We start from the raw sequence: 57,671 nt of genomic DNA, 5'->3' as shown, positions 1-57,671 counted from the left end.
GTCTGAATCCAGTCACTTACTTTAGGGTCAGAAGTACTTTGACGCTGCCAGCAAAAAGGCGGTCGATCAAGCTGTGGGTACGGATAGTTCATGTAAAACACCGCCTTCAACCACTACTTTTCCATCTTTTAATACCGTGTCTACAAGGTTTACCGCATAGTTATACTGCAGCGTTTGGTAATTAGGAGCGTCAAATAGCACTAAATCGGCTTTTTTACCTACTTCAATACTTCCGATTTGATCTCCTTTGCAAATGGCATGAGCCGCGTTGATCGTACAGGCCGTTAAAACTTCTGCTGGCGTCATCTTCATCGTTAAACAAGCTAAATTCATAATAAACGGCAGCGATTCCGTAGGAGAAGACCCTGGGTTTCGATCTGTAGACAAAGCAACCGGCACTCCTGCTTCGATCATTTTTCTAGCACGCGCCGGCTCTTCCATTAAAAAGAATGCAGTACCCGGCAATAGGACGGCTATAACTCCACTTTCAGCCATTTGCTTAATTCCTTGATCCGATGCTTTTAACAAATGGTCCGCTGACACGGCTCCCACTTTAGCCGCTAATTCTGCCCCGCCAAAAGACACAATTTCATCAGCGTGGATTTTAGGTTTTAGTCCGTATGCTTTTCCAGCTTGTAAAATACGATCTGACTGTTCAACTGTAAACACACCTTCTTCACAAAATACATCACAAAACTCCGCTAGCTCTTCTTTTGCAACAATTGGGATCATTTCTTCGATAACGAAACGAACAAACTCATCTTCATTTCCTTTGTACTCAACTGGCACCGCATGAGCTCCCATAAAGGTTGAAACAATATCTACTGGATGCTGTTCATTCAGTTTCTTCGCTACTTTTAATTGTTTGATTTCATCTTTAAGATTTAAACCGTACCCGCTTTTGGCTTCGACAGTTGTAACTCCGTACTGCAGAAATTTATTTAAACGTTTTGTAGATTGCTTGATTAGCTCCTCTTCCGTTGCTTGTCGTGTACTAACGGTTGTTTGTAAAATTCCTCCTCCCGCTTTTAAAATATCAATATACTTTGCCCCGTTTAAGCGCATTTCTAATTCTTTTTCACGACTACCGCCAAATACAAGGTGAGTGTGGGGATCAATCAACCCAGGCGTTACGATTTTTCCTTCGGCATCAATTATATTAATAGGTTTATGGATATGCTCAAGGTATTCTTGCGCTTTGACGTCAGGTCCAACAAATACAATTCTTCCATTTTTCACGAGTACGCTGCCATTTTCAATGATTCCTAGATCTGACATTTCCTCCACTCGTCTAGGCTGATTCCCTCCTTTAACCGTAATGACCTGTGCAGCACATTTGATATACGTAATAGACATACGTATCCCTCCTTTTTTTATTCATTTAACGCGGGAATTTGTATTCCTTTTTCTTTTGCAGTTTGAATGGCCTTATCATAGCCGGCGTCTACATGACGAACAACACCCATGCCTGGGTCTGTTGTTAAAACACGTTCTAGACGTTTAGAGGCTTCTTCCGTCCCGTCTGCTACTACAACCATTCCAGCGTGAAGAGAATACCCCATACCTACTCCTCCTCCGTGGTGAACGGATACCCAGCTTGCGCCTGCTGCCGTATTTACTAATGCATTTAAAATAGGCCAGTCTGCTACTGCATCACTGCCATCTTTCATTGCTTCAGTTTCACGGTTTGGCGACGCCACAGAACCGGCATCTAGATGATCTCTGCCAATAACGATAGGCGCTGACAGTTCTCCGTTTGCTACCATATCATTAATAATTTCTCCAAAGCGCGCTCTTTCTCCGTAGCCTAGCCAGCAAATACGCGCCGGCAATCCTTGAAACTCAATTTTTTCTCTCGCCATTTTAATCCAGTTGCAAAGGTGCGTATTATCCGAAAACTCACGTAAAATGACTTCATCTGTTTTATAAATATCTTCTGGGTTCCCTGACAAAGCAACCCATCGAAATGGTCCTTTTCCTTCACAGAACTGCGGACGGATGTACGCTGGGACAAATCCCGGGAAATCAAATGCATTCGTGACACCTTCATCGAACGCCACTTGGCGAATATTATTGCCATAGTCAAAAGCAACCGCGCCGTTTCTTTGCATCTCTAACATGGCTTGAACGTGAATAGCCATACTTGCTTTTGATTGTTTTATATATTCATTTGGATTTGTATTCCGCAATCTTTCTCCTTCTGCTAAGCTGACTCCAATCGGCAAATATCCGTTAAGCGGATCATGTGCCGATGTTTGATCCGTCACAATATCTGGGATAAATCCTCGTTCTATCATTTCAGGAAGAATCTCGGCTGCATTTCCAACTAATCCAATGGAAAGCGCTTTGCCCAATCTTTTTGCATCTTCAGCTAACGTGATCGCATCAGCTACGCTTTCGACTACCGTATCGCAATATTTTGTTTCGATACGTTTTCCAATACGCGTGCGATCAACATCAATTCCAATTACGACGCCGCCTGCCATCGTAACGGCTAGTGGCTGTGCACCTCCCATTCCTCCTAATCCAGCTGTTACCGTAATCGTTCCTTTCAAAGTTCCGTTAAAATGCTGGTTGGCACACTCAGCAAATGTTTCATACGTTCCTTGAACAATGCCTTGGCTTCCGATATAAATCCAGCTTCCTGCAGTCATTTGTCCGTACATCATTAACCCTTTTTTATCGAGCTCATGAAACGTCTCCCAATTTGCAAAAGCAGGAACAAGATTTGAATTCGCTAATAAAACACGCGGTGCATCACTGTGGGTTTTAAAAACCGCAACAGGCTTACCGGACTGTATGAGAAGCGTTTCATCTTCTTCTAACTCTTTTAACGCTGCGACAATACGATCGAACGCCTCCCAGTTACGGGCTGCTTTTCCAATTCCTCCGTATACGACTAACTTTTCCGGATGCTCCGCTACTTCGGAATCTAAATTGTTTAGAAGCATGCGAAGAGCAGCTTCTTGTACCCAGCCTTTTGTCGTTAGTTCCGTTCCACGAGGTGCTTTCATTCCACTTTGTTTTGTCTCCATTTTGTTTTTCCTCCTCTATAAAAATGAAAAACTGTTAAACTAACATTTTTATTACAGCGCTAGTTCATAATTAGTATCTTGCACAAAGGTTTTGAAATCAGCTGCTAACGCTTCAATATCACGTGAGAAAATTCGATCTTTAGTAATGGTTGGTACGGTTTTTCTAATTCTTGAATAAATTTTTCTTGTTTCCGAAGCAAGTTTATCCACTCCTTGAATATCGGCTGCTTGAGCCGCACAAATTGCTTCAATCGATAGAACTCTTCGTGTATTTTGGATAATCTGATAAGCATGACGTGCAGCAGTCGTTCCCATGCTGACATGATCTTCTTGATTCGCTGAAGATGGGATAGAATCGACACTTGATGGATGCGCTAATACTTTATTTTCGGAAACTAATGAAGCAGCAGCGTATTGAGTAATCATGAGCCCGGACTCTAAACCAGGATCTGCACTTAAAAATGCCGGCAGCCCGCTAAGCTGAGGGTTTACTATTCGTTCAATGCGCCGTTCAGAAATATTCCCAAGCTCCGCCATTGCAATTCCTAGAAAATCCATAGCAAACGCAATGGGCTGACCGTGAAAGTTCCCTCCAGAAATTACTTTGCCGCTGTCGGCAAAGATGAGCGGGTTATCGGTTGCTGAATTAATTTCAATTAACAGCTTTTCTTTTACATAATTTAAAACTTGATAAATAGCACCATGAACTTGAGGAATGCAGCGCAGTGAATAAGCATCTTGCACTCTTATTTGACCTTGAGAAGTAGTTAATTGACTGCCTTCTAAATACGAGAGAATTCGGGCAGCTACCTGCTGTTGTTCCGGATAAGGTCTTACCGCATGAGACTCGGGCATGAATGCATCTAAAATGCCTTGCAGACCTTCTAACGTCAGTGCTGCAATCCCGTCAGCAAGATCAGCTAGCTTTTGAGCTTCAAGGTACGAAACTACTCCTACAGCTGTCATTGCCTGAGTGCCGTTGATTAAAGCTAGCCCTTCTTTCGCTTGTAATTGGATAGGCTCAAGCCCCGCTAGCTTTAAAGCTTCTTCTCCTTGCATTCGCTGACCATTATATACAGCTTCTCCTTCTCCAACTAACAGCAGCGCTAGATGTGATAATGGAGCTAAGTCACCGCTAGCTCCAAGTGAACCTTGACTTGGGATAACCGGCACTACATTTTGGTTTAAGCAATCGATAAGCAGCTGCAAGGTTTCCAGCCGTATGCCTGAATACCCTTTAGCCAATGCATTCGCTCGTAACAGCAGCATCACTCTGCTTATCTCTAAAGAGAATGGTTCTCCTAGTCCGCAGGCATGACTGCGAATCAAGTTAATCTGCAGATCAGCTAAGTCCATTGTTGAAATAACCGTATCGCTAAACTTTCCGAATCCAGTATTTACTCCGTAAATTACGTTGTTGTTCGTAATACTCTCTTCAACTAACGTTCTGCTTTTTTGTATATGTTCAACTGCGTGATCGCTAATTTTTACGGAGTATCCTTGGTAAATAACTTTGTAGATTTGGTCGAACGTCAGTGAATTTCCGTCGATTTGAATAAACATCATACCCGCTCCCTTGTTAAACTGTAGACTACCTTTTTTTGAACACAAAAAGGGGCTATATCAAAGAGGAAACAAGCTCCTTTTGATATAGCCCCCTATAAACTAACCTACTTACACTATGGGCTTTTATTAATAATCGGCATTTCACCTTATACATACAAACAATCGCTAAATGACTAAATCACTATACACTTTAAGCTGTACAACTTAAAGCAACTAGGGTACCTACACTAAGTATTACGCTGAATTAATCATTTGTCAATTATTATTTAAGAAAATTTCAAATAATCTGAAATAAAATCGTTATCGGACGTTCATGTCACTTGGGTGCGGACCTTTGCGGCGATTGCTGTTTAACCCATTAATTTCCGCCATATCATCGGCAGTTAGTTCAAAATCAAACACGTTAAAGTTTTCTTCTATTCTAGACGGTGTAACTGATTTAGGGATGACAATTGTGTTGTTTTGTAAGTGCCAGCGCAATACAACTTGAGCCGGAGTTTTGCTATGTACTTCAGCAATTTTTTGAATGACTTCGTCTTGTAACACTTCTCCTCCTTGATCAAGGGGGCTCCATGCTTCCACAAAAATATTATGTTTGGCACAAAACTCTTTTAATTCATTTTGAGCTAGATACGGATGGCATTCAATTTGGTTTAAAACAGGTGTTACATCACATTCGTTTAACAAGCGCTCTAAATGCTCAATTTCAAAGTTACAGACGCCAATTGCTTTTACTTTTCCATCGTGATAAAGCTTTTCTAATGCTTTATACGTCTCCACATACTCATCATATTGAGGCGTAGGCCAGTGAATCAAATATAAATCGACATAATCAAGTCCTAATCGTTCTAAGCTTTCGTCAAATGCACGTAATGCATTTTCATAGCCTTGATCGCTGTTCCAAACTTTTGTTGTAATAAACAGCTGTTCTCGAGGAACAGAAGATTCTTTAATCGCTTGACCTACTCCTTCTTCATTTTTATAAATCATGGCTGTGTCAATAGAGGTATACCCAACTTCAATTGCTTTTGACACTGCAGATGCTGCTTGGTTATCTTCTACTTGCCATACGCCAAATCCAAGCTGAGGCATTTTTAAACCGTTGTTTAATGTAACAATATTCATTTTACACGTCTCCTTTTTTGTTAAAAAGTTCAAAGTTTTAATGATGGTGCCAGCCGATCAGCATAGCAACCTGTCCCATTATAATGCCGACTGGGATTCCTATAATCATGGCTCCAAATCGAAATTTAAAAGACCATGCGCGCGGCACAAGGGAAAACAAATAAATCATACTCATCGTTGCCATACATGTACTGCTAAAAAAACTGACGACAGTGTGTAAATTTGGCATTACTTCTCCTCATTTCACTAGAACGTTTGCGCCTTTTCAATTTCATCATTTATCTTTCGTTCTAATGCCTATGTTTTCGCAGCCGACATAGTTACATTCGTCAAAGGGTTCCGTAATCCTGCTTTAATCAGTTAAAAATACTTTACCTACGTAACTTTTTTAATTAAAACGAATATGTGCTTTTAGCTTCAAAGTTGTGTATAATTTCTGTATATTAAAATAATAAGATTTTTTCACTGTAAAGAACAACTGCACATTCTCTGTAAGGCAATTATACATATTTGCAAGAGTTAACGAAAGGAATGGATATAAAAAATGGCGATTGAAAAAGTAAAAGCATATTTTAAACAATATGGTATGGAGAATCGAATTATCGAAATGGATGAGTCCAGTGCTACTGTAGAACTAGCAGCGGAAGCTTTAAAATGCGAGCCGAAACGGATCGCAAAGAGTCTTTCTTTTAACGCAGAAGGAACTGTTCTATTGATTGTGGCAGCAGGAGATGCGAAAATTGATAACCGAAAATATAAAGAAGAGTTCGGAACCAAAGCAAAAATGCTTGGAGCAAGTGAAGTAGAAACGCTGATTGGTCATGTCGTAGGCGGAGTATGCCCGTTTGCCGTTAATGAAGGTGTTCACGTGTATCTAGATGAATCTCTGAAACGTTTTGTCACCGTTTTCCCTGCCTGTGGAAGTGGAAATAGTGCAATCGAATTAACAATACCTGAACTAGAAGAATTTTCGAAATGCTTAAAATGGGTTGATGTATGCAAAGGATGGAATGAATAATTTAGGTGAATTACGGTACAGCTATACATAAAATAAATAAATCAGCACGCCAACAGGCTGAAACAGTTTTTTGTTTCAGCTTGTTGGTGTATCTAAACGAATTTATGAAACAGCTTAACCCAACCTAGGTAAGAAACCCCTAAGAGAAATACAAAAAGAAATAGTAAAGGAATGTTCCTAGGGATAAAAAGCCAGCCGTCTAACGTATTCCACAGAAATTCACTTTTATTTGCTTTTCTCATCATTTTCACCTCAAGCAGATGTACTATTTTGTATTCAAAAATTCTTTTACATAGTTATATACAGTATCTTCAACTTATGACCTTTTTTCAAGAAAAACGTGCACGGAAAATTGATTGAATGTGAATCTTTTGAATTTATATCCGTTATGTACTCATTCATCATCTTAGTTTCAGCTGTAAAAAAGAAGAAGCCTACATTTTTAGATGCAAGCTTCCTCTCGTTGATTCAGTCTTTCCTTTGTTTGCCTAGTCAGGCCCTTTCGTTACGTATATCGGTTCATAACCAAAGTGCCTTGCGTGAGATACGAATATCTACTTTCAATTTGCGGTAATACATTTGCTGAAGTCGCTGTTAAGCCTTTCAAAACTAATCAGTCCCTTCATACGCTAAGTATTTAACCTTTCACAACAACCATTTGCATGATAGCTGCTGTACTATATGTGTACCCCGTATTTATATAGTAAAACCTTAAAAAACAATTTTTTATTATATAATTTTCTAGACTTCAAAGCAAAGAAAATTTAGATAGTATAGATGAAAGACACCCGTCACCTATTAGCGCTTCTACTGCTGGTACTCAAGCGTTCAAAGAAAAGCATCCTCAGTGAAATTCATCAATTTTATTTAATGTATGATTTCATCAATTTTTTGAAATGCATCTTCAAGTGAAGTATATCCATTTGTTTCTCCTTCGTTACCTTGAACGGTCCATTCTTGCTTTTCTACTGCTAGTTTCCCGTCTTTATCTTTTAGATAAGGTCTGTTAAGCATAAACACATGATCATTCTTTTTTACTGTGTAGCCAAGATAATAGTGATTACCTTCTCCTTCTTCTTCATATACGGAGACGCCTTGAAGGTTATATTTGTTTAAAATGTCATCCATATGATGAGTCAGTTCACTTATAGCTGTTTCTCTTTTTACATATTCCACATTTTATACCCCTTTTCATTTTGATTTATGTTTAGCATTCCCTTGAGCATATTCAATTACACTATCTTTCAAACGTTATCTGAACAAAGCAAATCAATATGATCATTATTCATTGCATAATAAATTAAAAAAGCCACCTCACTATAACACAATGAAAAAACATTGCTAAGTGAAGTAGCTTTTTATTAATTAATGGAATCTATAGAAATAAGAAGATGTGCGAAACTTGATTACAGTTCAGTTAAAATAATCGGTTCACCGTTTGTTACAACAATCGTATGTTCACACTGCGCTACAAGACTATTATCAGGTGTAACAAACGTCCAGCCGTCGTCTCCGCGTTCAATGATATGATCAGCTTTCATAGAGATAAACGGCTCTACAGCAATAACAAGGCCTTTTTTCAAAAGGGCTTTATCCATTGGATCATAATAGTTTAAAATATGGTTAGGAGCGTCATGCAGGCTGCGGCCCACACCGTGCCCCGTTAAGTTTTCAATAACAGCATATCCGTTTTGATGTGCAAAGTTAGAGACAGCACGACCAATTTGGTTTTGTTTTGAACCAGCTTTTACTTTTTTCATGGCTGCCCAAAATGCATCTACTGCAGCTTGGCAAAGCTTTTCTTTTTCTTCGTCTTGCCCAATAACAAATGAAATACCCGTATCTGAATAATAGCCGTCAAGTACGGCAGATACATCCACATTGACTAAATCGCCATCTTTTAATACTCGGTCTCCCGGAATACCGTGAGCAACTTCTTCGTTTACACTAATGCACGTTACACCTGGGAAATTATATTCTTTTTCAGGTGCAGAAGTAGCACCGTGTTCATCCAATATTTTTTTACCGATCATATCAAGCTCTTTTGTTGTCATGCCTGCTTTTGCTTGGTTTTTCATCTCTTCGCGCGCAAGTGCAACGATGCGTCCAATTTTGCGTAAACTTTCTAAATCTTGTTCGTTACCAATAATCATAAAAAACACTTTCCTTCCTCGAAATATATACCCTATCCGATTTTATCATATTTTTATGAGGATTTTTCAAAAGACCTTTTAAGAACTAAAATGTACGATTAATTAGACTAGTAAGATATTTATCATATGTCAAAATCCTCTTCATTAACCTATGAAATTCAAAAAAGCATGCTACTTCACCGCAGCATGCTTTTTTATGTTATATAAAAGATCCCTCAAATAAGCAGAAGCTTTCACAATCTCTTAATCGACTGTTTCAAACTTCACTTCATTAAACAAACTAGTAGAATTCCACACGTTCAAGCCCGCATAGCCTTCTGAAAAGGTATGGTCCACTGAATCAATCACAAGCTTATCATCGAGATAAACTTGAATGTGTTCTCCTTCAGCCGTTACTTTCAAGCGATAATCCGTATTTGTCTTTAAATCCAGCTTTCCTCCATCATCGTAAATAATGAGATCCTTGCCTATTCCGTCTCTAAACGCAATGAGTTTCACTTGATTATTAAGCACATCTACATTCGCAGCGTAAGCGTTATTTGCCTGTTCATCGGAACGGAATACTAGCGCTCCTGCTCCTGTAGAATTTGAAACAGGATCGTCTAAGACCTTTATCTTTGCCTCATATATAAAATTCTTTGCTTTTTCTGATGATAAAGCAAAGGAATCTTCTTTGCTTCGTCCTTGTTTTCCATTAATCGTATCGGCCCATAGTCCGCTAATGCTTTTCCACCCTGATAAGTTTGTCTCAACAGGACTTTTATTCCAAATAGATTTTAATGGATACATCTTCAGGGAATTCAATTTCACAGCTCCTCCTTTGCTATAAAGCCTTATTTTATTGCTTAAAAGCGTTGGAAAGAGCTGATCTGTTATTACTTCCGTGCCTTCATTACCAAATACTTCTACAGATGACTGGTCTACAAACATATGAAGCTTAACCTTTCCGTCTTTTGGAAGCATGGAAGCAGAGTGTTTGCCTTTCACATTTTCACCAAAATCAAAACTTCCAGAGTTTGTTCGGTCAACAAATAATCGCTGCTTGTTTACGTTATAGCTGACTTTTGTATTTTCACTGCCTTCTTTTTGAATTTGAAAACCAAATTCTTGTGCATCTGTATTTGAAACATCGAATTCTGCAATAATTTCATATTTGTTTTCCTGTATGCCTGAAAGAAGGTTTTTATTTTCAACGACCATCAGATTTTTTAACACCTTTTTTTCTTGCTTATTGCGAATTGAATCAATTGAAACAGGTATTTGTTTTAAACGAAGCCCTTTTGCTGTGTTGGTTAGTTCTATTTTTCTTGGAATTGACATAGAGCTTCTCCAAGTAGTAGTTGGGGTGTTGTTGGCATATTGCCAGTTACTCATCCAGCCTAGCCAATACTTTTCTCCGTTATCTCCTTCAACTCCGCTCCAATCTACAGCAGCATAAAAGTCGGCACCATAATCTGTCCAAAGCACTTCCTCTGGCGGGTTTTCATTTTTAAATGTTTTTCCGTCAAAATCACCAACAAAGTACTGCATACCTGAACCTCCAGCTGCCGCTCCATCATTGATGCTGACTTGCAGCACCCATTTTTTCTTTGTGCTGTCTCCATCAACCGGCAGTTCGAGTAAAGTAGGACACTCCCAGATCCCTCCGTTGCTTCCATGAGTTGATTTCACCCATTCTCCTGACACAGTATTCCAATCTAAAAGCTCTCCGCTTTCCCTTTGTTTAACTTCCTCCGGTTCTTTTGCTACATTGTCTACTTTCTCCGGCATTTTTTCTGTATTAAATACATTAACATCATCTAGATTAATATGCCCCCATCCGCCTACAGCTTGATCAACGGCTTTAATGTACAATACTTCTCCTATATACTTAGAAGCATCCCATACGTAGCGCTGATACTTTTCATCTGCAAACTTTGTATTTGCTTGACGAATCAATTCTTTATCGTCAGAGGCCCTGACTAAGGAGACATAGCGGTTTGAGGGGTCGTTTCCGCCTCCCATTAATAAATTGATTTCACCTGAGCCGCTCAATTTAAAATAAGATGAATGTAATTCTCCAGTGGCATTATCGCCATCTTGCTTATCGGAAAACCCCCATAAATGATACTTTCCTTTTTGTTCAAAGAGACCGCTCCAATTTGAGGTTGCATCCGTTACATGATCGTTTGTGAATGCATTTCCTTTTATCGTTTTCCAGCCGGTGAGATCGCCCGTTTCAAAACTTTTATTTTTAATTTCCTTTTCATCTGTATCAATAAACTTGGTCATGTTAACATCTTGAAACCGGACTGAAGATTGATGAACATGTAATCCAAACAATCCTTTTGAAAAAGTTTCATCTTTTGCAGTAAGGGTGAAGTTATCGTCTATATACAAATCAAGTTTATTTCCCGATGCAGTTACTTTTACTTGATGTGATTTGGTCGTATCAATTTTTTCGTTTGTTTCGGCAAGGACAGTTGAAATGCCATTTTGAAGCTTTACTAGTTTGATTGTATCCTTAGAAGCATCCACGCTAGCTATATATCCGTTTTTGGCTTCCGCGTCTGCTCGAAAGAGTAGTGCACCTGAACCATTTGCATCTAAAAATGTCATATTTGACTTGAAAATGAACTGGTCTCCCTGTTCTTCACTCATGATATATCCATCGCTGTCAGATTTACCGATTTTTCCATCAGCAGTATCATTCCACGTTCCCGTAACAGGTTTCCAGTTAGATAGATTGGTTATAAAATTAGATTGATTCGTAAATTTAACATGACGAAAGACAGCTGTGGAATTCCATGCTGTTAATCCAAACTGACCATTTTCAAAAGATGCATCACTGCCTTCTAGAACCTGTTTTCCATTTAGCAGTACCTTAAAGTAGTGACTGTTTGCTTCTACTTTTACATGATATGCTTGTGATGTATCAAGCCTCATCGACTTTGAAACAACGGTCGTTACGTTTCCTTTCTCTACTTTATTAAGTGTTAAGAGGTTCTTTTCTGCATCTAAATTGACGGTATATGCGTTTGTTGCGTCTTTATTAGAACGAAAAACAAGACCGCCTGCGCCTGCGCGTCCATTCTTTTCTACAAGCGTAATTTCTCCCTCTAGAGTAAAGGATTGACCTTTTTGTTCGGATAAAGTATATGAGTAGGCACCACTTTGACCGTTTGCTTGGATGCCTCCATCAGGTCCAAACTCACTTGCGTATTTCCAATTTTTCAAGTCAGGTGATGTATAAAACATAATTTTATCTTTAGCAGCTAAAGACATCACCCACTGCTTGGTTTGGTCATGCCAAAACACTTTTGGGTCGCGCCAGTCAGGAACTGGGGGATTCGGCATAACAGGATTTCCTTCATACTTGGTCCAAGTTCTTCCGCTGTCCTTGCTGTATGCTAGACTTTGCACTTGTCCTTTTCTGCCCGAGTGTGTAAAGATAGCTACCATTGCTTCTTTTCCAAACCCTGCGGTATTATTCCAATCGATAACGGCACTTCCTGAAAAAATCTCTCCGTTCTCGTCTGGAGAAAGAGCAATCGGCAGGTGTTTCCATTTCACTAAATCTGTACTAACTGCATGCCCCCAGTGCATAGGTCCCCAAGTGGTACCGTAAGGATAATACTGATAAAAAAGGTGATACTCTCCGTTATAATAGACCATTCCATTTGGATCGTTCATCCAGTTCGCTTCTGGAGAAAAATGAAATTGATTCCGGTATTTTTCTTGATAATACCCTGTATTATCAGCTAATACAGGGCATGCAGAAAACAAGCTTATGGAACAAGCGACTCCAATCATCAATAACTTTTTAACGGTTCTTTTCATCTTCCTTTCCTCCTTTATTTGCATACTGGTTATGTAAAACATTTTCACCAGCAGATGCTAGAAGAATAGATGACTCCTCTTATTTATCACCCTAAAAAGCCTATCCAATAACCCCCTATACCAATTAAGAAAATACCGAAAATAATAAGCAGCGGATTTGTACCTTTTCGAAGCATCCATGCTACTAATAAAGTTAGCGCTAAAGGAAGCAGCCCCGGTAGAATACTATCAAGTACGTCTTGCACGGTTTTTACCACAACTTTACCAGAATCATCTTTGATCCTAGAAACAACCACTGGTATATTAATAGTGGTCCATTTCGAAACCAACGCTCCCATTACGAAGAGTCCTAAAATGGATGCACCTTCCGTCAGTTTTTGAATTCGATTGCCTACTAAATCTTTTAAAATTTCTGTTCCTTTTAAGTAGCCATATTTTAATCCATAATATTTTGTACTTAATCGAATTGCATTAATTAAGATGAAAAACAGCAGTGGCCCGGCAATATTCCCGCCTAACGCAAGCGATGCGCCTAGGGCTGCGAGAACTGGTCGAAGCGTTCCCCAGAAAATAGGGTCTCCTACACCAGCAAGCGGGCCCATTAATCCAATTTTCATTCCGCTGATAGCTTTTTCATCAAAATCTTTTTTGTTTGCCATTTCTTCTTCCATTGCTGCCGTGACGCCGAATATAGGTGCGGAAATCCATGGGTGTGTATTGAACCATTCTAAATGACGCTTTAATGCTGCATTTCGCTGAGCTCCTGGTCCATATAAGCGTTTGATTGCTGGAATCATAACATAACAGTAGCCCATTGCTTGAACACGCTCAAAGTTAAATGAACCGAGTAAAAAATTCGAACGAATGAACATGCTAAAGATATCTTTTTTCGTTAATCTTTTTTCATTTTCCATCTCTATCCCTCCCTTAAGTTCGCCGTTTAGGCATCTAAATCATCGTCATCATCATATACTTGTTCGCTCCCTGTAGCTGCGGGAACGCCTGCCGGCTGCATTTGATTTCGCTGCTGCATTACTTGCTGATAAAGAAGTGCTAAACAAAGACCCAGCGCTCCAAATCCTACCAGGTTAAACCCTGTAAATGCCGCCAATAAGAACCCGATATAGAAAAAGGGCTTTAAATGAGGAATGTTCATCATATTGATAACCATGGCATATCCTACGACCACGATAATGCCTCCTCCAATTTGCAGGCCTTTTGTAATAACTTCCGGAATATTTCCGAGGAAAGTTTGCACGGCGCTTACGCTGATTAATGTAACAATTAAAGTTGGAATCATAACGCGGAGAGCCTGAAAACCCATAGCAGTAATATGCATAATTTCAATTCCTTTAAAGTTTCCTTCTTCCGCGTACTTATCAGCTCGGTGAATTAAAAATACTGTGATGGTACGAACAAAAATGGTGAGTACTTGCCCTGCAGCTGCTAAAGCTATGGCTACCGCAATGCCTTCACCAATCCCCTGACCAGCCGTGATAACTAAAATAGTTGAAATAACAGAAGCAATAGCCGTATCAGGTGCCATCGCCAATCCAACATTCATCCATCCAAGAGCCATTAATTCCAGTGTTCCACCTAAAATAATGCCGGTTTTTAAATCTCCAAGCACCAAGCCTACTAACGTGCAGGCAATGAGAGGACGATGGGATTGCCCTTCGTCCAACACGCTTGCGATGCCAGTTACTGCTGCAATGACTAATAATAAAATAATTTGTATGGAAGACATAAACTCATCTCCTTATTTGATTTTTGTTTCGTTTCTCAGTAGTTGAATAAAATTTTCACTAGAATCTGAAGGCAATTGGCGCAGCTCAAGCTTTACGCCTAGTTCCTGCAGTTTCTCAAAAGCATCGATATCTTTTTCGGTAACGCTTACAGATTTAGTGATTTGTTTTCGGTCATTAGCAAAACGCATGCCCCCTACGTTTACTGTCTCAATAGGTACGCCTGCTTGAACAAGAGCAACAATGTCTGCGGGGTTTTCAAACAGCAGCATGGCTGTTGTATCCTGGTAACGAGGGCTGTGAAATGCTTTTGTCATTTTAGAAATCGACACAGCGCTCGCTTTTACATTCGAAGGAGCCACAGAAAGAATAAGCGTTTTTCGCATTTCATCCGCTGCCACCTCATCTGAAACAATGATAATTCGATCTGCTGCATTTGTTTTGATCCATCTTGTTAATACCTGCCCGTGAATAAAGCGGTCATCAATTCTTGCTAAAACGATTTTCATAATAATCCATCCTCTCCTATTTGGTTTGCTTGCTGGATTTTCTCCAAATGTTCACTGCACACTTGAAAACTTTCTTCATTCACTTGCTTTAATCTTCCTAGCATCTCTTTTAATGTAACGTGTTCCCTCATGGCTAACACTTCTAATAGCATAGGCAAGTTAACTCCGGATACCATATCCGCTGTTTTATTTTTAAGGATATATGGAGTAGCCGCATTGTAGGGTGTACCTCCGAAAATATCGACTAGAAAAAGCACTTCATTTTCTAAGGGCATTTCCTCTAATACCTGCTTATACTTTTCTTCAAGGGTTTGGATACCCTCTCCTTTTAGAAAAGGTACGGCTACTACGTGATTCTCTTCACCAAATATCATTTTGGAAGACCCCTCTAACGCTGGCGCGAAATCACCATGTCCACTAATAATGACTGAAATCATGTACACTTGCTCCTCTCTTTTACGTTCTACACTTATTTATTGCAAGTATCGTGCCAACAAAGAGTATTAAGCGCTTTCATTTAATTTTCAATACCTTTTTCTGTGTTGTTGATACAGGTTCCTTAAAATAAACAAACCTGTATCAAAACGTCATGCGTTTTAATACAGGTTTTTCTGTTATTTAAAAAGCGGGATAAAAAAAGAAACTAGTGGCATATAAATCAAACTAGTTTCTCAGAATTATAATATGATTTTTACATTTCATCCGCAAAAATGGTGGCAATAAATAATTTTTCATCTCTTGTTAAGGTAAGTTTCAGCTTTTTTTCGACGGCTTGTAATGTTTTTTCCGTTTTTTGATAAATATTTTCTAACTGATGAGTAATTTCTTCATCCTCGGGAAAAGTAAGAGGTTCATTTTTTATTATTCTTTCTAAAGCAAAGGCTGTATGCATCACAATTCGAATCATAACAGTGTTGCTTAATTCCATTTCTAACTCATCTTGTACATGACTTAACCACTCTAACAGAATTTCACTTATGAGGTACGGATTAATAAATAGAAGGTACTTTCGCAAGTTTTCTTCGCAAAGTTCACGCACCACAATATTCGCTTCGGTTTTCTCGTCATCATAGCGTATCGTTTCTTTTGTAATTGCCTGTTGAAGTATTCGCTCTCCCTGCCCTTCAATGAGGACTTCTAATGATACATGAGGCGCATCAATCCTTGGATTTTTAGTACCTGCCGTTGCAACAATTTCATATTCTTTTTGAATTTCTCGAATATTTGCTGCTAATTTAATAGAAGAAACGGTTAGAATTTTAATAGGTTCTTGAGATACTTTGCGTGAAATAATCGTTAAGATTTTTTCTAATTGTTTTGCTGTACCGCTTCCTGTTGTACAAATAGAAACAAGTGCTTTCTTTTTTCCAAACACGTGCTGCTGCTTATCTATAAATTCCATAAAGTCTTTTTGCACCGAATCAAATATGGCATATAAATTTAAATCTAAATAATTTACTTTTCTAACGGTGTCTAACACCATAGACGTCGTCACATTGCTGATGGTTTTAATTTTAGTCCCTGTTTTTTGTTCCAACTTGCTTTCTAACATGGCAAGCGAACCCATGTCCACAAGCATTAATACGCCTTCTCCTTCATCTACTTTCTTAATTCCTTGGATTAACCTGTCTACAATTTCAACCGGAGATACCGTCAAAGGCACATCAATAGCTATAATAGGTGTGCTTCCTAAAAGCTCCGTAGCAACTTCAACCATAGAAGTTGCCGTGCTGTTTCCATGGGCAGCAACTACAATCCCTACTCGTTTATTTTCTTCTAACGTTCGAATTGATTGAATAACCATTGTGAGATAAATGACTTCTATTTCTGGCACGCTAATGTTAAACCACATTTCAATTCGATTTTTAAAAAGCAGTGCTACCGCATATTCTTTCGGATATGTTTCGCGAATTTCATCTGTCTCCTTTGTATTTAATACGTCTACTTGTTTTTTTCGCTTTAAGAAGGATTCCATATGCATACTTAAAAAATGAATAAACCTGCGATCAAATTTACAGTTCAATTCTTTTTCAGCCAACTGTTTTAATTCTTTTGTAAGCTGAATCACATCGTCTTCTACGAATTTCATTAAATTAGAGCTCTGGCCATTTTTTTGATTAAAAAAGCTTCGAACATTCAAATGAATGTCGGTAAGAATATACTGATTGATGTCTTCTTGAGATAAACCTTCTTTTGTTAAAACATCTACTTTTTCTTCTATTAACTGATATAAATTAAATGATACGTCTTCCTCCATTTTTATTTCTTGGCTCTCCATAGCCGGGGAGATAATCGTTTTAAGGTTTACATATTCAGAAATTTTTTTGCTGCGCTCTATATTTTTACTATTTGAAATCCAATCTCGTTTAATATCATCAGGCAGATCTCGCACTGTAAGTTCCACCATATGTTTACTATCAAGGTTATTTAAAAATCCGTGTGCGCAAACGAGCTGCACATTCGACTTTAACTGCCCTACATTCCCGAATTTTTCAGTGTGGATTAAAGCATTTAATACATCAATGTGGACACTTAGCTTTTTATTAATTCGTTTAGCCTCTTGTTCTAAAAGAAACGTGGTGAGGCGAATTTTTTCTTTTAAAGACCTCTCTTCTAATGAGGGAATATGGATAGTCATCGGAATTCTTCTTAAGAAAGTTTGCAGTAAGGCTGAACCGGGATTTTCAGTTGTAGCACAAATAATTAATACCTTAGACGTTCGCTTATGATCTGTTTCCCCTAGGCGATTGTACGTACCTTGATCAATGAGGTAAAAAAGCATTTCTTGGCCTTCGGGAGGAAGCCGGTGTACTTCATCCATAAAGAGAATCCCTTCATTTGCTTGTTCTACTAAACCTACTTTACTTTCAGTTGCTCCGGTGAAACTCCCTTGCTTATGACCAAATAACTGAGAAAGAAGTAATTGAGGATTATGGTAATAATCAGCGCAGTTAAAGGTAATGAACGGGGCATCTGTTTTTAGCCTCTCTGAATATAAGGCAAATTGATAGATTCGTTTTGCAAAAAGAGATTTTCCCGATCCCGTGGGACCTAATAGCAGCATATGTAATCCATTAGGGGGTAAAGAACAGCAGCTTTTGCTTGAGAAATCGATTTTTTCAAACTTCCTGTAGCTCCAATCATTAATTCAAAAGGATTAGCAGGAAGAGCTTCTTCTTTTCCCCCATTAGATAGCTGCTCTAGTTTTTCTACTTCCATCTTATTCGGATCCCACTTTTGACGACAAATGGTTTCAACAACCTCTAGCGGAACGTAGCGAACGGGGAACATTTTAATTTTGATTACTTTTTGCATGCGGACAAGCTTGTTAAGTTCAAGACTTACATTAGATCTCTCTAAATCTAACTGTTCAGCAATTTCAATCGCTGAGCTTCCTTGTTTATGTAAAAGTTCCATTTCTGTAAACTCTTGAAAATTACTCAACAGCTGATTGTATACCTTATCAATTCGTTTCATTAGAAGCACCTTCTTTATTTTCAGTTCACGATTAGGATTTTCTCTTTCAAAGAAATGATCATTCCCTACTACTACAAGCTATTTCATCTACAAGTACCCTCATGTCATACTAATCTATGAAAACGTTTCAAACCATTATATGTAAATATATTAAGTTAGTAGAACCTGCATGTCAACCGGTTTCATTCTTAAAGTTATAGTCTGTCTGAATGTTTCATTTTCTTTAAATAACTATTAATGTAGATACTGCTTTTTTATTTTAATCAGCACTGCGGTTACAGCACATTTTTGATTAAATAATAAAACGAAAGAAAACAGCAGCAGTTACCGCCATCTTCTTTCGTTTTTAAAAATTATTTATCCGTACTTAATTGCCCTTGTGGTAAAATACTGTTTTTCACAACAGCTGTTTTTGATCCTTTAATATTTAACAAGAAGCTAGGAGCAAAAGTAGAATGTTCCTCTGAATAGAAGCCTCTGTTTGTCATGTAACTTGTAATTACGACATTGTCTCCTTTCACTTGCGGAACTGCAAAATGTGAATACGTAAACGTTTTGTCATTAGGATCGAGGTCCATATGTAAAACAAGTCCTGTATCATTTAGCGGCTTGTATTTTCCTGTCAGCGTATTTGATACGTACCCTAGCATATATACGTCATCTTGGCCGATACCATCAATAGTCATTTTAGATCCGCGAGAATCTGTGAATAAGTACCATTTCCCATCTTTTTTAAATACATTTGCGCGTTCAATTTCATCTGTCACCGTGTTTGAAGTAATCAGTGGATCCATTACTTTTTTCAAGGTATAATCGTTATTTAGTTCAACAATGCCTAATGCACCGTTTGCTAAAGAGGCTTTCTTTTTATTAGAGCTCTGAAGTAATTTCTCTTTTTCTGATTGGAAAAATGGATTATTTCCACCGTAGTAAGCTCGATTGTAAAGGGAATCTTCACCTTGATAACCATCTTCAGTTCCTGTGTTTGCTTCAAACACAAGGTATTTATGCCCTTTATCCTCTACATAGTGAGGATCTCTCAACGTATGATTATCTCCTGAACCATATGCGCCTTCGTCAATAAACTGCTGAATATTTTGATACTTTTTACCATCACCATCAAAAATGGATTTATGATCTTCAACACCTTCAATTTTTAACGTATCTCCACTTGGCTGGGATACATTTACTTGAGCTGTTGTTAAGGTTTGTTTTCCATAGTTTGTACCTGAAAAGTTAGTATAGAATAAGCGTATTTTTCCGTCTGATGTTAAAGTAGCAGATCCTGACCATTCTTGTGTTTGCTTTTTCAAATAAGGATCATTCGGTACAAATTTGTCACTGTCTTTGAACACTCTTCCTGCATTTTTCCAACTGTCAATCGAATCTTCACCGATTTTTTGATAAAACACATAAATAGATGTATCATCAGCATCTTTCGGATCACCTGCTAGTGCAAATACAACTTGGTACCCATGATAGTTGGCTACTGTTCCGTCAGCATTTTGCAGAGGCCAGCTGTCCCATACGTCTAAATCAATTAAATTGCCCGATTTATCATACCCTTTTGCAGAGGCAATATTTTTGATTGTTGATTTATCAAAAGCTGGAACTTTAAACTGTTCGCTTTTTTGCTGCTGAGGAATTTTCAGCATGTTATCACGCGTAATATGGGAAACTCCATAATTATTGTTGGTATCTTTATGATTGCTTTCAGCAGCCCATGTTTGAGATCCAGCACCTACTAACAGAGCTGTAGCAAAAGATAAAGCTGTAGTTTGCTTTGCGATTTTCTTAATATTCATCTGTTTTTCTCCCTTTTGTATAATACCTTTTCTTGTGTCACTCACAAGCAATTCATTTTCTATGTATCGAGAAGTCATATCAATCTGGCGAAATAACAGAACCGGTTCCATTACCTTTCCAAGATTACTTGCATAATATTGAAAAGTCAAATAGGTAAAATGGAGTGATTATCTCATTTTTCTCCTCTTATATTTTTCATTTGGTTATAAAGTCTTAAACCTTCAACTTTTTGATTAAATGGGCAAATTCATCATCATATTTAACCTGCTATTTTTTATAAGCTCTTCTACAATTGTTAAAATAAGCCGTTTTCAAAAAAATATCGTTAATGTATTTTTTGTGAATTAGTGGAATAATTTATTATATAATAGTTCCTATTGGAAATAATTAGAGACAAAAGAATTAGATAATTGCTTTTCAATTTGATTCTTTTGTCCTGTTAAATTTTATGTAGCTGTTCACGAGAAATCGCTATCATTTTAATGAATCAATAATACATTTTTCAGAAAATCAAAAAGAGCTCTTTATAAAGAGCTCTTTTTGATATCATTTATGCTGTTTTTAAATAGCAGTTCTTATTTAAGAATCAAGTTCCGCAGTACGTTTGATAAGGCTGATTAGACGGAGCAGACGGTGTACAATACTCTGGCTGACCCGGAGATTCATATGGGCTAGAAAGCACTTCAAGTAGGGTTTCCATCACGCTGTAGTCTTCTTTTTGTGCTGCGTCTAACGCTTCTTCCACTCGGTGATTTCGAGGAATGACAGCCGGATTATTATTTTTCATAAGCTCTTGTGACTCCGCTTTAGATTGTTGTTGTCTACCTAGTCTTTTCTGCCATAGCTCATGCCACTGTGCAAACTCTTTGCTTTCAAACAAGTCACTATTTTCTAGCTTATCGAAAGTTAATGCACGAAACGTATTTGTATAGTCAGCTTCATAGGTTTTCATTATTGTAAGAAGCTCTTGGAATAATGCTTCATCTTCTTTTTCTTCGTTAAAAAGCCCAAGTTTAGCCTGCATACCTGCCAGCCAGTTTTCCCGATAGAATTTTGGAAATTCCGTCACGGCGCTTTGCGCTATTTCAACTGCTTTTTCTATATCTTGATCCAATAGCGGTAATAAAGCCTCAGCAAACCTCGCAAGATTCCACCCTGTAATGCCTGGTTGATTTTGATAAGCGTAGCGCCCTTGTACATCAATTGAACTAAATACAGTTTCTGGATCATAGGTATCCATAAATGCACATGGTCCATAATCAATTGTTTCTCCACTAATTGTCATATTATCCGTATTCATAACGCCGTGAATAAAACCAATAAGCTGCCATTTAGCAACTAGGGTAGCGTGACGCTTAATCACTTCTTGAAGCAATGATAAATATTTTTTTTCATTCTTTTCTATGTGGGAAAAGTGACGTTCTAATGCATAGTCAGCTAAAGCTTGAAGATTTTCGACTGTTCCCCATTTTGCAGCGAACTGAAATGTGCCAAAACGAAGGTGACTGGAAGCTACACGCGTCAAAATAGCCCCCGGCAGTTCTTTTTCACGAACAATGGATTCGCCTGTTGTTACGACTGCTAGGCTCCGAGTAGTTGGAATACCAAGAGCATGCATGGCTTCACTAATAATATACTCACGCAGCATAGGTCCTAGAGCTGCCCGGCCGTCTCCTCCGCGGGAATACGGAGTTCGGCCTGAGCCTTTAAGCTGAAGATCTACTTTCTCACCCGAAGGCGTAACTTGCTCCCCTATCAGCATAGCCCGGCCGTCTCCTAGCATGTTAAAGTGGCCAAATTGATGTCCCCCATAAGCTTGTGCAAGTGGGAAAGCACCTTTTGGGACACTGTTTCCAGCCAAAATGCTAACTCCTTCTTGGCTTTGCAGCTGTTCTTTTTGTAACCCTAGAGATGCGGCTAAAGAGTCGTTAAATTTAACTATTTTAGGTGAACTCACTGGATTAGGATCAAGAGGCGTAAAAAAGATGTTTGGTAACTCCGCATAGCTATTACGTAAATTCCATCCTGTTTCTTTTTGATTAGTCATCGTATCTCCTTTTCATTTTGTGTCTTAAAATATAATTCTTTTCTTTGTTCACGGTTGTTTTATAAGCTGAGTAGCCCTGCTCTATCCTGCTTTCTTCTTGGCATCTTCAAGCTCAATATTTTCTTTTTCATTTCATTATATCTTTTATTATTATATCGCATTTGCACATAATTTTAATCTAAAGTGCCTTATCCATTTATTTATCCCCATTGTGATAAAGGACTATTAAATACTCAAAAAAAGAGGTTGAAACATTCCTAAATTATTCCTATCTAAGGCCGAACAAACGGGAGTAATGCTCTAGTATGAATCGCCTGTTACATCGCGGTTGATTTCCGTGCAAGGCTCCGCTAAAAGCAGCTAAACAGATGAAACCTACGTTCACCATCCCAACAAAAAAAGAACCACGAATCAAACATTTTGATCAATAGTTCGTCATTCACGTTGGCTAAAATACTTTTGTTCCAGCCTCCTCTATGTTTTACTTCCAATTTTATATTGTAAAAAGATTGTACTAGGTGTAAAAGTGGGCTATGTGGTATGTTTATAGTGCTTAATAAAACGTTTACAATCCTTATATAGACTTTTATCATTCAAAATAAAACGTAAAGACTAGAAAGCTGCTTGCTTACTTGCATTTATGTTAAGGCTTTTACATGTCTAATATATACTATAAAAGTAAGGTGTTGGATAAATTAGGAGGAAACTAGATGAAAGCCAAAATTAATGATGTAGCAAAAATTGCAGGTGTTTCACCGACTACAGTTTCTCGTGTATTAAATAACCGTGGTTACATAAGCAAAGAAACGCGAGAAAATGTTTATAAAGCAATGAAAGAAATTAATTATTTCCCAAATGATATTGCGCGTTCATTATTTAATAAGCGAACAAATTTAATCGGTATGATTGTCCCGCAAACGAGCAACCCTTTTTTCGGAGAGTTAGCCTTTCACATTGAAAGTATATGTGCTTCCCTTAACTACAAAGTACTTCTTTGTAACAGTCTTAATCGAATTGATAAAGAAAAAAAATATGTAGAAATGCTCATCAGAAATCAGGTAGATGGTGTTATTGCCGTTACTTACAATAGAGGTATTTTTGATTCAGAAAGTCAAAGTCTTCCTGTAGTAGCAGTGGATCATTATTTATCAAAAGATATTCCTACCGTATCTTCTGATAACTATTCTGGAGGAAAACAAGCCACGGAATTGCTCATTTCAAAAGATTGTAAGTATATTATTCATATTAACGGCCCCCTTAAACTTGAAACTCCAGCTAACTTAAGAAGGAAAGCTTATGAAAACGTGATGAAAAAGTACGGAAAACAGCCTATCACGTATGAAATTTCAAATACCTTTGACCGCAACATTCAGCAAGAAACTATCTCGAGGGTTTTTGAAGAATATCCGGAAGTAGATGGTATTTTTGCAAGCGATGACTTACTTGCAGCTTTAGTAGTTGCGGAAGCACAAAAAAGAGGAAAAAGCATCCCAAAAGATTTAAAAATCGTGGGTTATGACGGAACGGAAACCAGTCAGACTTTGTTACCTGGTCTAACTACAATTCAACAGCCAATTGAATCGATTGCTCAAACAGCCATTGATATTTTACTAAAAGAAATTGAAGGAGAATTTAGCAATGTACCTCATGAAATCTGTCTTCCAGTTAAGCTTCTAGAAGGACAAACAACGTAAAAATACGTTTTTTACAAAATAAATATCAGTTTGTTGCATATTCTTCTTTCTTTATTCACACCTTAACGTTACAGAAAGGAGTTGAATACAATGGCAAACAACAAAAGCAGCAATAATAATGAATTATTAGTATACGGAGCTGAACAAGCAATCGATCAAATGAAATATGAAATCGCTAGCGAGTTCGGAGTAAACTTAGGAGCTGACACTACTGCACGTGCAAACGGATCAGTAGGCGGCGAAATCACAAAACGTCTTGTGCAATTAGCTGAGCAACAACTTGGCGGCGGACGTTTCTAAGACAATTCCATACACACCATGACTTAAGGAAGAATGGATATCCATTCTTCCTTTTCATATATTTACTTTCCATCTTTGTATAAAAATTATTATTGTTCATCCTCTTTACTGACTGATTTTGTTTTTCCTTTCTTTAGTAGGGCGCTGATTCCTAAGCAACAGACAGCTGCTATCCATCCGGAGATGAGAAAATAAACGGAAGTATTTGCAAAGAGTGTACCTATTAAAATAAACAGGCCTCCGAGAATAATAAAAAAGACGTGACCCTCACTATTTCTTTTCACCTTCATCACCTCTTTCTACATATACAAACTAATGTTCAGATACAAAAGAAACTTCTTGATAAACAAGAAGTTTTCTTACGTGCGTTCCTTTTTCAATAAAAAATAAAGGTGTTTTCTTTTTATTTATTCAACGAAACCACTCAATATTCTTCTCAATTACGTGCTATTCAATAATTTCTCCTGTTTTATACTCTTTCATAAATACATCAATAACATCTCCTGCATCCTCGTTCTCCTCCTGCATTTGAACGAGTATTTCGTTTTGTGCATTTACCGAAAGAATTCTGACATCCGACATTCGGTTTATGTCCAGCTGCAGTTCCAAATCTTTAGCAACTTCATCAGCTTTTAATGACCCTTTGATAATATATCTGTGGCTTCTCATAACATTCGCTCCTTTACGTTATATGAACGAATATAGTTTATCCAAACTATCAGCGCACAATGACATTTTTCTTGTATCTTTCATTTAAACAAAACAAAAAAACGGCTTTTCTCAGCCGTTTTTTTGTTTTGCCTTTCACTTATGAAAAAGCATATTTATTTCTTGATTTGACCGTTCTCTGTATCAGGTATCATACGCTTATTTATTCCGAATGCGTAAAAACTAATGACAACGAGAGCGAGGAAAATAATCCCTACAATAAGTGAAATACGCGTTTCATCATTAAACCACATGCCTACAAGCACCATTAGTAAAAAAGCAATGGTTACATAATTCGTTACAGGAGCAAAAGGCATTTTGAAAGGATGACTGTCCATTTCAGCACCTTTAGCTTTACGGAAACGAATTTGGCTGATAAGAATAATGAACCAAGGAATCATTCCCGGAAGCACGCTAGCGCTGTATACATAAACAAATACATTAGGTGGAGCGATGTAGTTTAAAATAACGCCAATTACTAATCCAATCATAACAGCGAGTGTACTGTAAATTGGAACACCGTTACGAGAAATTTTCGTAAAGAATTTAGGTGCTTGACCGTTTACACCAAGCGTATAAAGCATGCGTCCTGCACTGAAAATTCCGCTATTACAGCCTGACATCGCTGCTGTGATGACTACAAAGTTAATAATACCTGCAGCTGCCGTAACACCAACTTTAGCAAATGTAGATACAAATGGACTTCCTAAAGAATCTAACTCATTCCAAGGATATACCGTCACGATGACAAAAATAGCTCCAATATAAAAAATCAAAATACGCCAAATGATACTTTGAATTGCGCTTGTTAACGTTTTTTTAGGATCCTTTGCTTCACCAGCTGTAATACCAATTAGCTCGACTCCTTGATAAGCTGCAATAACAAGAGATAGTGCAAAGAAAAAGCCTGACCATCCGCCTGCAAAGAAGCCGCCGTGTGACCAAAGGTTTGATAAGCCAATTGCGTCTCCGCCATTTCCAAAGCCGAAGAAAATCAATCCGAGTCCTGCAATAATCATTAAAATAATCGTTACAATCTTAATCATCGCAAACCAAAATTCAAACTCTCCAAATGATTTTACCGAAATTAAGTTTGCTGCGCCTAAAATCAACATGGCGATAATACCAGGTACCCAAGCTGGTAAATGAGGGAACCAGTACTGCATATATGCTCCTACCGCTATAATTTCGGACATCCCTACGATTACCCATTGAAACCAGTTGCTCCATGCAGTCATATAACCTGCTAATGGATGAATATATTTGTGGCCAAATGTAGCGAATGAACCTGTGCTTGGTTCCATGTATAACATTTCGCCCATTGCACGCATAATAAAGAAAATAAACATTCCGCAGATTGCGTAAGCAAGCAATACCGATGGACCTGTCCATTGAATTGTGCTTGCTGATCCCATAAATAATCCAACGCCAATTGTTCCGCCTAGCGCGATCATTTGAATGTGACGGGATTCTAAGCCTCTTTTTAGCTCTTTGTCTGCCATTCCATTTCCTCCTCCTAAACTTGTTATAGCTCTGTTAGGAAAGATACTTTTTGTGTCTGATGGAACAGCTATCGTTTTTAAAACATTCCATTTTTACCTAGTACCTTTACAACTAAACTATTTTTTCTATTTTTAGCTATTCGACTGTATAATTACTTATTTTATAATAATAAATTTCCCTCAGGAATACAATTGTTTTTTTCAGAAAAACACTCAACAAAACCTTTCACCTTTGTTAAATCAATCATTTCAGTGAAATAGTTTTTTTATTTCAGTATAATTTAAATTTTATGAATATTAAAATAAATATAGGCGTAGGATGCTGGAACACTCTATTTCTTAAGGATAACGAAATGAAACCACTACTTAATCGAACAAATTCCTTTCTTCTACTTTTACGTTTTTTCTTTCTCTTCTTAGGGAAAGTATCCATAGAAAATAGAGATGAGGAGGGATTTTTCATGTGGCAAGCTGCGATGTGGGGCGGAATTTCAGGATCAGCTGTCCTTCTTGGTGCTTTGGCAGCAGTTTTTTTGCCTATCGGCAAAAAGATAATTGGTTATATTATGGCTTTTGGGACGGGTGTATTAATTGGAGCATCTACCTATGAGCTGCTTGGAGACTCGGTTCATAACGGCGGGTTAAAAGCTACTTCTCTTGGGTTCCTTGCCGGAGCTGTCGTTTTTACTTTTTTAGACTATCTGATTTCACGTCAAGGAGCGAATAAAAGAAAGAGGTCTACCAAACAAATGGCTGCGAATAGTTCTGGAATTGCTATATTTATAGGAACCGTAATGGATGCAATCCCAGAGTCAATTATGATCGGAGCTAGCTTAATTGAAAATGCAACCGTTAGCTGGCTTCTTGTTATCGCTATTTTTATAAGTAATATCCCTGAAGGACTGTCGAGTACGACCGGTCTAGTGAAAAGCGGATTTTCTAAAAAGAAAATTTTTTTACTATGGGCAGCTGTTTTGTTCATTTCAGCTTTTAGTTCATGGACAGGCTTTGTTTTTTTAGACCATGCATCTGAGACACTTATGGCTGCTATTGCTGCTTTTGCCGGCGGTGGTATTATTGCTATGGTAGGTTCTACAATGATGCCAGAGGCCTATGAAGAAGGAGGTTCTATTACAGGATTGATTGCTGCACTTGGATTACTTGCTTCACTGATACTGGATCATTTTTCTTAATCGTCTTCATACTACTTCTATCGTTTCCAAGTAGAAAACAGAAAGCTTTCTACTTGGAGATATTTATTTCAATCACATTATTATGAATGTGTCTTCTTAATAAGTAAAATCGTAGTTTTCTTTTATTTCCCGAGTAAAAGCTTTCCAATCCGTAGCTTCAAATTCTGCATTGCGTGCTTTTAACTCTTTTTCCATTCCTTGAATCTCTTGAACAGCTTCTATAGTTCTTTCACTTCCTGGCCCTACTCTCCAAATTAATTCTTTGTATTCTTGTATTTTCTGTAGCAGCGAAGCGTTATCCATTTCTACATATTTTGACATGTTTCTAAGCTCCTTTTTCTTATTTCTATTAACCATATCATATTTCATATAAATTTTTTTAAGATTAATTTTAACTTAATAAATACTACTATACAGGGCTTCGTGCTCTGATAATTTTTCTAAAAATCTAATTTTTAGAAAAATTATAAAATAACCAGTTTAATCCTTTTTTGACCGGGAAGACAGACTATGAATTCAAATTTATTAGGAGGGATGCAAGATGGCAACTAATAAAAAGAATGAAAAAATGAGTCGTGAAGAAGCGGGAAGAAAAGGTGGAAAAGCTACTTCCAAAAATCATGACAAAGAGTTTTATCAAGAAATTGGTGAAAAAGGCGGAGAAGCTACTTCCAAAAATCAAGGTAAAGAATTTTACGAGGAAATTGGAAAAAAAGGCGGCAGATCCAGCAGCAGCCAGCGTAATAATTAACTAGTATTTGAAGTATATAAACAACTCGAAGAAGAAAAGTTCCTTATAGTACAAGCTACAGGAACTTTTCTTCTTCTAACTAATCTTCTCCATCTCTTTATGGTAATGGGCTAACGATTCATCTTTTATAGATGCAAATAGCTCTGAATCAATAAAAGGAATCAATTTTTCTCCCATTTCCCAAGCATTACATTCAATTTGATACAAAAGCCACATATCTTCCGTTTGTTCAAACTTTGCACTCAAAGATAAAAGGTCTTCATCTAGCGCATGACCCAATTCGTGAGCTAAAATAATCCATCGATAAGATTCTAAACACTCATTTGAACCAAACAAGTGCTGACACTGTATTTTAATATCTTTTTCATATAAAAAAATAGAATGCGTGCTAGGAACGTACTTTCCGCCTACACACCGCGTTCCAGGAAACTCATCTTCAATAACTAGCTTTATTGTTGGATCTACTCCATGAACAAAATCATGTAAATTCATAAAATCCCTCACTTCTTTTCTCCATACTTCAACCTTTTCACCCAAATACATGTACAGGTTTACCATTATACATACGTTTATCTAAAATAACGTATGTATGATTTTTTTTTCAATATGTACACAGCCATACACACAAAAAAGCAAGCATAGATGCTTGCTTTTTTGTGTATTAAAACGGTGCTGCACCTTTTATATTGTGCCCACTTATCCTTACAGTTTTATATGTAAAACTTATTAACGATACCGACTCGAATATTCGAGAATGCTGCGCAGCATTTGACGTGTACTTTGTGATTCATTCGTACGTTCTTTATATTCAAGAGGACGACTAGGAGTAGATCTATTTTCTTCTTTATATTGAGAATTTTTGTTTTCTGACACGTTTTTTCACTTCCCTATCTCTATTTTATCCAGAGCAGCTCAAAGCTGCTCTTTTGTATGTCATTCTTTTATTTGTTATGACGGTTTACTTTTGCTTTTTGAAGCTCATCTGTATGAATATCGTTTGATAAAATATTTTTATTCACGTTATCGACAGTAGCAGCTGCACTGCTGCTGACTCCTTGGTTTGTGCTTTTATTCTGTTTACTCATTCCATCCACCTCCATGTGTAACGTCTATATTTTATGGAGTTATGAAAAGAAAATAAGAGGTAGTATCAGGAAAATAACCTATTTTTCTTCTTGCTTTTAACCTCATATTGAATAAAAAACAAATTCTCCATATTTAACAGAATGCACCAGGGATTAATGTTCATACTAAGAGTAGAAACCGTATATATCCATTTTGATAATATAGGAGGAAATAACTGTGAGTACAAATAGAAACACACTATCCATTTTTGCTTTAGGCGGCATCAACGAAATAGGAAAAAATATGTATGCAGTTCAATATGATGACGACATCATTGTTGTTGACTGCGGTTCTAAATTTCCTGACGAAAGTTTATTGGGAATTGATTTGATTATACCTGATATTACATACTTGCAAGAAAATAAAGAAAAGGTTCGTGGATTGGTTGTTACTCATGGTCATGAAGATCATATTGGAGGTATTCCTTATCTTTTAAAACAATTAAATCTCCCTATTTACGCAACAAGCCTTACGCTCGGATTAATCGATATTAAACTTCAGGAGCATCGATTATCTGCTGAGACGGAGCTCATCGAAATTAATGAAGACTCAGAAATTACATTAGGTGATATTCCACTATCCTTTTTTAAGACCAACCACAGCATTCCAGATTGTCTGGGTATTGTTTTTCATACCCCTGAAGGAGCAGTTGTGCATACGGGAGATTTCAAATTCGACTTAACTCCTGTTAACGACCAATATCCAGATCTTCATAAAATGGCGAAAATCGGCAGTGAAGGTGTACTAGCTTTAATATCAGAAAGCACAAATGCTGAGCGCCCTGGATTTACGCCGTCGGAAAAGCTAGTTGGCAAACATGTAGAAGAGGCTTTTCGTAAAGCTAAACGAAAAGTGATTATTTCTACTTTCGCCTCGAATGTTAACCGCGTACAGCAAATTGTAGATGCTGCGGTTAAAACGAACAGAAAACTTTCGCTGCTAGGAAGAAGTATGGTTAACGTCGTATCTGTCGCCTTAGAGAAAGGGTATTTAACCATTCCTGATGGGATGCTAATTGAGCCTTATGAAGTACATTCACTTGCCCCTGAGCAAGTCGCTATTCTCTGCACTGGAAGTCAAGGTGAGCCGATGGCCGCTTTATCTAGATTAGCCAGCGGAAATCATCGACAAGTAGAAATTCTTCCTGAAGACACGGTCATTTTATCAGCAGGGCCTATTCCGGGCAATGAACGTAATATCTCTCGTATTGTCGACAGTCTTTTCACACTCGGGGCTCATGTGATTTATGGTTCAGGAAGCGCAACAGGTATGCACGTATCAGGACATGGCTATCAAGAAGAACTAAAATTAATGGCTACATTGATGAAACCGAAGTATTTTATCCCAATTCACGGTGAGTTTCGAATGCTTCATCACCACAGCTTATTAGCAGAATCCGTAGGGGTGGAAAAAGAGAACATTTTCATTATAAATAACGGCGATATTGTTGACATCAAGGGCGGAACAGCTTTTCAAACAAGAAAAATCCCTGCAGGCAATGTATATGTAGATGGGTTTGGCATTGGAGATGTTGGCAACGCGATTTTACGCGACCGCAAACAGCTTTCCGAAGATGGCATGCTAGTTATTGTTATCACTCTAAATAAAGCGGAAGGAAGAATTGTGTCTGGTCCAGACACCATTTCACGAGGCTTTGTTTATGCAAGAGATTCAGAGCAGTTATTAAAAGATATTAATCAGCAAGTGACCAAGGTTGTAAATCAGTTACAAAAAGCTCACGTTCACCAATGGAATATTATGAAAAAAGAAATAAAGACAACACTCGGCCAATTTTTATATAATCAAACGAAAAGAAGACCTATGATTCTTCCTATCATCATTGAAGTTTGATTACTTAAACGAAAACTGCCTTAGTCCCCACTAAGGCAGTTTTTTTGATAAATCCGAAGCTTAACTCAAAGTAAGAAGTTGCCCTTTATAGTTTATGAATAGGCCCTCCTTTTATATGTATGGTTAAAAGTGTTAGGTGTATTTCTTCTTTTTTGCCCCATTCTATAAGAGAGATATTTCACCGTAAATATCTTATGAAAGTATCCTATCCTTGAGGTGATTATGATGAATGATAAAAATCAAGTAGATCAGCATTCAGAACTATTCCGCCACAACTGGACGAGACCGAAGCGTTCAAAGTCCCAAGTAAATGGACATACAGAGATGTCTCAAACGAACATCATCTTGCGAAGTAATGCAAAAGCTCATCGTTGGTAAGGATACACTTCAACAAAAAAAGACGCGTTCGCGTCTTTTTTTGTTATTGGCCGTCTGCCCCGCTTTGAGTTATCTTACGAATATGACCGTCTTCATAATTATTTTCTCGTAGCGCTTTTGCCTTGTCATTTACTACTTGTTTTTGATCTACTTGTGAAGAAGGAGTCTGCTTGTTTTTTGGCATGATTAAAACCACCTTTTATCTTTGTAATTGTATAACGTGCATAGTGTCCCTCATAAAGATTAAATATATGTTAGCTAGCCGCTTCTTCTTCTTTCCACTTATGGCGCAGTTTTAAAATAACAAGACTTATAACAATTAAAAAGCATAAACTTGCAAAGAAACCCGGTCTGCTTGCAGATTCTAACAGCGTACCGCTTACTGCTAATAGGATTAATAAGATGCCAATAGCTTGTTTTACTTTATCCCAAACGGTTTGTTTAATTAAGCGATGAAAAGAAATTAAAATAAAGAACCAGTTATAAATCAGCATCAGTCCAGCTGCTGTTGTAATGTACTCATAAATTTTCCCGGGCAATAGCAAGGAAAGAACAATAGAAACAATCAATCCCGCTGTTGTTAAAAGCAAAGCCGGTAAAGGAAATTGTAGCTTTTTCTTTTTTTGTTTTGAAAACAATGCCGGAGCATCTCCATCTTCTGAAAGAGTGACAATCATTGTTGTTACGGAAAAAAAAGACGCTGACATCGTTGAAAAACCGGCAACAATCATTGCTCCATTAAAAACATGAGGGAAAAATGGAAGATGATATGTTTCTAAAGCCGTTATGAACGGGCTTTGATTTCCATGAAAATCATGAAAAGGTACAATTGAAATAGCTAAGCTCAGTGAAGCAATGTAAATAATTCCAAGGAGAATAAGCATGCTTCTTCCTGCTTTTGGTGCATCTTCTTTGTTTTCTAAACGAACGGTCATCATCCCCATGACTTCGATGCCGCCGAAAGCATAAAAGGCATAAAGCAAAGCGCCCCATAAACCTAAAAATCCATGAGGAAATACTTCACTCATCGTTCGTGGCACCCCTTGTTTGGCACCTTCGTCAAGAAATCCAAATAAAGCGAGACTAGCTAATACAATAAACATTAAAATAGCAGCCACTTTTGTGACAGCAAATACATTTTCCATTCGTTCAAAACCTTTTGTTCCAATTAATACAACAGCAATGCCTAAAACAGCATAAATAGATGCAAACACCCATAGTGGAATACCTTCAAACCAAAAACGCGTAAAAAGAGATAAAGCCGTGAGCTGACTTCCCATGATCAGCATCTCTGAACTCCAGTACACCCATCCGCTGCTAAATCCTGCCCATCTTCCATAAGCTTTTTTAGCATAGGAGCGAAACGAACCTTTTTGAGGATCTTGAGCACTCATTTTAGCAAGTGCGTCAAATACAATAAATGTGCATAATGCTGCTAGTAAAAAAGCTATTAATACAGAGGGCCCCGTGGCTTTTATTGCAATACTTGACCCTAAAAAATAGCCTGTACCGATTATGCACCCTACTCCGATTAAAGACAGCTGCCACCATTTTAATTTCCCTTCAACTTGACTTCCGCAGCCCATTTTCTTTTTCATACTATCACTCCTTACACCTCGATGTAGTGTGTGATAGTTTGAAAAATTTATGCGTAAAGAGACACACCTTTTCTATCATTTTTTAATTTCCAAGCATACAAAAAATACTTTAAATTCAGCGCTGCTTTTTACCCTTTTAAATGATTACTTGCTGTACAGCTTGCCAGCCGAAATATATACCGAATCCTATTAAAGATAACCCCGATACAACGGACACGACAGTCAAAAACGTCGCGGCTAAGTACCTTCGAAAAGTGCTTGCTAAAGCTGCCATAGCAATGTCCCAGGCCAAAATCCCTGTAAAAATAGCACAGCTGTATAAGATGAGCTGTTCTGTTTCGTATGTATTAGCTGTTTTGGCTAAAACAGAGCCATAAATTCCAAGCCAAAAAAGAATGGTAAGCGGGTTTGTTAATGAAATTAAAAAGCCTGAAAAAAAACACTTTAATACCGAATCTCCTTTTGCGTTTCTATGCTGTGTAATTTTCCCTGCACTCATTAACCCTTCAATACCTGTATAAATTAATACGAAGCATCCAAACGAAAAAAGAAACGTTTTCATAAAGTCGCTGCTTAAAAAATGAACGGAGCCAAAATAAACCACAAACATATAAAGAGCGTCAACCGATGTTGCTCCTATTCCTAAGAACCAGGCATGCAAAAAACCATTTTTAATTCCTTTATCAAGCTGCGCTGCATTAATTGGGCCAATTGGCGCGGCTAACGAGAGTCCTAATAATACATAGCTAAAAAAAGCCCCCACATACATCCCTTCCTCCATTATTTCTGAGATTTCATAAATTTAATTATGATAAATGTATGCAGCCGACTTAGCTTGTACTACGTAATTTTTATTTTATTTCTAAATCCTTTTGTATAGCTACGAAAAACCAGCGCATGTTAACTGTAAATACTATACAGAAGGATGAGAAGCATGAATTCATACACTCATATTAAAGAAGCATTACAATTAGCTGAACAGGCTGTTTATCAAGGGCAGATGAATTTGGATGCAGCCAATTTTCAAAAAGCTCAAATGCATTTGAATATGGTTCAGCAACAAATTAATGAACAAAAAGAACAGGCGTCTGGTGATAAAGAATTAAAGCGAATGGAAGAACACTTAAGACATTTACGCGAAGCACAGCAGGCTATTCAACAAAATTTTTAATGAGGGTAATAACAACTGTTTTTTTACTTTTATACGAAAAAACTAAAAAAGCTCTAAGAACTCACTGAGTTCTTAGAGCTTTTGATCTTCACCCGCAGCTTTTAAGATCATGCGTAAAGATTAAAATCATTTCTTTATTCTTATATATTCTTATACATATTTTCCGTAATCGGGACGAGCAATTGTATCGAAGTTTTTAACAAGCTTTGATAAATTGGTTGAAAGCCATTCGCCAGAAACTGGTTTTCCATGTCCTGTCACCGCTACAGATGGATGCAGTGACTGAAGCAGTTCAACGGATTTTTTTGCAGACGCCCAGTCGGTAGTTAAATAACGAGGAGGACCGCTAATTTCCAATTCTTGCTCCAATACATCCAGCAAATATTCTTGCTTAGTGGTAACAAAAGCATCTCCCGCGATAAGCGCAAGGTCTTGCTTTCTAAAAAGAGAAATATGTCCTGGCGAATGACCAGGGGTATGAATCCATTCCCACTCTGGCATATGAGGTACAGAGCCGTCGGCTGGCAAAACTTGCACATGAGAGCCTAAATCAATGGCTTCCGTTGGAAATAGTGGAGAAAGCTTTGCTACAAGCCCGCCTTCCACTGTGCCATCTGGTGTGGGATAATTTTTTTTACCCGTCACATATGGAAGTTCAAGTGTATGTGCATATACCGGTATTTGCCACTTCTCCACTAGTTCAATAATAGCTCCAATATGATCAAAATGTGCATGTGTAAGAATAATGGCTTTTGGTTTTTTCCCTTCTCCAAACCTTTCCTCTGCCTCTTTGATAATCATAGAAGCCGAGTTAGGCATTCCTGCATCAACAAGGACAAAGCGATCGTCTTTGGCTGGGTTTCCTATAAAACATACGTTAACAATCTGTGTAGTATAGCTGTAGATATCCGGCGTCACTTCGACTCCTTTTCCATTGGCTATAGAGCTCATGGGAATAAAACTTTCTGTTGATGAACTTCCGTGCATATCCCTATTCACTTTATAATTCCCTCCTTTATCGTCTCACTTCATATGCGTGATACACGTTTATGCTATCCACCTTTGCTTTCGTTATTCTTTTTTTAAATGGCTCTATTTTATGGATCCATAAAAAAAGAAAGGAGAAAAACTCCTTTCTTTTTTTAACATCAATTATACTTTTGCTGGAACTTTGACGCCCATAATCGCTTTTGGCTCTAAATATTCTTCGATACCAAATGCTCCCCACTCGCGTCCAATACCAGATTGTTTGAATCCACCGAACGGTGCAGCTCTGTCTTGCTCGGCATCGTTGACGATGATTTGACCAGCTCTAATATTTTTAGCAACATAGTCAAGTGTTTCTTGGTCTTTTCCGACCGCATAGCCTGCAAGTCCATAAACCGTATCGTTTGCAATCTCAAGAGCTTGCTCTAGATCATCATACGTAATAATAGTTGTTACAGGTCCAAAGATTTCTTCTTGTGCAATAACCATATCATTTGAAACGTCAGTAAAGACTGTCGGTTTAACAAAGTATCCTGTCTCTAAGCCGTCTGGTTTGCCCGTTCCGCCAGTAAGAAGTTTTGCACCTTCGTCCATTCCTTTTTTAATATAATCCTGTACGCGATCCCACTGTTTTTCCGCTACAAGCGGTCCAGTTACGTTGTCTTTATTTAATGGATCACCAACTGGGAATGATGGTAGAACCTTCTTCACTGCTTCTTCAAATTTTTCTTTCATAGAGGCAGGAATGATAATGCGCGTTGCTGCCGTACATACTTGCCCTGTATTCATTGCAATGTGTGAAACTGCTATTTTAGCCGCTTCTTCTACATCCGCATCCTCTAATACAACTAGCGGTGATTTCCCGCCTAGCTCAAGCGCTACTTTTTTGATTGTTTTAGCCGCATTTTGCATAATTTTCTCGCCTACAGCACCTGATCCTGTAAATGATACAAAATCAATGTCCGGGTGAGAACTAATACCGTCACCGATTGTGCTTCCCGTTCCGTTTACAAGGTTAAAGGCACCTTTTGGTACACCAGCTTCATCAATAATCTCCGCTAATATCATCGCTGCATACGGTGTAAGTTCTGATGGTTTTAATACCATTGGACTTCCTGCTGCGATAGCTCCTGCAATTTTAGTAGACGTCTGATTTGTTGGGAAGTTCCATGGTGTAATAAGTCCGCTTACTCCAATAGACTCTTTCACGACCTTGTAGCTTCCATGATCTTTTTCAAATGTGTAATCTTCAAGTGCATTAGCTGCTTCTTTAAAGTGGCTAAGTCCCATTTCATAGTGAACTTCTTCCGAAATCTTTAAAGGAGCGCCAAGCTCTTCAGTCATAACTTCAATAAGCTCCTGTTTACGTTTTTCATACCCTTTTGCAATATTGCGAAGCATTTTAATTCGCTCTTCTTTTGTTGTTCTTGAAAATGTTGGAAGAGCTGCTTTAGCAGCTGCTACGGCTTTATCTAAATCTTCTTTTGTACCTAAGCTAATTTTACCGATTGATTTTTCAGTAGCAGGATTGATCACATCTGCCGTTTCATTTCCTGTTGATTCAACCCATTCTCCGTTAATAAAGTGTTTTAAATTTGTACGCATTGATTTGATCTCTCCTTTTAGTTTGTTAATTGCTGAACTATGTTATCTAGTTTTTGTCTACCCGCCTGTCTGCTTCTCAAACACCACTTATTTTATTTTTTGCTTCTTTCACTGCCTCTTATCTTTTTTTCAATCACTCTTTCATAGCTAAAACTATTTTTCCTCTGCAACTTTTTAACTCTGTATATAAAAAAACACCGTTCGTATACGAACGGTGTGTATGCATTAACGTACTTCTTGTAAACGATGTACCACTCTGCTTTCAATTAATGGTTCAGTTTGCTGTCTGTATTGCTTATAGTGAGGTGTTTCAAGATGAGCTTCAACATCTTCTTTGCTTTTCCATTTCTCATAAAAAACAAACGTGCCAGTTTTGTCCGTGTCTTGATGGAGAGTGTATTGAATACATCCATTTTCTCCTTTTGACGGTTCAACCACTTTTACTAACTCTGATCGAAGTTCTTCTTCTTTTCCTGGCTTGGCTTGCAAAATGGCGTTAATAATAATTTCTGACATCGTTTTTCCTCATTTCTTTAAAAAATATTTTCCATAAAAGAGTTTCCCTCTTTTTTTATTCATTACACTGACAATCATATTTTTTTATTATGATTGATTTCTCCAGTCCGATACAATAAAACATACGGGCTACCAAAAGCGGCTTTTCTTGATGCTGTTGATAAAAAGCCTGTAGGCTTATTAGCATACAGGCTTTTTTACATGTTAATTTAATAGTTGGTTAACGACTTCTTTTGCTACACTGATTGTTGACTGAGGGTTTTGACCTGTTATCAAGTTTCCACTCCTCTGTACATTATCCGTCCAGTTTGGAGCAGTTACTACATTTGCACCAAGTTCACGCAGACGTTTTTCCAAAAGGAACGGCATGAATTGGTCTAATGTTGTTTCACGCTCTTCATCATCTGTAAAAGCAGCGACATCTTTTCCTTCGACCAACGGCTTTCCATCTGATAATGTAACACTTACTAAGCCTGCAGGTCCATGACACACAGCTGCTACTACTTTGTCCCCTTCGTATACTTCACGGATTAAAGCTTGAAGCGTTTGATTATCTGGCAGGTCAAACATTGTGCCGTGACCGCTTGGTAAGAAAATCGCCTCGAATTTAGCACTTTCAGTAAGGGTATCAAGTTTTAGCGTATTCTCTAGGTGCTTAGCTGTATTTAAGATTTCTTGAGAAGTCTCTCCTTCAAGGCTGCGAGCATCCACCGGTGCTTTTCCTCCTAGAGGGCTTGCTACAGCAATAGCAAACCCAGCTTTTTCGAACTCTACGTACGCTTCACTAAATTCTGAAAGCCAAAGGCCTGTTAGATGATTTTCTTTCATTTTGTCAACCGTTGTTACGACCATTAATATATGTTTAGACATAATAACGTCCTCCTGTAAACAAAGATAGTATTTTCTGTTTCCGCCTTACACACCATATTGGAAGAGAGGAATCTTTATAATACAAATTAGAAAATATGTGCTTATCGATAAATATTTTTATAGATAGTGCAGATATTCTTTTATTACATGCAAAAAGGACCGATTTCTGCAACGAAGAGGAATTTCGAAGGAAACAAAGTCTTAAAAAAGAATACTATACTCTATATAATTCGATACGATACGTATCGTTTTTTAAATAAAGATAGGAGTTCAAGAATGAAAGAAAAAAAGTCTGCCAAGCAACCTAGAAATAAAGAGAAAATTTTAGAGTCAACTCTACAGGTGTTAGAAAATACAAGTTATCCTTCTCTTACAATTGAAGCCATCGCGGCCCACGCAGGAGCCGGCAAAACAACCATATACAGATGGTGGGATACAAAAGCACATTTAGTTCTTGATGCTTTTCTTATGTATACGGCTTCAAGCTTCCAATTTGACATAGAAGATTCCGTACGCTCAAATTTTCAGCGTCAGCTAACAAACCTTGCTTCTGTTTTCAGTTCCAAAATTGGGCGCTCGATGCTCGCTATCATTGTAGAAAACGAAGAAATTTCCAAATCTTTTCACACGTCCTTCCTTACACTTCGAAGAAGAGATGCAACCTTATTTTTAGAAGCAGCTATTAAAAGAAAAGAGATCAAACCGGATCTCAACACTGATATTATTTTAGATATGCTTCTTGGCCCTATTTATTTTCGCATTCTGATATACAACCAAGAACCAGACGAACGTTTTATTACACATTTAGTCGATCATATCATCACCAGTATTTTGTGCTCTAGTGATGAAAGAAGGTAGGAAAAGACATCATGGAAAAACTGAGTCATCATAAAAACTATGCATTTATTACACTTATTTTATTTTGGTGCGGATTAGCTATCCTATCGAGTATGTACGTTACGATTCCACTTACCGGAATGTTTACAACGTATTTTAATATCTCAACAAATCAAGCTACGTGGATTGGCAGCGCCTTTTCTCTATGCTATGCGCTGGGGTGCTTAATTTACGGTCCATTTTCTGATAAACACGGACGCAAGATTTTCCTTGTCTGTAGCATTAGTTTGCTAACCATCGTGACGCTTCTTATCAGCTTCGTTCCTAATTTTAGCGGATTAATCTTCCTTAGAGCTCTTCAAGGAATTATTGCAGCAGCCTTTGCTCCGATTTCGTTTGTATATGCCGCTGAGATGTTTCCTGCACATAAACGAGTAACAGCTCTTGGATTTATCAGCTCTGGCTTGCTAATGGCAAGCGTGGCAGGGCAAGTATTTAGCGGCGTTATCAACCGATTATTCGGATGGCATGCTATTTTTTCAATGCTTGGCGGGCTCTATCTTGTTTCTAGCGTATTGGTCATTCTATTTCTTCCAAAAGATAACCTTCCTCGGGCAAAGGAAAGCGTATGGCTGAAATTTAAACAAATGCAAAATCTCTTTAAGCAAAAACAGTTAAATTTTATTTTTTTTATTACATTTACACTCTTATTAACACTTGTTGGCATGTATACACTTCTAGGAAGCTATTTATCTTCTCCAGAGTGGGGCTTAACAGATCAACAAATTCTTCTTGTCCGTGCTGTAGGCATTGTTGGGATGCTTTTATCACCGTTTACAGGACGATTTGCTAGGAAAATGGGGACTGAATTTATTCTTCGAGGCGGGCTCGTGATTGCCATCATAGGACTGATTGGACTGGGACTGAGCCCAAGCGTAGTATTAATGGTGATCAGCAGCGTCATTTTTGTAGCAGGAATTGCTATTGTAACGCCTATTACGATTTCACTGATTAATCAATTGGGCGGTGCGTCTAGAGGAAGTGCCGTATCCTTTAATGCTTTTATTTTATTTTTAGGCACAAGCTCGGGTCCTGTTCTAGCCGTTTATTTAATTAGCACCGGACACTTCCGACTTGCCTTTGAATCATTAGCATTTGTGCTAGTAATCGGACTAGGTGCTTCGATGTTTATAAGAAGTAAAACGCCTGCAGCAACGTCAGTAGAAGTTAATGAAGCACCTGTAAAAGAAACAATCATATAATATCTCGTCTTATTTTTTATATAATCAAAAAACCGCCCTTTTGAGTAAGGGCGGTTTTTTGCAGAAAAACATAGAATCTATGTTTCATTTTAAAGAACAGATTAAGCTTTCATTTGTTTCGCTTTCTTTTCTTCCGTTTTTTTAAGACTCACCATAAAAACAAACGAAATACAGTACAGCCCTGCCAAGTACGTCATCGCTACCGTCATATCATAGCTTTGCAAAAGATATCCGACAAGAATTGGTGATAATCCACCCAACGCCCGCCCAAAGTTAAAAATGGTGTTCGTTGCAGTACTGCGAACCTCTACTGAATAGTGGCTGCTTATCAATGCTCCGTATCCTGCGAACATTCCGTTTGAAAAAAATCCGACCACAGCTCCTCCTATAAGTAGTCCTGCACTTCCTTCGGCATAAGAGTATAAAAATACCGCACAAGCTGAAGCGAGAAGAAAGATTCCAAAAGTACGTTTCGATCCAAAACGATCCATAAATTGACCAAATGTTAGCATGCCTACAATCATTCCAACGGCTGTACTGATTGTCCAAAGAGCTGAACTTGAAACAGAGAGGCCTTGTGATTGCTGAAGCATAGACGGAAGCCATATCATGAGTCCGTTATAGCCTGCAATTTGAACTGTAGCCATCACTGCCAGCGAAATAGTCGTCATCGCCGTCCTAGGCGTATCAAATAATTGACGAAGCTTGCCAGTATTTTTAACAACGGCTGTTTTCTCTTTTTGAGCTTTTAGCCACTCAGGAGATTCATTTAAATTTTTTCGTACGAGAAAAGCAAAAATGACGGGGATAATTCCGACAAAAAACAGCGCTCTCCATCCGAAAATCGGCAGGATCAGAGAACTTAAAAGCGCCGCAAGGATCACTCCAAATTGTGCGCCAATACTAACATAGGATGAAGCTCGTCCCTGCTTATGTTTCGGCCACGCTTCTGCTACAAGAGCCATACCGATCCCGTACTCTCCTCCAGCCCCAATTCCGGCAATAAATCGTGAAGCATACACTTGTTCAACATTTGCTGCAAAACCTGTCAATGCCGTTCCGACTGCAAATAGAAGAACCGTGTAGGTAAAAACCCGCACTCTTCCAAATTTATCTGCTAAAATTCCGAAGATGACTCCACCTATCAGCATTCCTATATTCGTAATAGAAGAAATAAGTCCACCTGTTGCTAAATCAATGTGAAATTCAGCAATAATCATTGACATAGCAAACGAGATAAACATGATGTCCATCCCTTCTAACGTCAAACCTGCTACTGATGCTACAACTGTCTTGTTACGATAATTCATGTTGTTCCACCCTCCAGTGTATTCTTTCTGTATCAACGCTCTTTCTTTTTTGAAGGAATGGATAAATAACATATCTCCATTCTCTTTTGAAGCCTCTCTGGACTTCGTTTAAAAGAGGTAAGTAACACATAAAAGCCCTTTTGTCGCAGAGGGCAAAAGGGCACAGATAGGCATAGAAGCAGTAAATAAGTGATCCGTCCTTTTCGGCCTCTCTGGACCGTCTTAAAGGCAGTTATTATATTAATCCTAATGTTAACACGCCGCACAGAACCTTTCAATAAGAAAAATATCTTCTTTAAAGCAGCTATGTAGATCTCTCACTTTTTACATTCATACTATTTTGTTCATTATTTTTTAAATATGGTTAAAACCAAAGCCTAATGTATCATGTTCAAAGCCTTTTTTAGGCGCACCTATCGTTCCATACACACAAACGCTAATCCATTCGTCGCTTGATCCTGAAAACTCAATTTTTCCGCGCACGATTGAAAATGTGAGTCCTACCGTCCGTAAAATATCACCCAGCTGCAGCGTTCCTCGACTAACTCCTTGAATCGCTTCAAGTATAGCATGATAAAGAGCATGAACTTCCCGATACGACTGGGCATTAATAATTTTATTTGTTTTGGCACTCGTTTCAATTGCCGCCACGACTTTAGACAGTTCCATTGCTCCTACTTTTCCTACTGTGTAGCTATATCCTCTTTCATTAATTTCCTTTTCAATACCTTCAACTAGTTCCGTATTATGTAAAAGAACGAGTAAAGATGTTAATCTCCCCATTGAAAAATCGTTAACTTGTTGAAATTTATTGCTCAACTGTCATTCCCTCCCTTCTATTCCCTTATTATTTTAACAGACGGTACCTAAAAGGGTGCTGATTATTCAACGAACGAGCGCTCACTTAAAGGGTAAGGAGATCTATGTGTACTGTCCACCACTGTTACGAAGTAGAATTTGCATAAACAAGTAACCTACCTTTTAGTAAGCGCTTACTTTAATTTCAAGGAAGAAATCATTTTCTCTACTTACGTTAAGACAAGCTGTGATTCAACTTTTAACTTTCCCAGCATCTCTCTCGTCATTTTTTCTAGGTTATATTCTGCTTTAAATCCCCACTCTTCTATCGCACAGCTGGAATCTATATGGTTAGGCCAGCTTTCAGCAATTGCTTGTCGAACAGGATCTACTTGGTAATCCAGAACAAATTCCGGAATCGTTTTTCTGATTTCAGTCGCCATTTGTTCTGGATCAAAGCTCATGGCAGAAACGTTAAATGAATTTCGGTGCTTCAGCTTAGAACCGTCTGCTTCCATTAGTTGGATAACAGCATTTAATGCATCAGGCATATACATCATATCCATATATGTTCCTTTGTCAATATAGGACGTATATCGCTTATGCTTAACGGCTTCATAATAAATTTCAACAGCGTAGTCCGTTGTTCCTCCACCTGGAGGCGTTACATATGAAATTAAGCCTGGAAAACGCAGCCCTCGTGTATCTACTCCGAATTTATGGTGGTAGTAATCGCAAAGTAATTCACCCGCTACTTTATTAACACCATACATCGTGGTAGGACGTTGAATGGTATCCTGCGGCGTCCAGTCTTTTGGAGTCGTTGGACCAAATGCGCCAATTGAACTTGGAGTAAAAAATTGACACTGAAGCTCGCGCGCTACTTCGAGCGAGTTTACTAATCCGCCCATATTTAGATTCCAAGCTAGAAGCGGTTTTTGCTCGGCCGTCGCTGATAACAGCGCAGCCAAGTGAATAATCGTATCAACTTTATGCTTTTTAGCGATCGTAAATAACGCAGCCTGATCTGTAACATCTAAAATCTCGAATGGACCTGAAGTCACGACATCGCTCGTCGTTTTGCGAATATCGGTGGCAATAATATTTTCTGAACCATACATCTCTCTCATTTTCGCCGTTAATTCAGAACCGATTTGTCCTAGAGAACCTGTTATTAATACTTTTTTCATCTCAATATCCTCCTCGTGTACTGCCTAGATCAAACATTTAGATTAATTTCATTTCCTTGCCTACTTTTTTGTAGATACGAAGTGCTTCATCTAACATTTCTTTTGTATGGGCAGCCGTCGGCATATTGCGAACGCGTCCTGTCCCTCTTGGAACTGTTGGGAAAACAATTGATTTAGCGTATACCCCTTCTTCTATTAATTTCTCACTAAAAATCTGCGTTTGGTTTTCATCTCCTATGATGCATGGAGTGATAGGCGTTTCACTTTCTCCAATGTTAAAGCCTAGTTCTTTTAATCCTTGCTTTAAATAATGACTGTTTTCCCACATTTGCTGCTGTAGCTCTGTACTTGTACTTAGGATTTCAATTGCTTTAATACAGGCAGCAGCCGTGCCTGGTGTAATAGCAGTCGAAAACAAAAACGGACGGCTTCTTACTTTTAACCAGTCGATTAAATCTTTTTTTCCGGCTACGTACCCACCTACAGCTCCAATCGCTTTTGACAATGTTCCAATCTGGAAGTCTACTTTTTCAGATAAGCCAAAATGTTTGACTGTGCCCATGCCGTTACCTAATACACCCGACCCGTGAGCATCATCTACGTATGTGATCAAGTCAAATTCCTCTGCGATTTCTACAATTTCCGGAAGCTTAGCAATGTCTCCATCCATTGAGAATACACCGTCGGTAATTACCATTATTTTATTATAGGCACCGGACTTTTGTGCTTCGCCTGCTTTTGCACGAAGATCTTCCATATCCGAATGCTTAAAAGGAATAATTTTTGCTTTTGATAGCCGGCATCCGTCAATAATTGAAGCGTGATTCAGCTCATCTGATAAAATCGCATCATGTTTATCCATAACCGCGGAGATGGCTGCCATATTGCAGTTAAAGCCAGACTGGTAAGCTATAGCTGCTTCTGTATGCTTAAACGCCGCAAGCTTTTCCTCTAGCTTAATATGAATATCTAGAGTTCCATTAATCGTTCGGACAGCTCCAGCTCCCACTCCATATTTTTCAGTGGCTTCGTTGCACGCGTTAATAAGCCTTTCGTCTGTAGCAAGCCCCAAATAGTTGTTCGAAGATAAATTAATTAATTGTTTTCCGTCAATTTGAATAACAGGTCCGTTTGGTCCCTCTACCGGATTAATAACGTTGTATAGCCCTTTATCTTTTAAATCTTCTAAATTATTATTCAAGAATTCTTTTAAACGTCTGCTTGTCATCTTCCATACCTCCTCATTATCGTTCAACGCTTCTTATAAACTTCTCTTTTCCCCATTAAAAGATTAATCTAAGCACTTATAGTATATGAGTTAAAAACCAAGTGTATTCCTGAGAAAGACAAATGTTTCTTTTGAAAGCGCTTAAAATTCCATACTTATAGAATTTATAATAATAAACAACCAGGTAAATGTCCATACTAAAAAAACAAAAAAAGACAAAAGTTTCAGTACGGATAAAAATTCTTCCTTCTGTTAACGAGCTTTCCGGAACGTTATTAGACAATATCTTTTTTCTTTTCTCTCTTTGATAATTCTTTTAAAAAAAGGACTTAGACATAATTAAATCATCCGAATCTAAAGACGAACAAATTGGATAAATAAGCTAGTATGGATCGCTTGTTCCACCGCTGTTGATTTCCGTGCAAGACTTCGCTTTCTGCGGGGTCTCGCCTATTCCGCTTTTCCCTCAGGAGTCTTCGCCTTTCCCTCCAATCAACAGCTAAAAGCAACTACATACATGAAACCTACATTCACCATACCAATGAAAAAATCCGAACGAGTTTGATTCTTAATCAAACTCGTTCGGATTGTCCTTCAACTAAAATACTTTTGTCCCAGCCTCTTCTGTTACTTTTGCATAGATATGTTCTTTATTTTTTTATGTCCGTTTTTTACTAATAAGCATGAGACAGCAAAGCTTAGTAAAGCAGCTAAAAATGTTCCACTGTAAATAATGTGAACACCTGATGCAAGAATTTCATGCAGCTTTGACAGTTCTTCTGCTGGTACCCCGCCTGTCTCAAACGAAGCATTCAAATTTTCTTGCCCTAATTTCTTTGCTTGCGACAGCGTTACTAAGTTGAAGATTGTACCAAACACTGCGGAACCTAGTGTTTGACTAAATGTATTTGTAAACGTATTAAGAGCCACCGCTACCCCTCTTTTGCTAGCTGGGACCGCTGATTGAATAACTAGCATAAAAATAGGCGTAATAATACCCATTCCTAACCCAAGGACCCCAACGGCTACATAAATTAAAAATACGGGTGAGTGGGTGGAAACTAAAAACAGCATAAAACAAGCCGTACTTACAATTGCCGTGCCCAGCGTAAGGATGGAGTGCGTTTTAAGACGCCCTACTAAATTCCCTGAAAGCAGTGAACCAATCGTCCAGCATACTGGCATAGGCATTAATACAAAACCAGCAGCGGTTGCACTTTTCCCCAGCACTCCTTGACTCCAAATTGGAAGGTAGACCGTAATACTAATAACTACTGATCCCACAAGAAGTGTTAATAAGTTTATAACAGATACACTTCGAATGGAAAATAGTTCAAGCGGGATAAGAGGTTCGGGAGATTTCTTTTCTATATAAATAAAGCCAATGAATGTTAGAACAGCTAGAACAAATAACCCTATAATGGTCGGATCTCCCCAGTTTTGATGCTGACTTCCAGTTAAAAGCGCATATAAAAACGCAATTGTTCCCACTGAAAACGTCACCGCTCCAATATAATCGATATAGCGTTTTTCTTTTACCACTTCTTCTTTATAGTTTACTAAAAGAACAAAAAAAGCCATTAGTCCAAACGGTATATTTAAAAAGAAAATATAGCGCCAAGACAGCGTATCCACTAAGAATCCCCCAAGAAGAGGACCGAGAACTCCCGCAACTCCCCAAACTGCGCTAATCCACCCTTGCGCTTTGGCTCTTTCTTTTGCTTCTTCATACAAGTCGCCAATAATAATCATTGTAAGCGGCATAACGACCCCGGCGCCCAGCCCTTGGATAGCTCTATAGACAATTAATTGCTGCATTGAAAAGCTAAGTCCGCAAAGTATCGATCCGATTAAGAAAATAATGATTCCAACAAGCATAACTTTTTTGCGGCCGAATAGATCCGCTAACTTTCCGTATATAGGTGTAGATACAGCAGTTGTCAGCATATAAATGGCATATACCCAGCTAACTAGCTCAATGCCCGACAAATCACTTGTAATTCTTGGAACAGCCGTACTGACAATGGTTCCTTCCATTGCAGCTAAAACAGTGACAAGCAGCAGCGCTGTCATGATTCGTTTCCTCATCTTTCTCTCTCCTTGCAACTGCGGGCATACCATGGTTTTTCTTATAGAAGATAAAAGCGGTTTCAATATACGGATACCCTTTTAGCCTTTATATGTATGTGATGCCCCGCATATAGTTGCTGCCATATGCAGCCAAATAATTATTTTACTATAAATTTTTTCAAAGCGATAGATAATTTCAAAAATATTACTTTCCTCTCATTGATAGAAACATGCGTACATGATGTTTTATTTCCTTTTTAAATTGCAAAAAAAGCACCCCGTAACACCTGGTACGGGATGCTTTTACGTATTTTGTATGATCAACTTAATCGGGGATCTTTTAATAAACGTTCCATTTCTTCCATATGATTTGTTTCATCTGCAATCATATCTTCAAGCTTTACAACAAGCTCTGTTAACCCTAACTCTTCTGCTTGTTTTTTACGCTCTTCGTAGCGCTGGATAGTTTCTTTTTCAGCCTTGCTCGCTTCTTTAAGCATTTCCGTCACGTTTGAAACGTGCTTCACCTCAGCCGGCTTTGTTGTTGGCTCACCGCCAAGGTTTTTGATTTTTTCTGATAGATAAAGGGCGTGTCCTTGCTCGTCAGGAATTTCTCCTTCAAAGAAAGGTTTTAAAATTTGATATTCTAGACCGGTTACTGTAGACGCATAGTAAGTGTACTGAATAACCGCCGAATATTCACCCGCTAAATCGGTATTAAGTCCCTCTATTAGTTGTCTCATTTTCTCTTCCATTTGAATAAACACCCTTTCATTTACTGTTAGTAGACATGTACCCTTTCTGCCTAGTCCTAAACCACAATAAGACGATATTCTACTCCTTCTTTTTAAAAGTAGGGAAATTACTGAATGGAACGAAAATGTTTGATTTCTATATTTTTAAACAGAGACCTTCCTCCTTGAGAGAAAAGCGTAATTCCTTGGTCGTTGTGACGCGGAAACACTTCGCTAGAATGAACGGTTTTTCCATCATCAACAAAGACTTCAATGCTTGTTTTATCTACCAATATCTTCAAATGAACATTTTTCTTGCCTGCATCAAAGTAATCACGGCTTTCCACATACTTTTTGCTGTGATCAGGCTGATTGCTATAGCTTCTGTTCACATATGAGACGTTATCTTTTGCAAAAATGCCCACATCAATGTGCCGCTTTTGATCTGCGGACTCTCGAAGTCGTAAGCCTACATTTTCTGCATCTGACCATGAAATATCTGTATCAAGCTGATAAGCTTCACCTTTTATCTTTAACTTTTTCTCTCCGTTTACTTCTACTTGTTCAAGAGAGTTTGTTGAATCAGTTAGCTGATTTAATTCTTCGACAGGCTTTGATAACAGGCTGTACTGATCGTCGTCTTGTTTTGAAAGCGTAATTTCACGGGTTACTGAATCGAAGCCGTTAAACTCTTCTTTCATCGTTGGCGTCTTATCTGGATAATCCCAGTTGTTCATCCATGCAAAAGCGTAGCGTTTTTCTAAGGAACCTTTATTTTTACCGTCTTTAAACGTGACTGCTCCGTACCAATCGAAGCCATGATCGAGCCATTGCGGCTCGATCATATCGGGAGTGAATGTTGTTCCATCGTAATTTCCTGTCCAATAAGCATAGGTGTTTGGCTTTCCGCTTTCTTTTCCATTTGCACTTGTCCCGAGAACCCACTTAACTGTCCCGTCATCTGCCTTCATTTGAAAAAGATCTGGACATTCGGTAATGCCAATATCTTTAGTTACAAATCCTCCCGTATACGTCCAATCCTTTAGATTAGAAGATTCATAAAATCCGATTTTTTCACCTTCTGACATGACGAGAGCCCACTTGTCATGTTCATTATCCCATATGACTTTGGGATCTCTAAAATCTTTGGTGCCTGGATTAGGCATGATAGGATTTTTGCTATATGATTTAAAGGTTTTTCCTCTATCGGTACTATACCATAGATACTGTTCTTGCTTTTGTCCATCGGCAGAAGGCTGGGTCATAATCGCTACAATTGCGTCTTTACCAAAGCCTGCTGTGTTATCTTTATCCTCTACAACGGATCCGGACCATATATCGCCATTTTTATTTGTATACTTTGGAATAGCTACTCCTTCATCTTTCCAATGAACCAAATCTTTAGACGTTGCATGTCGCCATTCCGTCCCGTTCCCTTTAGGATAATCATGATTGTATAAGTAATAGTAATGATATTTCCCGTCAAAATAAATGGGCTTTTGGGGATCATTTTTCCATTTATCAGGCGTACTAAAGTGATACACTGGACGATAAGTGAATTCACTTTTATTCTCTTTTTCTTTTCCTTGGTCTTTTGTATCCTCTTTTTTGGATACGGCTGCTATAATGAGTCCGGCTATTACAACTAAAAGAACGGCAAGCGTTATCCATTTATAAGCACCTTTTTTCTTCAAACAAACCCCACCTTTCTCTTTTTTGTCTACATCGAATAAAACAAAAGAAAATGGTGATTACAATCACCATTTTCTTTTGTTGCTATTGCAAAGTGCTCAGTCTTCATCTACTGTTAACTGACCTTGCTCAAGAACACTATCTTTTACAACAGATGTTTTTGAACCGTCAATATTTACTAAGAAGCTTGGTGCAAATGTAGAGTGGTTGTCTTCATAAAAGCCTCTATTTGTCATGTAGCTTGTAATAACGACATTATTACCTTTTGTTTGCGGTACAGCAAAGTGAGAATACGTAAATGTTTTATCATTAGGATCTAAATCCATATGAAGAACTAATCCTGTATCATTTAAAGGCTTATATTTTCCTGTTAACGTATTTGAAACATAGCCTAGCATATACACATCATCTTGTCCGATTCCATCAATCGTCATTTTAGATCCGCGAGAATCGGTGAACAAGTACCATTTTCCATCTTTTTTGAAAATGTTTGCACGTTCAATTTCGTCTGTAACTGTGTTTGATGTAATAAGCGGCTTCATTACTTTTTTGAGCGTATAGTCATCATTTAACTCAATAATGCCCAAAGCCCCGTTTGCTAAAGAAGCTTTTTCTTTATTAGATCCTTCAAGAAGCTTTTTCTTTTCAGATTGGAAGAAAGGATTATTCCCTCCGTAGTATGCTCTGTTATATAGAGAGTCTTCACCTTGGTAGCCATCTTCTGTTCCAGTGTTAGCTTCGAAAACAAGGTACTTATGTCCGTTGTCTTCTATGTAATGAGGATCTCTTAGCGTATGGTTATCCCCTGTGTCATAACCGCCTTCATCAATAAACTGCTGAACCGTTTGATAAATCTTTCCGTCACCGTCAAAGATTGACTTGTAATCTTCTACTCCGTCAACTTTTAACGTATTATCGTTTGGCTGAGACATGTTTACTTGAGCTGTCGTTAACGTTTGTTTTCCATATTGTTTACCTGAATAATCCGTGTAGAATAAACGAACTTTACCATCTGTTGTTAACGTGGCAGAACCAGACCATTCTTGCGTTTGATTTTTAAGATGCGGATCATTCGGAACGAATTTATCGCTGTCTTCAAACACTCTTCCAGCGTTTTTCCAGCTGTCAATAGATTTGTCTCCAGCTTTTTTATAGAAAAGATAAACAGACGTGTCATTCGAATCTTTTGGATCACCTGCTAGGGCAAACACAATTTGATATCCATGATAAGTCGCCACTGTTCCGTCAGCATTTTGTAATGGCCAGCTGTCCCATACATCTAAGTCAATTGTATTTCCTGATGCATCTTTTCCCTTAGCGGAAGCAATGTTTTTAATAGTTGATTCATCAAAAGCAGGAACTTTAAACTGATCACTGTTTTGCTGCTGCGGAATTTTCACCATATTATCGCGAGTAATATGCGAAATTCCATAGCTATTATTAAAGTCTTTGCTGTCATTTCCTTTAGCAAATGTTTGATATCCCCCGCCTACTAGTAGGGCTGCAGCCAATGTAGCAGCAGTTGTATGCTTAGCAACTCGTTTCATTTTCATATGTTTTCTCCTTTTGGGTTAGTAAAGAATATAAATTTATTAATTCAATTAGCTATCAAAAAATCGAAAACAGAACCGGTTCCGTTCAACCAAAAGATTACTTGGATAAATGACGAAAGTCAAACATGCCAAATGTAGCTATTTCTCATTTTCATCTTTTTTATTGAGCTGTAACTAGGACCAAAGTTTACGTACAAGGGGCTTTTTTATGTAACCGTTTTTCCAAAAAAAGTGTACGGTTTTCTTTACATTCCAAACCACGATTTCCAGCTGTTGCGTTTTATACTTTTTACACGATTAAATACTCTATCTTTCTGGCATTGAAAGCGCTATTCCTTTTTTTATACTTTCCGACCATTCTGTTTTCATCAATCTCTTGAAAAACCAGTACTCTTTTTTATTATTCGGACATGAAAACGTTCTATTCTTTTTTCTTTCTAGAGATTAGGATGATAATAATAAAGGTCTAAAGTATGTTTTAAGAAAAAAATATTCCTTCTTTTTACCTACTCATTTTTATCTTTTTTAATGCATTCTACGCTCTCCCGTTTTACAAAAGAGAGAGCGTAGAATGCATTTTTTAAATATTAAGAGTCTAAGCCGGTTGCTTTTCCTTCACGGCTGGAATCAGCTGCTCCAAATAAACGGCCGTTTTCTTTATCAATTTGAATACCTTGGACATTTCCGATTGGGAATGGCTCATCTCCAAAATTAAATCCCATGGCTTCTAGCTCTCCTTTGGCATTCATATCCACTCCGGCTTCCCAACCGATAAGTGATCCTGTACTATTAAAAATTCTTGGTTCTTCAATCGCTTCTTTTATATCCATTCCATAGTCTAAGACATTAATAAGCGTTTGAAACACAGAACCTACAATGGTTGGTCCACCTGGAGACCCTAAAGTGAGTACAGGTTCGTTGTCTTTAAAAACAATGGTTGGACTTTTACAGCTAACCGGACGCTTTCCTGCATCCGCTTGATTTAGCCCTCCAGGAATAGCATCAAAATCAGTAAGCTCGTTGTTGAGTAAAAATCCATGGTCTTTAACCATAATTCCTGTACCAAAAGGATGTTCCACAGTTGATGTACAAGCGACAATATTGCCCCAGCGGTCAACTACCGTGAAGTGAGTTGTTTCACTAAGCTCACGTTCAGGTTCACAAGGCTGACGCACAACGTTCACTTTTTGGCCTTTCTCATAATCCCACGGGTTGCCAAAATCAACTTTCTCATTTTTATGCTTCCAATTAATTAATTTTTGACGTTCCTTTATATATTCTTCATTTAAAAGCCCTTTTAATGGAATGTCACTGTAGGCTGGATCTCCAGAGAATGCAATTTTATCTGAAAATGCAATACGCATAGCTTCTGCAAACAAATAATATTTTTCCCAAGATTTTACGCCGTATTGAGCCACATCGAAGTCCTCTAATAGCTTTAAGATTTGCAGCACGGTAGTCCCTCCTGCACTAGGCATGTTAGAAGAAGCAATTCGATATCCTTTATAATCTCCCCACACGGGCTCATCGATCTTAATCTGGTATTCTTTCAAATCTGACAGTTCCATAAAACCGCCGTGCTCTTTTATCGTTGAAATAATGGCTTCTGCAATTTCACCTTCATAAAAAGACTCAACACCTTTTTTTGAAGAATACGAAATGTTTTAGCAAGATCTTTTTTATTAATCATATCTCCTTCTTGTATAGGCTTGCCGTTCGGAGAATATAGCTCTTTAGCATGTTCTCCTAGTCGATAGGCATATGTTTTTAAAATATCTCCAAGAACCCAGTTTGTTTCCACCCCTGCTTCTGCTGCCTTGGCAGCCGGTTCAATTAATTCAGCAAGAGGTTTTGTTCCATACTCTTTACGAGCTGCTTCCATTGCCTTTAAAATCCCTGGGATCCCGATTGCCGTCGCATGCGTAGAACGCTTTCTAAACGGAATAACTTCCTTATTTTTATCCAGAAACATTTCAGGATAAGCTGCTTTAGGAGCCTGAGAATGCCCATCAAAAATTTTAGTTGTTTTACTTTCATTGTGGTATACCATAAAAAAGCCGCTGCCCCCAATACCCGTCATCATCGGTTCTCCAACATTGAGGCCAAACTGAACGGCTATTGCCGCATCAATTGCATTGCCTCCGGCTCTTAGTACCTGTTCTCCGGCGTCAGTTGCAATTGGATGAGCGCTGGCTACCATTCCTGTTTTTCCAACGGCTGTTTCTCTTCTATATGAACTCTTTCCTGAACGAGATAAACTTTTTCCATTAATCATCTTTTACGACCTCCTAGTTACTTACTTTATCTGGGATATTGGTAAAATACCCTATTGTTTTTCAGATAAAACTGTTTAAATTTGTATTGATTACTTTAAGCCATCACATTCGTAGACCGATATCCCTAGAGTATGTTAAGCCTTTGAAAGCCATAAAATAGAAAAAGCGCTCAACCCTTTTTATTTAAATAAAGGGTTGAGCGCTTTTTGCATTTTCTAACATTTATACACTTTTACACTTGTACCGAAGCTACTTCATTATTTACGTTCAGCAGGTCGTAAAGCTCTTGAAGTCTTCCTATTTCATAGGTTGAATTCCAATTTGTATCATTCTTTTTTCCCTGAGGATTAAACCAGCACGTATCAATACCCGCCAGCTGCCCGCCTTGAATGTCTGCACTCAAAGAATCCCCAACAATCAATGTTTCATGCACGGACAGCTCTTTTATACGTGAAAAAACATAATCAAAATATTCCTTCATAGGTTTTTGAAAACCTGTATCTTCTGAAACAAATATTTCTTTAAAATAAGGATATAGACCTGAATCTTGAAGTCGCTTATATTGTGTAGCCGATACGCCATTTGTAACAACATATAACTCATAGTGACTGCTCAGGTTTTTAATTAACTCAATTGCTCCGTCAATTAGCTGATGGCCATTGTTCAAATACGTTCGATACTCTGCTTCAAGTAGCTTTCCATCCTTCTCTATTCCATATTCTTTACATAGAGTAGAAAAGCGAGTATTTACAACTTGCTCACGGCTTATTTTATTTTCTTCAAAAGCTGTCCATAACCCCTGGTTTATCAAACTATAACGTTTTTTGCTTTCCTCAGTCAGCGGAATATCGTGGTTAGCAAAAAGAAGCTGTAAAGCCTGCTCTTCGGCTGCGTTAAAATCTAAAAGCGTATTATCAATGTCAAATAGAAGCGTTCGGTATGTTTTCATTCTTCTCTCTCCCCTTCAACTAATCTATTACTTTTTCTACTCGTATATATTGTCGTTTGCTAGACAGCTCAGTTTTTCCTTATCTTTGAGAATAATGGAGCCTTTCTTTTTTTCAATAACTCCTTGCGCTACAAATTTCTGAAGAACACGATTTAAATGCCGGTAAGTCGTTCCGATTAAATTAGCTATATCTTTTAAGCTTTCTGTTTTTTGATTCATAACCAAATGCGATTCTTCACAAAAAATAGAGAGCAAGTAACTAGCCAGCCGCACTTCAACTGGGTACATTAAATTAAAGCTTAGCGAGTTCGATTTTGCGCAAAACTTTTTTGTGAGCATTTCCAGTAAAAACGTCAGCAGCTGTGGATCATTGCTCGCATGCTGTTTTAATCGTTTGTATGGTATACCGATAACAACTAAAGGTGAAACGGCTTCAACCGTATTCATAATCTCAACACCTTGTACATACTCAATATCGCCTATTACTTCAAGGGGCTGTTTAAAAGAAAGAACAAGCGTCTTGCCTTCGGGCGATATGGTATAAACTTTAACCTTGCCTTTCATCAATATGTACAAACAGTGAGACGCATCTCCTTGAGAACAAAGACGTTCCCCTGCCTCGACATCATACAGTGACAAATGCGGTAGTAACTCTTTCTTGAAAACCGACTCTAATTTATAAGTATTTATATACTCCATCAGCTGTTTCTCACTCGTAATTTCCCTCATGTTTTCCTCTCCATCATAACGGTTTCTTTTTATTAAACAATAACACTTCCTAAAATAAAAAGGACATATGTCTCAAATAAAGTTTTAATTTTTACGTTATGTTCATAGATCACTTTCAAGAGAAATATATACACAAAAAAGACTCTAGCTCGTTGGCTTAGAGTCTTTTTGTTAAGCGCTCTTGTTCTTTCTGGCGTATCCAGCGTAAATAAAGACGCCAATCAGCATCCAGCCGATTGAATACATCCACGTTTTTATTGATAAGTTGAACATGAGAAAGATACAGCAAAGAATAGCAATAATCGGAATGAATGGCACAAAAGGTACTTTGAAACCGCGTTTTAAATTAGGCTGACTTTTTCGCAGAGCCAAAATCGAAAATGAAACGGCAGCAAACGTGACAATCGCCAGCATATTCGCTAAATCCGCCAGCTGTTTTAAATCAACAAAACCAGCTACGATCGCACCTAACGCCCCGACAAGCCATGTGGATATGACAGGTTCGCTGTTTTTTCGGTTTACTTTCGCAAAAAGAGACGGCAATAATCCATCATGGCTCATTGACATCAGTATGCGAGGCACGACAAACAAATAAGCAAATACGACGGCCATAATACCAATAACCGCTCCTATAGATACAATGAGCGCTGCCCATTCTTGTCCTACACTATTGAGCGCATATGACAACGCATCGCCTACGTTTAGCTCTTTATAAGAAACCATTCCTGTTAATACTAATGCAATTACTACGTAAATGACTGCACAAACACTTAGTGCAATCAAAATGCCTAGCGGCAAGTTTCTTTGCGGATTTTTCACTTCTTCTGCCGAAGTAGAAATGGCATCAAATCCGTTATAAGCAAAAAAGACGGAAGCTGCGCCTGCAAAGATTCCTTTCACACCAAAAGGGGTAAATGGGTGCCAGTTATTTGTATGAATAAAAAAGACGCCGACGGCTACAAATAAAAGAACAATACCTACCTTTATTAAAACCATTAAGTTATTTATTTTTTTACTTTCTTTTACCCCTCTTGTTAATAAAAACGACATGCACAGTACAATAAATACTGCAGGAAGATTAATAATACCTCCATCGCTTGGTATGTCCGTGAACGATTCAGGAAGTCTAATACCAAATTCAGTAAGCACATTATTCACATAAGATGACCATCCGCCCGCTACAGAAGCTAAAGATACCGTATAGCATCCCACGATGGACCACCCTATCAAATGCGCTACAAATTTTCCTAGTGAAACATATATGTATGTATATGCGCCTCCTGAACTTGGAACAGCTGAACCAAATTCTGCATAACACAGCGCAACAAGAATACAGGCTACTGCAGAAATAACAAAGGAAATGGAGACCGAGGGCCCTGCATCCCTCGCGGCAACTAGCCCTGCTATAACCAGAACTCCTGTCCCAATAGTTGCTCCTACTCCCATCAAAATCACATCAAATAACCCTAGTGTCTTAGTTGATTCTTTTGCTGCATTTTCCTCTAACAGCTTGTTAACATCTTTTTTTGCAAACAGATTACTCATGATGACTAACCTCTCTTCATCTCATTACGAATGACTACTTTTTAGTGGTAGATCTTTCTATATATGTAACAGTGAATTATTTTACTACATTTAATTTTCTGTGTAAAATAATTTAGTTTTTGAACTTTTTAATGATTAAAATAAATTTACTAGTGATGTTTTTTATAACACCATTATGATGTACCCGAACAGACTAAAAATATGTGTTAACAACTTTCTCAAAATGAGCTTCATTCACGATTGCTTTTGTACTATACTAAAGAAAAACTTCATAGGAGCAACGTAAAAGATGAACTTACTTTATTTTCTAAAGGGGTTAGTGATCGGCTTTTCTGTTGCTGCACCCGTCGGTCCCATTGGTATTTTATGTATTAATCGCACGTTATCTAAAGGGCGATTACACGGATTTGTATCCGGGCTGGGAGCAGCTACAGCAGATGCTCTTTATGGATGCATCGCTGCGTTTGGCCTAACGTTCATTACAACCTTTTTACTATCCCAAAAGATTTGGCTTCAGCTGATTGGGGGATTATTTTTATGTTATTTAGGTGTACAAACCTTTCGTTCTCAACCTGCAGAGCACGCTGCCGCTGCTAAAGGAGGGGGTTTGCTTCGTTCTTATACATCCGTTCTTTTTTTAACGGTTACGAATCCAATGACGATCTTATTTTTTATTGGCGTATTTTCTGGTGTAAGCATTAGTAAATCAGCATTTGATGCTGCTTCTGCTTTGACAATGGTTGCAGGCGTATTTTTAGGATCGGCCTGCTGGTGGCTTTCGCTCAGTTTTGCTATTAGTCTTGCCCGGTCGAAGTTTACGAATAAAAGCTTGATCTGGGTAAATCGTATTTCAGGAGCGGTTGTACTGACTTTCGGGATATTTGCGTTATACAAGCTGCTATAAAAAGTAATTTATCTCCTTTTCTGGGGGCTAATTACTTTTTTTAAC

General features: G+C 38.1%; 49 protein-coding genes and 4 pseudogenes (1 of these 53 only partly in view). 11 read left to right on the top strand and 42 right to left on the bottom strand.

The features are described 5' to 3' along the window. From Q5794_RS08400 to Q5794_RS08375, 6 genes are all read right to left on the bottom strand, one after another. A protein-coding gene (locus Q5794_RS08400) for an agmatinase family protein (RefSeq protein WP_214985838.1) crosses the window boundary here: on the bottom strand, positions 1-92 show its start. The gene continues 892 nt to the left of window position 1, outside the view; the window shows 92 of its 984 coding nt (coding positions 1-92); the start codon lies at positions 90-92; its stop codon lies off the left edge, out of view. Further along, complete coding sequence (gene hutI / locus Q5794_RS08395; protein WP_374988967.1) at positions 67-1,356, bottom strand: imidazolonepropionase; 1,290 nt, start codon at positions 1,354-1,356, stop codon at positions 67-69. The genes Q5794_RS08400 and hutI overlap by 26 nt, the downstream gene beginning before the upstream one ends. A 17-nt stretch (positions 1,357-1,373) precedes the next feature. Next, the gene (gene hutU / locus Q5794_RS08390) at positions 1,374-3,035 is read right to left on the bottom strand and encodes a urocanate hydratase (RefSeq protein ID WP_214985834.1); all 1,662 of its coding nucleotides are present in this window, start codon (positions 3,033-3,035) and stop codon (positions 1,374-1,376) included. A 51-nt stretch (positions 3,036-3,086) separates the two neighbouring features. Continuing rightward, complete coding sequence (hutH, locus tag Q5794_RS08385; RefSeq protein WP_192997530.1) at positions 3,087-4,598, bottom strand: histidine ammonia-lyase; 1,512 nt, start codon at positions 4,596-4,598, stop codon at positions 3,087-3,089. Positions 4,599-4,901: 303 nt separating this feature from the next. After that, entirely contained in the window at positions 4,902-5,726 is an 825-nt protein-coding gene (locus tag Q5794_RS08380; protein WP_098600635.1) for an aldo/keto reductase, read from the bottom strand. Positions 5,727-5,763: 37 nt separating this feature from the next. After that, a complete protein-coding gene (locus tag Q5794_RS08375) occupies positions 5,764-5,955 on the bottom strand; it encodes a hypothetical protein (RefSeq protein WP_034275619.1) in 192 nt (63 codons plus the stop codon). 315 nt (positions 5,956-6,270) lie between these two features. On the opposite strand from Q5794_RS08375, the gene Q5794_RS08370 reads away from it, so the two are divergent. After that, complete coding sequence (locus Q5794_RS08370) at positions 6,271-6,744, top strand: YbaK/EbsC family protein (RefSeq protein WP_192997532.1); 474 nt, start codon at positions 6,271-6,273, stop codon at positions 6,742-6,744. An 867-nt stretch (positions 6,745-7,611) separates the two neighbouring features. Here the strand turns inward: Q5794_RS08370 and Q5794_RS08365 are convergent. From Q5794_RS08365 to Q5794_RS08320, 10 genes and pseudogenes are all read right to left on the bottom strand, one after another. Next, entirely contained in the window at positions 7,612-7,920 is a 309-nt protein-coding gene (locus Q5794_RS08365) for a DUF5634 family protein (protein ID WP_192997533.1), read from the bottom strand. A 230-nt stretch (positions 7,921-8,150) separates the two neighbouring features. Further along, positions 8,151-8,946 (bottom strand): annotated as a pseudogene (map, locus tag Q5794_RS08360) (type I methionyl aminopeptidase). A 194-nt stretch (positions 8,947-9,140) separates the two neighbouring features. Continuing rightward, entirely contained in the window at positions 9,141-12,716 is a 3,576-nt protein-coding gene (locus tag Q5794_RS08355; protein ID WP_214985830.1) for a GH32 C-terminal domain-containing protein, read from the bottom strand. Between the two features lie 86 nt (positions 12,717-12,802). Continuing rightward, positions 12,803-13,630 carry a mannose/fructose/sorbose PTS transporter subunit IID gene (locus Q5794_RS08350; protein WP_013056298.1) on the bottom strand — a complete coding sequence of 276 codons (828 nt, stop codon included), beginning with the start codon at positions 13,628-13,630 and terminating at the stop codon, positions 12,803-12,805. 26 nt (positions 13,631-13,656) lie between these two features. Next, complete coding sequence (locus tag Q5794_RS08345; RefSeq protein ID WP_013056297.1) at positions 13,657-14,463, bottom strand: PTS mannose/fructose/sorbose transporter subunit IIC; 807 nt, start codon at positions 14,461-14,463, stop codon at positions 13,657-13,659. Between the two features lie 12 nt (positions 14,464-14,475). Beyond that, positions 14,476-14,970 carry a PTS system mannose/fructose/N-acetylgalactosamine-transporter subunit IIB gene (locus Q5794_RS08340; RefSeq protein WP_013056296.1) on the bottom strand — a complete coding sequence of 165 codons (495 nt, stop codon included), beginning with the start codon at positions 14,968-14,970 and terminating at the stop codon, positions 14,476-14,478. Beyond that, positions 14,967-15,407, bottom strand: a complete 441-nt coding sequence (locus Q5794_RS08335; RefSeq protein WP_192997535.1) for a mannose/fructose/sorbose PTS transporter subunit IIA — start codon at positions 15,405-15,407, stop codon at positions 14,967-14,969. Before Q5794_RS08335 ends, Q5794_RS08340 begins: the two co-directional genes overlap by 4 nt. Positions 15,408-15,661: 254 nt before the next feature. After that, positions 15,662-18,447, bottom strand: a pseudogene (locus tag Q5794_RS08330) (sigma 54-interacting transcriptional regulator). Between the two features lie 353 nt (positions 18,448-18,800). Beyond that, a complete protein-coding gene (locus Q5794_RS08325; protein WP_214985826.1) occupies positions 18,801-20,252 on the bottom strand; it encodes a glycoside hydrolase family 68 protein in 1,452 nt (483 codons plus the stop codon). Positions 20,253-20,839: 587 nt separating this feature from the next. Then, complete coding sequence (locus Q5794_RS08320) at positions 20,840-22,300, bottom strand: YdiU family protein (RefSeq protein ID WP_214985824.1); 1,461 nt, start codon at positions 22,298-22,300, stop codon at positions 20,840-20,842. A 710-nt stretch (positions 22,301-23,010) separates the two neighbouring features. Here Q5794_RS08320 and Q5794_RS08315 point away from each other — a divergent pair. Together Q5794_RS08315 and Q5794_RS08310 are read left to right on the top strand one after the other, a co-directional pair. After that, entirely contained in the window at positions 23,011-23,994 is a 984-nt protein-coding gene (locus Q5794_RS08315) for a LacI family DNA-binding transcriptional regulator (RefSeq protein WP_374988966.1), read from the top strand. Positions 23,995-24,084: 90 nt separating this feature from the next. After that, complete coding sequence (locus Q5794_RS08310) at positions 24,085-24,294, top strand: alpha/beta-type small acid-soluble spore protein (RefSeq protein ID WP_013058452.1); 210 nt, start codon at positions 24,085-24,087, stop codon at positions 24,292-24,294. A gap of 89 nt (positions 24,295-24,383) precedes the next feature. Here Q5794_RS08310 and Q5794_RS08305 read toward each other — a convergent pair whose 3' ends face one another. The 3 genes from Q5794_RS08305 to Q5794_RS08295 form a co-directional block, all read right to left on the bottom strand. Next, positions 24,384-24,584, bottom strand: coding sequence for a hypothetical protein (locus Q5794_RS08305; RefSeq protein WP_214985822.1), 201 nt, complete (start codon positions 24,582-24,584; stop codon positions 24,384-24,386). Between the two features lie 157 nt (positions 24,585-24,741). Next, on the bottom strand, positions 24,742-24,963 hold the full coding sequence (locus Q5794_RS08300) for a hypothetical protein (protein ID WP_214985820.1): 222 nt from the start codon (positions 24,961-24,963) through the stop codon (positions 24,742-24,744). Positions 24,964-25,118: 155 nt separating this feature from the next. After that, the gene (locus Q5794_RS08295; RefSeq protein WP_214985818.1) at positions 25,119-26,504 is read right to left on the bottom strand and encodes an amino acid permease; all 1,386 of its coding nucleotides are present in this window, start codon (positions 26,502-26,504) and stop codon (positions 25,119-25,121) included. Between the two features lie 461 nt (positions 26,505-26,965). Between Q5794_RS08295 and Q5794_RS08290 the strand changes: the two genes are divergently transcribed. Then, complete coding sequence (locus Q5794_RS08290) at positions 26,966-27,697, top strand: ZIP family metal transporter (RefSeq protein ID WP_013056284.1); 732 nt, start codon at positions 26,966-26,968, stop codon at positions 27,695-27,697. A gap of 96 nt (positions 27,698-27,793) precedes the next feature. On the opposite strand, the gene Q5794_RS08285 is transcribed toward Q5794_RS08290, so the two are convergent. Further along, positions 27,794-28,018, bottom strand: a complete 225-nt coding sequence (locus tag Q5794_RS08285; protein ID WP_192997543.1) for a transcriptional regulator — start codon at positions 28,016-28,018, stop codon at positions 27,794-27,796. A 220-nt stretch (positions 28,019-28,238) separates the two neighbouring features. Between Q5794_RS08285 and Q5794_RS08280 the strand changes: the two are divergent. Further along, a pseudogene (locus tag Q5794_RS08280) lies at positions 28,239-28,442 on the top strand (KGG domain-containing protein); the annotation flags it as partial. Between the two features lie 81 nt (positions 28,443-28,523). On the opposite strand, the gene Q5794_RS08275 reads toward Q5794_RS08280, so the two are convergent. From Q5794_RS08275 to Q5794_RS08265, 3 genes are all read right to left on the bottom strand, one after another. Beyond that, on the bottom strand, positions 28,524-28,940 hold the full coding sequence (locus Q5794_RS08275; RefSeq protein WP_192997544.1) for a hypothetical protein: 417 nt from the start codon (positions 28,938-28,940) through the stop codon (positions 28,524-28,526). A 234-nt stretch (positions 28,941-29,174) separates the two neighbouring features. Continuing rightward, complete coding sequence (locus tag Q5794_RS08270) at positions 29,175-29,321, bottom strand: hypothetical protein (protein ID WP_156405075.1); 147 nt, start codon at positions 29,319-29,321, stop codon at positions 29,175-29,177. Positions 29,322-29,389: 68 nt separating this feature from the next. Continuing rightward, positions 29,390-29,533 (bottom strand): hypothetical protein, encoded by a 144-nt coding sequence (locus Q5794_RS08265; RefSeq protein WP_192997545.1) that lies wholly within the window; start codon positions 29,531-29,533, stop codon positions 29,390-29,392. 217 nt (positions 29,534-29,750) lie between these two features. Between Q5794_RS08265 and Q5794_RS08260 the strand changes: the two genes are divergently transcribed. After that, positions 29,751-31,424, top strand: coding sequence for a ribonuclease J (locus tag Q5794_RS08260; RefSeq protein WP_214985816.1), 1,674 nt, complete (start codon positions 29,751-29,753; stop codon positions 31,422-31,424). Positions 31,425-31,649: 225 nt separating this feature from the next. Next, positions 31,650-31,802 (top strand): YpzG family protein, encoded by a 153-nt coding sequence (locus Q5794_RS08255; protein ID WP_013056278.1) that lies wholly within the window; start codon positions 31,650-31,652, stop codon positions 31,800-31,802. Between the two features lie 43 nt (positions 31,803-31,845). On the opposite strand, the gene Q5794_RS08250 is transcribed toward Q5794_RS08255, so the two are convergent. The 3 genes from Q5794_RS08250 to Q5794_RS08240 all read right to left on the bottom strand — a co-directional run bounded on the left by Q5794_RS08250 (position 31,846) and on the right by Q5794_RS08240 (position 34,163). Further along, the gene (locus Q5794_RS08250; RefSeq protein WP_164797559.1) at positions 31,846-31,986 is read right to left on the bottom strand and encodes a hypothetical protein; all 141 of its coding nucleotides are present in this window, start codon (positions 31,984-31,986) and stop codon (positions 31,846-31,848) included. A gap of 70 nt (positions 31,987-32,056) precedes the next feature. Continuing rightward, a complete protein-coding gene (locus tag Q5794_RS08245; protein WP_214985814.1) occupies positions 32,057-33,400 on the bottom strand; it encodes an amino acid permease in 1,344 nt (447 codons plus the stop codon). Between the two features lie 136 nt (positions 33,401-33,536). Further along, positions 33,537-34,163 (bottom strand): LysE family transporter, encoded by a 627-nt coding sequence (locus Q5794_RS08240; RefSeq protein WP_214985812.1) that lies wholly within the window; start codon positions 34,161-34,163, stop codon positions 33,537-33,539. 171 nt (positions 34,164-34,334) lie between these two features. Between Q5794_RS08240 and Q5794_RS08235 the strand changes: the two genes are divergently transcribed. Next, positions 34,335-34,571, top strand: a complete 237-nt coding sequence (locus Q5794_RS08235) for a hypothetical protein (RefSeq protein ID WP_116073117.1) — start codon at positions 34,335-34,337, stop codon at positions 34,569-34,571. 150 nt (positions 34,572-34,721) lie between these two features. On the opposite strand, the gene Q5794_RS08230 is transcribed toward Q5794_RS08235, so the two are convergent. The 4 genes from Q5794_RS08230 to Q5794_RS08215 all read right to left on the bottom strand — a co-directional run bounded on the left by Q5794_RS08230 (position 34,722) and on the right by Q5794_RS08215 (position 38,549). Further along, positions 34,722-35,570, bottom strand: a complete 849-nt coding sequence (locus Q5794_RS08230; RefSeq protein WP_328248301.1) for an MBL fold metallo-hydrolase — start codon at positions 35,568-35,570, stop codon at positions 34,722-34,724. A gap of 153 nt (positions 35,571-35,723) precedes the next feature. Next, the gene (locus Q5794_RS08225; protein ID WP_214985808.1) at positions 35,724-37,163 is read right to left on the bottom strand and encodes an aldehyde dehydrogenase family protein; all 1,440 of its coding nucleotides are present in this window, start codon (positions 37,161-37,163) and stop codon (positions 35,724-35,726) included. Positions 37,164-37,388: 225 nt separating this feature from the next. Next, on the bottom strand, positions 37,389-37,679 hold the full coding sequence (locus Q5794_RS08220) for a putative quinol monooxygenase (RefSeq protein WP_214985806.1): 291 nt from the start codon (positions 37,677-37,679) through the stop codon (positions 37,389-37,391). 204 nt (positions 37,680-37,883) lie between these two features. Continuing rightward, complete coding sequence (locus tag Q5794_RS08215; protein WP_214985804.1) at positions 37,884-38,549, bottom strand: type 1 glutamine amidotransferase domain-containing protein; 666 nt, start codon at positions 38,547-38,549, stop codon at positions 37,884-37,886. Positions 38,550-38,825: 276 nt separating this feature from the next. Here Q5794_RS08215 and Q5794_RS08210 point away from each other — a divergent pair, with 276 nt between their 5' ends. Further along, positions 38,826-39,407 (top strand): TetR/AcrR family transcriptional regulator, encoded by a 582-nt coding sequence (locus Q5794_RS08210; RefSeq protein ID WP_215054932.1) that lies wholly within the window; start codon positions 38,826-38,828, stop codon positions 39,405-39,407. Between the two features lie 11 nt (positions 39,408-39,418). After that, complete coding sequence (locus Q5794_RS08205) at positions 39,419-40,648, top strand: MFS transporter (protein ID WP_214985800.1); 1,230 nt, start codon at positions 39,419-39,421, stop codon at positions 40,646-40,648. A gap of 101 nt (positions 40,649-40,749) precedes the next feature. Here Q5794_RS08205 and Q5794_RS08200 read toward each other — a convergent pair whose 3' ends face one another. The 12 genes and pseudogenes from Q5794_RS08200 to Q5794_RS08145 form a co-directional block, all read right to left on the bottom strand. Beyond that, positions 40,750-41,958 carry an MFS transporter gene (locus Q5794_RS08200; protein WP_214985798.1) on the bottom strand — a complete coding sequence of 403 codons (1,209 nt, stop codon included), beginning with the start codon at positions 41,956-41,958 and terminating at the stop codon, positions 40,750-40,752. Between the two features lie 354 nt (positions 41,959-42,312). Next, a complete protein-coding gene (hutP, locus tag Q5794_RS08195; protein ID WP_214985796.1) occupies positions 42,313-42,777 on the bottom strand; it encodes a hut operon transcriptional regulator HutP in 465 nt (154 codons plus the stop codon). Between the two features lie 209 nt (positions 42,778-42,986). After that, positions 42,987-43,946: an L-threonine 3-dehydrogenase gene (locus Q5794_RS08190; RefSeq protein ID WP_214985794.1), complete on the bottom strand. Its 960-nt coding sequence runs from the start codon at positions 43,944-43,946 to the stop codon at positions 42,987-42,989. A gap of 37 nt (positions 43,947-43,983) precedes the next feature. After that, positions 43,984-45,174, bottom strand: a complete 1,191-nt coding sequence (locus Q5794_RS08185; RefSeq protein WP_214985792.1) for a glycine C-acetyltransferase — start codon at positions 45,172-45,174, stop codon at positions 43,984-43,986. A 627-nt stretch (positions 45,175-45,801) separates the two neighbouring features. Continuing rightward, complete coding sequence (locus tag Q5794_RS08180) at positions 45,802-47,262, bottom strand: MDR family MFS transporter (RefSeq protein WP_016763581.1); 1,461 nt, start codon at positions 47,260-47,262, stop codon at positions 45,802-45,804. Between the two features lie 302 nt (positions 47,263-47,564). Beyond that, on the bottom strand, positions 47,565-47,999 hold the full coding sequence (locus Q5794_RS08175; protein ID WP_013056263.1) for a ferritin-like domain-containing protein: 435 nt from the start codon (positions 47,997-47,999) through the stop codon (positions 47,565-47,567). Between the two features lie 107 nt (positions 48,000-48,106). Next, positions 48,107-49,672 (bottom strand): glycoside hydrolase family 32 protein, encoded by a 1,566-nt coding sequence (locus Q5794_RS08170; protein ID WP_214985790.1) that lies wholly within the window; start codon positions 49,670-49,672, stop codon positions 48,107-48,109. A gap of 96 nt (positions 49,673-49,768) precedes the next feature. After that, positions 49,769-51,223, bottom strand: coding sequence for a glycoside hydrolase family 68 protein (locus Q5794_RS08165; protein ID WP_214985788.1), 1,455 nt, complete (start codon positions 51,221-51,223; stop codon positions 49,769-49,771). A 587-nt stretch (positions 51,224-51,810) separates the two neighbouring features. Continuing rightward, positions 51,811-53,423 (bottom strand): annotated as a pseudogene (gene ggt / locus Q5794_RS08160) (gamma-glutamyltransferase). Positions 53,424-53,731: 308 nt separating this feature from the next. Beyond that, positions 53,732-54,448 (bottom strand): YjjG family noncanonical pyrimidine nucleotidase, encoded by a 717-nt coding sequence (locus tag Q5794_RS08155; RefSeq protein WP_214985784.1) that lies wholly within the window; start codon positions 54,446-54,448, stop codon positions 53,732-53,734. A 36-nt stretch (positions 54,449-54,484) separates the two neighbouring features. Next, a complete protein-coding gene (locus tag Q5794_RS08150) occupies positions 54,485-55,177 on the bottom strand; it encodes a Crp/Fnr family transcriptional regulator (protein ID WP_374988965.1) in 693 nt (230 codons plus the stop codon). 171 nt (positions 55,178-55,348) lie between these two features. Further along, positions 55,349-56,722 (bottom strand): amino acid permease, encoded by a 1,374-nt coding sequence (locus Q5794_RS08145; protein ID WP_214985780.1) that lies wholly within the window; start codon positions 56,720-56,722, stop codon positions 55,349-55,351. A gap of 289 nt (positions 56,723-57,011) precedes the next feature. On the opposite strand from Q5794_RS08145, the gene Q5794_RS08140 reads away from it, so the two are divergent. Further along, positions 57,012-57,626, top strand: a complete 615-nt coding sequence (locus tag Q5794_RS08140; RefSeq protein WP_374988964.1) for a LysE/ArgO family amino acid transporter — start codon at positions 57,012-57,014, stop codon at positions 57,624-57,626. The last annotated feature ends 45 nt before the right edge of the window (positions 57,627-57,671 follow it).

This window comes from Priestia megaterium, from assembly GCF_041941685.1.
GTDB lineage: Bacteria > Bacillota > Bacilli > Bacillales > Bacillaceae_H > Priestia > Priestia megaterium_C.
Note: the sequence above shows the minus strand (reverse complement) of the source record. Positions and strands in the feature narration are given on the sequence as shown.

What these genes read in the sequence shown, in the direction of transcription:
- Q5794_RS08180 (WP_016763581.1), bottom strand. Translation starts at nt 47,262, where the DNA reads ATGAGGAAACGAATCATGACAGCGCTGCTGCTTGTCACTGTTTTAGCT.
- Q5794_RS08235 (WP_116073117.1), top strand. Translation starts at nt 34,335, where the DNA reads ATGAATTCATACACTCATATTAAAGAAGCATTACAATTAGCTGAACAG.
- Q5794_RS08175 (WP_013056263.1), bottom strand. Translation starts at nt 47,999, where the DNA reads ATGGAAGAGAAAATGAGACAACTAATAGAGGGACTTAATACCGATTTA.
- Q5794_RS08210 (WP_215054932.1), top strand. Translation starts at nt 38,826, where the DNA reads ATGAAAGAAAAAAAGTCTGCCAAGCAACCTAGAAATAAAGAGAAAATT.
- Q5794_RS08345 (WP_013056297.1), bottom strand. Translation starts at nt 14,463, where the DNA reads ATGTCTTCCATACAAATTATTTTATTATTAGTCATTGCAGCAGTAACT.
- Q5794_RS08285 (WP_192997543.1), bottom strand. Translation starts at nt 28,018, where the DNA reads ATGTCAAAATATGTAGAAATGGATAACGCTTCGCTGCTACAGAAAATA.
- Q5794_RS08265 (WP_192997545.1), bottom strand. Translation starts at nt 29,533, where the DNA reads ATGAGTAAACAGAATAAAAGCACAAACCAAGGAGTCAGCAGCAGTGCA.
- Q5794_RS08140 (WP_374988964.1), top strand. Translation starts at nt 57,012, where the DNA reads ATGAACTTACTTTATTTTCTAAAGGGGTTAGTGATCGGCTTTTCTGTT.
- Q5794_RS08325 (WP_214985826.1), bottom strand. Translation starts at nt 20,252, where the DNA reads ATGAATATTAAGAAAATCGCAAAGCAAACTACAGCTTTATCTTTTGCT.
- Q5794_RS08190 (WP_214985794.1), bottom strand. Translation starts at nt 43,946, where the DNA reads ATGAAAAAAGTATTAATAACAGGTTCTCTAGGACAAATCGGTTCTGAA.
- Q5794_RS08310 (WP_013058452.1), top strand. Translation starts at nt 24,085, where the DNA reads ATGGCAAACAACAAAAGCAGCAATAATAATGAATTATTAGTATACGGA.
- Q5794_RS08165 (WP_214985788.1), bottom strand. Translation starts at nt 51,223, where the DNA reads ATGAAAATGAAACGAGTTGCTAAGCATACAACTGCTGCTACATTGGCT.
- Q5794_RS08200 (WP_214985798.1), bottom strand. Translation starts at nt 41,958, where the DNA reads ATGAATTATCGTAACAAGACAGTTGTAGCATCAGTAGCAGGTTTGACG.
- Q5794_RS08355 (WP_214985830.1), bottom strand. Translation starts at nt 12,716, where the DNA reads ATGAAAAGAACCGTTAAAAAGTTATTGATGATTGGAGTCGCTTGTTCC.
- Q5794_RS08380 (WP_098600635.1), bottom strand. Translation starts at nt 5,726, where the DNA reads ATGAATATTGTTACATTAAACAACGGTTTAAAAATGCCTCAGCTTGGA.
- Q5794_RS08225 (WP_214985808.1), bottom strand. Translation starts at nt 37,163, where the DNA reads ATGCGTACAAATTTAAAACACTTTATTAACGGAGAATGGGTTGAATCA.
- Q5794_RS08155 (WP_214985784.1), bottom strand. Translation starts at nt 54,448, where the DNA reads ATGAAAACATACCGAACGCTTCTATTTGACATTGATAATACGCTTTTA.
- Q5794_RS08375 (WP_034275619.1), bottom strand. Translation starts at nt 5,955, where the DNA reads ATGCCAAATTTACACACTGTCGTCAGTTTTTTTAGCAGTACATGTATG.
- hutI (WP_374988967.1), bottom strand. Translation starts at nt 1,356, where the DNA reads ATGTCTATTACGTATATCAAATGTGCTGCACAGGTCATTACGGTTAAA.
- Q5794_RS08350 (WP_013056298.1), bottom strand. Translation starts at nt 13,630, where the DNA reads ATGGAAAATGAAAAAAGATTAACGAAAAAAGATATCTTTAGCATGTTC.
- hutU (WP_214985834.1), bottom strand. Translation starts at nt 3,035, where the DNA reads ATGGAGACAAAACAAAGTGGAATGAAAGCACCTCGTGGAACGGAACTA.
- Q5794_RS08295 (WP_214985818.1), bottom strand. Translation starts at nt 26,504, where the DNA reads ATGGCAGACAAAGAGCTAAAAAGAGGCTTAGAATCCCGTCACATTCAA.
- Q5794_RS08220 (WP_214985806.1), bottom strand. Translation starts at nt 37,679, where the DNA reads ATGTCAGAAATTATTATTAACGCCATTTTGCAAGCCAAGCCAGGAAAA.
- hutH (WP_192997530.1), bottom strand. Translation starts at nt 4,598, where the DNA reads ATGTTTATTCAAATCGACGGAAATTCACTGACGTTCGACCAAATCTAC.
- Q5794_RS08255 (WP_013056278.1), top strand. Translation starts at nt 31,650, where the DNA reads ATGAATGATAAAAATCAAGTAGATCAGCATTCAGAACTATTCCGCCAC.
- Q5794_RS08245 (WP_214985814.1), bottom strand. Translation starts at nt 33,400, where the DNA reads ATGAAAAAGAAAATGGGCTGCGGAAGTCAAGTTGAAGGGAAATTAAAA.
- Q5794_RS08215 (WP_214985804.1), bottom strand. Translation starts at nt 38,549, where the DNA reads ATGTCTAAACATATATTAATGGTCGTAACAACGGTTGACAAAATGAAA.
- Q5794_RS08300 (WP_214985820.1), bottom strand. Translation starts at nt 24,963, where the DNA reads ATGAGAAGCCACAGATATATTATCAAAGGGTCATTAAAAGCTGATGAA.
- Q5794_RS08370 (WP_192997532.1), top strand. Translation starts at nt 6,271, where the DNA reads ATGGCGATTGAAAAAGTAAAAGCATATTTTAAACAATATGGTATGGAG.
- Q5794_RS08150 (WP_374988965.1), bottom strand. Translation starts at nt 55,177, where the DNA reads ATGAGGGAAATTACGAGTGAGAAACAGCTGATGGAGTATATAAATACT.
- Q5794_RS08275 (WP_192997544.1), bottom strand. Translation starts at nt 28,940, where the DNA reads ATGAATTTACATGATTTTGTTCATGGAGTAGATCCAACAATAAAGCTA.
- Q5794_RS08290 (WP_013056284.1), top strand. Translation starts at nt 26,966, where the DNA reads ATGTGGCAAGCTGCGATGTGGGGCGGAATTTCAGGATCAGCTGTCCTT.
- Q5794_RS08335 (WP_192997535.1), bottom strand. Translation starts at nt 15,407, where the DNA reads ATGATTTCAGTCATTATTAGTGGACATGGTGATTTCGCGCCAGCGTTA.
- Q5794_RS08305 (WP_214985822.1), bottom strand. Translation starts at nt 24,584, where the DNA reads ATGAAGGTGAAAAGAAATAGTGAGGGTCACGTCTTTTTTATTATTCTC.
- Q5794_RS08250 (WP_164797559.1), bottom strand. Translation starts at nt 31,986, where the DNA reads ATGCCAAAAAACAAGCAGACTCCTTCTTCACAAGTAGATCAAAAACAA.
- Q5794_RS08320 (WP_214985824.1), bottom strand. Translation starts at nt 22,300, where the DNA reads ATGACTAATCAAAAAGAAACAGGATGGAATTTACGTAATAGCTATGCG.
- Q5794_RS08145 (WP_214985780.1), bottom strand. Translation starts at nt 56,722, where the DNA reads ATGAGTAATCTGTTTGCAAAAAAAGATGTTAACAAGCTGTTAGAGGAA.
- Q5794_RS08185 (WP_214985792.1), bottom strand. Translation starts at nt 45,174, where the DNA reads ATGACAAGCAGACGTTTAAAAGAATTCTTGAATAATAATTTAGAAGAT.
- Q5794_RS08205 (WP_214985800.1), top strand. Translation starts at nt 39,419, where the DNA reads ATGGAAAAACTGAGTCATCATAAAAACTATGCATTTATTACACTTATT.
- Q5794_RS08315 (WP_374988966.1), top strand. Translation starts at nt 23,011, where the DNA reads ATGAAAGCCAAAATTAATGATGTAGCAAAAATTGCAGGTGTTTCACCG.
- Q5794_RS08340 (WP_013056296.1), bottom strand. Translation starts at nt 14,970, where the DNA reads ATGAAAATCGTTTTAGCAAGAATTGATGACCGCTTTATTCACGGGCAG.